Raw genomic sequence first — 57,671 nt, forward strand, 5'->3', positions numbered from 1 at the left:
ATTATCGAAAATTCTAATGATAATGTAAAGAGGAAAGACTCAATTTATGTCGAAAACCTCTACTCTTACCTATTGGACGTGTTTCAATCGTTATTACGTTCGTATGATAAAAGAGTACTCCCATAACTTTGAGAGCACTCTTTCTTCCTTTTAGTATTGCATTAATGTTAGAACATCATAACCGTCTAGTTTCTCACGGCCATCTAAATAGGTTAATTCTACAAGGAAAGCACAACCTACTACAATTCCGCCTAGTTGTTCAACCAAGTTGATGGTAGCCTCAATCGTACCGCCTGTTGCAAGAAGGTCATCTGTGATTAAAACGCGTTGACCAGGTTTAATGGCATCCTTATGAATCGTTAATACATCTTTGCCATATTCCAAGCCGTAGTCAACTTTAATCGTTTCACGAGGAAGCTTACCTTCTTTACGCACAGGAGCAAATCCTACTTCCATTGCGTATGAAACTGGGCAACCAATAATGAAGCCACGTGCTTCAGGTCCAACAATAATATCAATTTCTCTTGTATTGGCATATTCTACAATTTCATCAATTGCTGATTTAAATGCAGGTCCGTTATCCATCAAAGTTGTGATATCTTTAAATTTAATGCCCTCTGTTGGCCAGTCTTCCACAACCGTAATATATTGTTTTAAATCCATTAACTAATTTCCTCCTTAACGTCCGAAACTCGATCCATTTGCTCGGTAAACCAAGCTTTTAATTGAGGATAGGATGAGAAATATAACGTTTGTTCCACTTGTAATTGTTCGTGTTTTTGTTGATATAGAGCTGATTCGGTCAAATCTTTCTTAGAAGGATTCGGATTCAGCGTTAAAAGTCCATTATCTATTCTAACAAATTCTAGCTCAAAAAACACGTGTGATATAAATTCAACCGAATCTTTTGACCAACCTTTGTAATCTGCTAGTTTTGGTCCTTCTGTTTCTAAGTGGAATTTCTTCCGTTTCATCAACATACCATAGAACCATTTGAAATGATCACGAGTCGGTAAGGTTTTTAAGAATGCTGCATCATCTGTCCGGTAACACGCATAAATATTGTGAGGTGTCACTTTTTGAGTGACGGCACTAATTTGTTCCATAGATAGTGGCAGATCCATTAGAACCAAGTGTTCAACCTCATCTAGTGGCAGATCATCAATGAGTTCAGGGTCATGATTTAACTCAATCACCGGATAATAATCAAAAACCCAAGCCGTGTTTTCAGTTGCCTCTCCAAAGAATATGGCAACCGTATGATCAAATGGCAACTTCGGCATAGCTTTTTCAAGGTGACGATTTCCTCTTAGGTCAAAAAGCTGCCAGTTATCAACGCGAAGGTCTTTCATCATAACTTGAGGTTTACGCTTCCCGTTCCATTCATTGACAGAAAGTTCACCTACGATTGATACAGGCGATTGAGGAGCGAGTCGAGGATATAAATCTCCCATTCCAAAGCCTATAGTATCAATATCTGCTCCATTTGCTTTAAAACGCATCTTTAAATGGTTTAATTTACTCCCGATTTGCCTTAGTTCAGCAGGGACTGCTTCTTCTATACGGAACAGTGGCTTGGAATTCCCCATCCCAAACGGTGCTAGCTTCGAAATCTCTTCAATTGTTGAGATCGTTATATCCTCAAGCTTTACTGTTCGATCAATCGTTAAGAGTTGCTTAAAATCTTCAGGTGCTAGCTTTTGTTCTGCCAAATGATTTAACGATTCTCGAAGAGTTGCTATATTCTCAAGCGGTAACGTCATTCCAGCTGCTTGAGCGTGACCACCAAAATGAGTAAACTGATCACGAACTTCCATACAATTTGTAAACATATCAAAAGCATCAATGCTCCTAGCAGACCCTTTCGCTGTTTGAGCACCTGAATCGATCGTTAAAACAATCGTAGGTCGATCATACTTATTCACAAGCCGAGAAGCTACGATTCCAAGAACGCCCTGATTCCAGCCTTCTTTAGCCACAACAATTACAGAAGGGAGTTCATCTGCTTGAGCATCAAGCATTGTCTCAGCTTCTTCGGCAATCTCAGCAACAATCTTCTGTCGTTCCTGATTAAGTGCGTGAATTTGATTAGCTAACGCCTCTGCTTCTGAATCACTCTCCGTTAATAATAAATCAACAGCAGGAAATGCATCTTGCAATCGACCTACAGCGTTAATACGAGGACCTATAGCAAAACCAATGTCTTCTTCTGTGATGTCACCTTCTATGCTACATACTTTCTTTAAAGCTTGTACACCAGGTCGAATAGACCTTGAAATAGCTTTAAGGCCATGTGCGGCTAATATACGGTTTTCATCATGGAGCGGGACTAAGTCCGCTATTGTACCAATAACGACCAAATCCAATAAGTGCTTTGGAAACTCTCCTAGTAAGGCATGTGCAAATTTAAATGCTACACCTACACCTGCTAGTTCTTGAAATGGGTACGTTCCAGATAACTTTGGATGTACGATTGCAAATGCATCTGGCAGTTCTGTTTGAGCCTCATGGTGATCCGTAATGATTAAGTCAATACCTAACTCTTTCGCTACAGCCGCTTCATGATTGGCCGCTATTCCTGTATCAACAGTGATAATTAACGTTATACCTTCTGCTTGTGCATTTCGGAATGCTTCTTCATTAGGACCGTATCCTTCTGTAAAACGGTTCGGAATGTAATAGTCTACATAAGCCCCCATTTCACGAAGGACTTCAACCATTAATGCCGTTGAGCTGACCCCATCTGCATCGTAATCACCAAATACCCATATATATTCTTCCTGTTCAATCGCTCTCTTTACTCGATCAACAGCTTTGTTCATATCATTCATTAACATAGGATCATGTAATTGTTCCAGTTGAGGAGATAAAAATAGCTTTGCCGCTTCTTTCGTATTAATCCCTCTTTTCTTTAACAATTCTTGTGTTAAAGAAGTCAAAGATAATGATGGATCAATAGGAAGAGTTGGCTCCTCTTCTTGGGTTAAATTCCATTTTGCTTTACTCCGTAACATAGATTCACCCCTAACAGACCCATTATACAAGAGCGAGGTAAGGGGAGCAAATGAATTTCAGGTGGATAAGGAAGATAAGAAAAGTGCAGGCGTGGTGCTTAGGAATAAAAGGAAAGGATGAAATCATATGATTTCATCCTTCAGTATAATAACTTAGCTATTTAGCACGCTCTTCTTCAATTGGCTGATCCTTATCCTCTTCTGCCTTACGTGCAGTTACACGTTCAGGATCCTCTCCTAATTGTCTCAGTTTTTCTTTTAAAGCACGATTATCCCGTTGTAGCTGATAATTACGAACGGTTCCAAAAATCCCTGCAATCAAACCGCCCATTAATACTGACCCCAATATAATAAGGATTAACGGAGCTTGGCCTGTCCCAAATAAGTAATTCACCTCTACCGCGTCAACATTAAACACAGCGAAAATAGCAACAATAAGAGCAAATACTAACGCTAAAATAAAATTCTTCTGACCCTTCAAAAAGCCCATCTCCTTTCTCTAAACCTTCAATTATTTTACTCTTCCTTTCTTCTTCTATTCCCAAGTGGAGCTGACTTGAAAACTTATCGTAGATATAAGCTGTTTCCGTTACCTTTGGCTAGGAGTAAGGAGGGCCTGGAAACCACTCGCTTTCCTGTGGGGAGCTGGTGAGCCTCCTCAGCCGGCACGCCGGCTTCCGGGGTCTCACCTAGGCTCTTATGCCCACGGGAGTCTCGCAGTTTCCAGGCCCTCCTTTCCTATAATAAGATGAATGGAAACGCGTCATGGTAGCGAGGTCGCTCAGCTCACAACCTCGGATACTTTTCTCGTGAGGGGTTAAAAAAAAGCGCTCTAAGAGAGAATCCTCAATCACTACTTCAAGGAACGGACCTTTTTTAGCATAGAGCCTCAATGTAGAATATACCAAAACACATAAATCCCCATAAAAGTAAAAAAAGAGCTCTCCGAATGGGAGAGCTCTTACACTTATACTTGTGGTCCGTTGTTTTGTTTCTTCTCTTTGTACTCAATTGGTTTACGCTTAAGCATACTTCCTCTCCATACTAACCACAGCTGAGCTGCGATGAATAGGGATGAGTACGTACCTGCGATAAGGCCGACTACTAGGCCAAAGGAGAAGTTGGTGATGGCTGTTGCTCCGAATAGTAGAAGCATTAAGGCAGCAAATACAACGGTTAGAACGGTGTTAAGACTACGAGCTAATGTTTCCATTAAACTCTTATTCACGACTTCTGCTAGTTCAGAGAATGTTTTCACTTTCTTCTTCAGCTTCAGATTCTCACGGATCCGGTCAAACGTAACGATTGTATCGTTTACGGAGTAACCCACGATGGTAAGAATAGCTGCAATAATCGTAATATCAAATTCGAGTTGAGTAATGCTGAATAGAGCTATGATAAAGAATGCATCATGTAATAAGGCTACAATAGCTGTTAATGCGAAATAAATTTCAAAGCGAATTGTAACATAAATGATAATCCCAATGGATGCGATTGCTACAGCATATACCGCATTTTTAACAAGTTCTTTACCAACAATATCAGATACAGTGCTGACACTAGGGCTACTTCCATATAAATCATTGAAGTGGCTCTTAATGTCTGCAATCTCAGATTCTGATAATACGCTCGCAAATCTTGCTACGCCTATATCATCATCTTCGCCGGATATAACAACTTTCTTAGGTGTATAACCCAGTCCTTCGAATTCCTCTTTTACATCTTCTTCACTAATAGGTTCATCCGCTAGGACTTGAACACGAGAACCACTTGTAAAGTCGATTCCTAGATTTAACCCCATCGCTCCTAATGCAATAGCACCAGAGAGAATAAGAGCAATCGATATACCAAAGAACTTCTTACGGTGTTTAACAAAGTCAAAAGAACGACCGAAGACTTTCGCTTCGACTTCTTCCCCTTTTTCAATGTCTTTCACCTGACTTGGTTTAATACCAAAGAATCCTGGCTTTTTGTTTAATGCACGGCTCTTCACAAGTAGACCAAGCATTAAGCGAGATCCATATACAGCCGTTAAGAAACTAACCAGTATACTGATAATTAACATGGTCGCAAACCCTTTTACAGAGCTCGTACCAAAGATAAATAGGACAATGGCAGCCAAAATTGTTGTGATATTCGCGTCAAGAATGGTTGCTAAGGAGCGACTATTCCCCGCTTTAAAGGCAGATAAAGTCGACTTCCCTGCTTTCATCTCCTCTTTGATGCGTTCGTAGGTGATGATATTGGCATCTACAGCCATACCTACACCAAGCACAAGCGCGGCGATACCCGGTAATGTCAGGACCCCGTTCATTAATTCAAAGACAAGTAGAATTAAGAAGATGTAGGTTGAAAGAGTAATGACGGCCACTACACCAGGAAGACGGTAGTAGAACAACATATATACAAAGATCAAAGCAACACCTATCGCACCAGCTAAGATCGTTTTATTTAATGCTTGTTCACCAAACTGTGCTCCTACTGACGTAGAGTAAAGCTCTTTCATATCAACTGGCAATGATCCAGCATTTAAAATATTGGCAAGTTCTTGAGCGCTATCTACCGTAAAGTCACCTGTAATCATGACTTCTTTCGTAAGTAATGGTTCGCTTACGCGCGGAGCTGATATATACCCTTGCTCTTCTGGATTATTAAAATCAGCTATGAAAGAATCTTCTTCCCCAAAATCCATCCAGATGACCATAGAATTCTCAGTGTAAGGTGTTGATGGATCATCACCTAACTGAGAAACTTTTTTAGTGACACTTTGGAACTCTTTGGCATCTTTTACTTTTAAGGTAACAATTGGAGCTTTCGATTCAGGATGAAATTCTTGTTGGGCACTGCCTTCCACAAGATTTGATCCGTTGAAGATTTCTCCTGTTTCTGTGTCTGGCTCATTATTGTCTTGTTCATCCATTTCTAGTGAGAGAGATTCATCATTGATGCGAATTTCATCATCATCAACGGTTCTAAATGATAGACGAGCCGAGGTGCCAATAAGCTCCCTCGCTTTGCTCTGGTCCTCAATTCCTGCAAGCTGAACCCTAATGCGGTCCTCACCCTCAATATCGACACTTGTTTCACTAATACCTAGTGAATCTACACGTCTATAAATCGTTTCAACAGTTGCCTCTAGAGCATCCCTGTCAATCTCTTGTTCTTCATCAATTGGTGTAACCTGGTACAAAATTTCAAATCCACCCTGCAGATCAAGGCCAAGGCGAATATCCTTTGTAATTCCTTGTATCGTTGTCCCTATCGTACCCGCAAAGATAAGCAGGAGTAGAAAAAACGCAACGATACGACCGCGTTTTACCATGAGTATGAGTGCCTCCTTCTAACTTCTCCAACAACCGTTTTATAAAATAGTATTACATCCTTACGCATAAAAGAGTGGTCTCAATTACTACCACCCTACAACTACGTGAGCCTTTTGTATGTATAGAAGACATATTTAACGTGACTTTACTGCCACACGCCAATAGTGTAATTATAGAAATCTTTGGGAAGCACTGTCAATACGACGCTTCATTTTCTTCTTTATTTGGATCATGGTTTCTTAACGCTTCTACCTGAGCAAGTAAATCATCACTTTGGTAAGCTTGTACGGTTAAGTAACTCATATATGTACCAACACTCAAGTGAAACACATCCTGTACTACCGTATGTAAACGTAACGTAGGGTTTCCCTTCCAAACTTTCTTCTCGAGGCATTTCCAAATATCTTCCTCATGCGCTCTACTATAACCAAGCAAATGAAACTCCTCTTTCTTGCTTTGTAATACAGGGTATATCGTTTTTTTCCACTGTACTACGGGTTTTCCTTCTTCCATATATAATACCCCTCTCGTTCAACTCTATAAAACACACATCAAATGTTTGAATCAATTACGAATGCTTGTCATGCTTGCCCACCTTTTCTGCATATATTCATTGTATACGAATTTCAATTCTTTGAGAAGGTAGGTCGTAATGAATGACCAAACAAACCTTTTTACAAGGTACTCTGATTTTAATTGCAGCAGGCATGATTACTCGCTTTCTAGGGTTTGTCAATCGAATCGTCGTAGCACGGATAATGGGAGAGGAAGGTGTAGGCCTTTATATGATGGCCATCCCAACCCTCATCTTAGTGATCACCCTCACCCAATTCGGATTACCTGTAGCTATCTCGAAACGGGTAGCAGAGGCTGAAGCTATAGGAGACTTGAAGAAAGTTAAAAAAATTCTAGTAATCTCACTCACCATCACAGGTGTATTGAGCATCATCTTTACAACAGGTATGATCCTTTTAGCTCCTTTGTTATCTCAAACCTTGTTAACAGATGAACGTACCCTATACCCCCTTCTTGCAATTAGTCCGATCGTCCCTATAGTCGCCATCTCCTCTGTGATACGAGGATATTTCCAAGGTCGCCAAAACATGAAACCACAAGCTTACTCACAGGTGATTGAACAGATTGTGCGTATTAGTTTTGTGGCGTTATTCACGAGTGCTCTCGCCCCATACGGAGTCGAATATGCAGCAGCAGGTGCAATGATTTCAGTCGTATTAGGAGAGTTTTGTTCATTGTTGTACATGCTTCATATGTTTAAACTGAAAAAGCGTGTGAAAGTTAGAAGAAAGTTCATGACTTATATTAAAAACGGTAAAGGGACATTCAATGAACTGATGTCAATTGCTCTTCCCACTACCGGAAGTCGTATGGTAGGGTCTATTTCTTTTTTCTTAGAACCAATTTTAGTTGCTCAAAGCCTAGCTATTGCAGGTATCCAAACCGCTATGGCTACGAAGCAGTACGGGGAACTAACGGGATATGCGCTTCCTCTTCTCATGCTTCCAACATTTATTACACAATCCCTTTCCGTTGCTCTTGTTCCAAATATCAGTGAAGCTGGAGCTAAAGGAGATCAAACGTTAATTCACTACCGCATTCATCAAGCCATTCGTTTATCCTTTGCGTCAGGGGCGATTGCGACCGTCATATTAACGATCTTTGCTACACCAATCTTAACGTTTATGTATGGCCACGGAAATGCTTCTAGATTCTTGCTTATAATGGCACCATTCTTCTTAATGCTCTACTTCCAGGCGCCATTACAAGCCGCTTTACAAGCTCTCGACTTAGCGAAAGCAGCCATGTGGAACAGCCTGATAGGAGCTGTTGTGAAGTTTGCTGTATTACTGTCGTTAGCCACTCAGCCTGAATTCGGTATTATGGGTGTAGCTCTTGCCATCGTAGTAGGTGTGATTCTCGTTACATTTTTACATCTAGCAACACTAATGAAAGCCATCCAATTCCGTATTCCACTTGTGGACATTGGAAAAATGATTTTATTGATGGGGTGCACATGGTTTGTTGGCTATAAATTGAACCAACTATTTACCGAAGCTACCATGGCTCCTATTCCTTTTCTACTCCTAATATCAGCCTTTACAGTTGTCTATATCGTATTGCTGTTCGCTTTCCGATTTATCACTAAAGAAGAATTGCAACAGTTGCCTTTTTTCCAAAAAAAGAAATAAACTAAAACAAAAATCAAGGATAAAATCAGAATCTGATTTTGTCCTTGATTTTTTATGGAGAAAGCTAAGTTGCTCTGTCCATATCATTATTTGACACCCTTTAAGTCAGTCCCTTTACCAAACTTCGTCACAAAAAAATTAATCCAACTTGTAGCCCCTATTGCTTCTCTACTACAAAAACCCACAAAAAGGTTAGTGCTTGCTGCATCGGTTTAGGCAATTCCTTTATTTCTTCTTCTCTTACACCTTCTTTAAAAACGCCGTATCCATCTAAGCTTCTCCATCCATTCTCACTTGCAAGCTGTTCAAATTCCCAAGGCATCATCGTATTACAAATAACATCTTCTCCATATAATCTTCTGTAACTATTTTGACGAGGTCCTGCAGTTGGGCCAAGGATCGCTATACACATACGGCCTCCAGGCTTTAAGACTCTTCTCAGTTCTTCTAAGGCCCCTTTAGGATCTTCTGTCCATTCAAGTGAGTTGATGGCCATCAACCCGTCGTATGTATCTTGAGCAAAGGGAAGTTGGGCTAAATCTCCTTGTGTAAACGTCAATCGCTCACCACTCATTTGTTTGGCATGCTCTATCATTTTAGGTGAAATATCAACTCCGCTTACATTGTACCCGGCTTCACTCAATAAGTATGCGCCATAACCATCTCCGCAACCAATATCGGCTACTGTACTCCCTCCTGACAAATACTTCTTCATAAACGGTATGATTCCAGCACGGGATCCGTCCCTCCACATAGATTGACTCTTTTCACTCCAAAACGTAACATTTTGGTCCCACTTTTTCGTGGCTGCTTTATGCCAATTAAACGATTCACTCATGGTTTCCCCTCCTTAAGTATTAAAAAAGAAGATGCCTTCTGTACCAAGACACCTCCTCTTTATGTTACTTCTTTTCATCATATTCGTCGATGTACCACTTGTTTTTATGATCTACGGTTAATAAAGAAATTTGTTCAGGGTGCTCATAACCTTTTTTTCGTATTTCTGTTAAAAGCCATTTCTCATCTTTTCCATTGCGCTTTAAGTTTTCCTCTTGTACCTTGCCGTCTGTAATAAATGGCATAAGAAATCCATTCATACCAGGGGACGGATTATCTTGTTTCTCTAAAATGGAAAGCTTGCCAGAAGGCTCTAGTATAGCGAAAGCTACTTCATCAACAGATGAATTGCCATTCTCTCTTAGTTGTTGAAGTAAATCATTAAAATTATACCTCTGTTTCCTCATTTCATTTTCATCAATTTTTCCGTTCTGAATAATAACAGAAGCTTTACCATCAACCTTTTCCCTAAACCATTGACTCTTTAAAGAGAACCACGCACTCATCCTCTGGATTAGCAAAAGAACAAGCATAGGGATGACCGCGTGGATAAATTCATCCTTAGGCTCTTCAATCGAAAAGACTCCGATCTCAGCAAGCATAATAAAGACCACTAAGTCAAGTATAGACAGCTCGCCAATCTCCCTTTTGCCCATAACGCGAAAGATCACTAATATTACAAAATAAGTGGCAAACGTTCTCCAAATAATAATCCATGTTTCCTCTAGATTCACACCAGGCTCACTTCTTTCTATTATCCCTTATGTTCCTAGTGTGAACCGATCTCACCCTTCCTATGCTTACATGCCTGCTTGCATAAATGGAACGAGATAACGAAACCAAATATAGACCGTACATACAACAAGGGAAAAGAGCACAACAGGCATTCCATATAGCATGAACTTTAAAAACCCAATTGGATGTCTAGCACTTGAAGCCAATCCTGCCACGACGACATTAGCAGATGCACCTATTAATGTTCCATTTCCTCCTAGACAAGCTCCAAGAGCAAGAGACCACCATAAAGGATCTAAATTCGTCATCCCATAGGACTGAAATTCTTTAATAACTGGAATCATAGCTGCTACAAACGGTATGTTATCAACAATCCCTGAGAAGAGACCTGATATCCATAAAATCATAAGAGCGGTTGATGGCAAGTCACCTTCTGTTAACCAAATCATCCCTCTCGCCAACTCATCAATCACACCAACTTGTTCAAGTCCACCAACAAGCATAAATAGCCCCATGAAGAAAAACAACGTCACCCATTCTACCTCTTCAAATACTTTTTCTGTATTCGATTCTTTTTCTGTAAGCAAAAGCAGCAGGATGGCCCCGCAAACAGCGACGGTGGTTAAATCTACATGGACAAATGCGTGCAACAAAAACCCAAGGATGGTCATTGACAGCACTGTAACAGACTGGTAAAGCATCGGAGTTTTCTTTAAATATAAAGAAGGATCTAATTCCATTAAAGTGCGGACATGGTCCCCTTCTTCCTTCACAAGGGATTTCCTAAATAAGAACACTAGCCCCACTAAAGTCGTAATGAAAATGATTATAACAACTGGACCAAGATGAACGAGGAATGACATGAATGTAAAATGCTCTACAGCTTGACCAATCATAATGTTTGGAGGATCGCCTATTAGAGTAGCTGTTCCTCCAATATTCGCACACAAGATGACCGTTAATAAATAAGGGAATACCGGTAAGCTTAACTTTGAAGTCAGCGTTAATAATATTGGAACAAATAAAAGGACTGTTGTTACATTGTCTAGTAAGGCCGAACCAATAGCTGTTAACACACCCGTCACAATAAGAAGCGGGATTGGAGCGCCTTTTACCCGCTGAGCTAAAAGAATAGCTATGTATTCAAATAAGCCTGTCTTCTTGGTAATTGAAACGAGTACCATCATAGAGAATAAAAGCGTAATCGTAGACCAATCAATAAAGCTTGTAAACGCCTCTTCCCATCCATATATGCCGCTTAACAGCATAAGAACCCCGCCTGATAAAGCTACCAGTGCACGATTTATCTTCTCAGACATAATAAACACATAGCTAACGACAAACACAGCAACCGCCAGGGTCGTTTCCATCAGAACCCCCCTTTTTCTTGTCCATTTTTACTACTATATTCACGTACCTTACGAAAATATTTTATTCTATTTTATTTTTTTATGAATAAAGTGGTAAAAAGATGGACGAACAGGGAGGAGAAAATATGGTTAAAGAAAGAATGATGGCGCTTGCCTACGGCTGGGCGACCATACTTATTGTTATGGTGTTGGGTAGCTTTACATTAGCCTTATTCCTTAAATTCTCGGACATGTCACAACCAACTTTACAATGGGCAACTCTTGTAATTGGATTAATTACACTATTTATCGGAGGATTTATTGCGGGAGCGAAAGGAAAAGAACAGGGGTGGTTACTGGGATTATTAATAGGGGCTGGGTTTTTTGTCTTTGTTCTCTTGTTTCAATTCCTGGGGTACCAACAAGGCATGTCAACGTCGCAACTCCTTTATCTAGCCGGTTACGTGGTTATGGCGCTTTTAGGTGGAATGATGGGAGTCAATGTAGGCGGGAAATCTAAATAAAAAACGCGCTTATCTCTAGTTAGAGATGAGCGCGTTTTTTCACTATGCCTTCTGATTCACAACTTCACGGATTGCTGAACGATCATATGTAAGTTTCGTTCCATCCTCTACCTGCAAAATAAGCGTGTTTTCATCTAGCGCATGAATGGTTGCGTGCATGCCGCCAATTGTAATGATATGATCTCCTTTTTGAAGATCAGACTGCATTTGTTTGACTTGCTTCTGACGCTTTTGCTGAGGTCGGATAAGCAAGAAGTAAAACAATACAAACATTAAGGCTAGCATAATTAATGAACCTGCAGAACCTGCCATGGATTTTTCCCTCCTTTCGTAATAAAGCTTCTTATTTAGAAGTTTTTAGCATCTGGTTTATTGAAACCATATTGTTCAAAGAACTCTTCACGGAAGTCACCAAGACGGTCTTCGCGAATCGCTTCTCGGACTTGCTTCATTAATTTTAACAGAAAATAAAGGTTATGATAAGTTGTAAGTCGGAAGCCAAACGTTTCATTACATTTAATTAGGTGACGGATATAGGCTCTGGAGTAATTGCGGCACGTATGGCAATCACATTCAGGGTCTATCGGACCGAAGTCACGGGCAAATTTGGCGTTACGTACCACTAAACGACCTTGTGAAGTCATACATGTTCCGTTACGAGCAATACGTGTAGGTAATACACAATCAAACATATCAATTCCACGCATTGCACCATCGATAAGAGAATCAGGTGAACCTACTCCCATCAAGTAACGCGGCTTATCAGTCGGAAGATATGGTGTTGTGAACTCTAGCACACGGTTCATTACGTCTTTTGGTTCTCCTACGGATAGACCGCCAACCGCGTAACCAGGAAAGTCCATAGAAACTAGATCGTTAATACTTTGACGACGAAGATCTTCGTACTCTCCACCTTGAACAATACCAAATAGGCCTTGGTCGTGTGGACGTTTGTGAGCCTCTAAACAACGCTCCGCCCATCTGCTTGTTCGCTCAACGGACTTCTTCATATATTCGTGGCTCGCTGGGTATGGAGGACATTCGTCAAATGCCATCATAATATCAGCACCAAGAGCGTTCTCAATATGCATGGCCTTCTCAGGTGATAAGAATAGCTTCTCACCGCTAATATGATTACGGAAATGAACCCCTTCTTCTTTGATGTCACGCAGCTTACTTAGACTAAAGACCTGAAAGCCTCCAGAGTCCGTTAAAATGGAGCCGTCCCAGTTCATGAATTTATGAAGACCTCCTGCTTCTTCTACGATATCTTCCCCTGGTCTGAGCCATAAGTGATACGTATTTGAAAGTATGATCTCCGCTCCCATTTGCTTCAGCTCTTCTGGTGCCATCGTTTTAACCGTAGCAAGCGTTCCTACCGGCATAAACATAGGTGTCTCAAAAGAACCATGGGGTGTATGAACTCGACCTAAACGAGCTCCTGTTTGTTTACATGTTTTTATGTGTTCGTACCTAATTGGCATCATTCATACCCTTTCTATCTCTCATTATAAAATTAGCATCGCATCGCCGAAACTAAAGAAACGATACTCTTCATCCACAGCTTCCTTGTATGCTCGCATAACAAATTCCTTACCAGCAAGCGCACTCACAAGCATAATTAACGTAGACTTTGGCAAATGGAAGTTTGTAATCAACCCATCAATCGCTTTAAAGTTGTATGGTGGGTATATGAAAATATCTGTCCAACCAGATGCTTCTTTAAAGGATCCATGATCTCTTGCAATCGTTTCTAGAGTTCTAGTAGAGGTCGTTCCAACTGGAATAACGCGACCACCACTCTCTTTAACGCGATTTAATTGATCTGCTGTTTCCTTGGACATCTGATAAAATTCAGCATGCATATCATGCTCCTCAACAGAATCCACACTTACAGGACGGAAGGTGCCAAGGCCAACGTGAAGTGTAATATAAGCAATTTCTACACCCTTATCCTGAATCTCTTGTAGAAGTTCTTTCGTGAAGTGAAGACCTGCAGTGGGTGCTGCTGCAGAACCTTCCTCTTTAGAGTACACGGTTTGATAACGCTCCCGATCAGATACTTGTTCCTTAATATAAGGAGGAAGCGGCATCTCACCTAGAGATTCTAGTACTTCAAGAAAGATTCCTTCATACGAAAATGTCAGGATACGGCCACCATGGTCTTGCAACTCTGTACATTCAGCCACAAGTTTCCCGTCTCCAAACGAAAGTTTCGTACCTAACTTAATCTTTTTAGCTGGTTTCACAAGAACTTCCCACTCGTCGCCTTGACGTTGATGAAGAAGCAATACTTCTACTTTTGCACCTGTGTCTTCTTTCACGCCATATAAGCGTGCCGGAAGCACTCTGGTATTGTTCAAGACTAAACAATCACCAGGGTTTAAGTATGAGGTAATGTTATAAAAGTGTTTATGATCTATAGTTTCCTTCTCACGGTCCATCACCAGTAACCGGGAAGACGTTCGATCCTCCAGTGGAGTTTGTGCAATCAACTCTTCTGGCAAATCAAAGTCGAAATCGTTTATGTTCATATGTCTCTCCCTATCTAGTTCTTATCGAAATTTCCCAATAATATATAGTACAACGCTTGCGACAACACTCACTATAATAGACGTCATGATCGGAAAATAAAAGGTTGTATTTCCTTTTTTAAAGAGAAAGTCTCCAGGAAGCTTCCCGAAAATACTCCAAATGAGGCCAATAACAATAAAGAGAACTCCTAATACGATAAACATCTTAGGAAATTCATTCACTCCCAGGCACCTCCCGGTTAAAGTGTTCATAGGCTAAATGTGTTACTAGTCTGCCCCTTGGCGTACGTTGAATAAACCCTTTTTGTAACAGAAATGGCTCGTATACATCCTCAATCGTTTGCGACTCTTCACCAATCGTAGCCGATATTGTATCAAGCCCAACTGGTCCGCCTCTGAAATGATCCATTATACCAAGTAGCAACTTATGGTCCACGTGATCAAGACCAGCCTGATCGACTTGAAGCATATTCAAAGCTTGGTCTGTGGTTTCACGAGATATTACGCCTTCTCCTTTTACTTGCGCAATATCACGTACCCGTTTCAGAAGACGGTTGGCGATACGCGGGGTTCCTCTTGAACGACGGGCGATTTCGACAGCCGCTTGATCATCAATTTCCACATCGAAAATTTCAGATGTTCTCTTCACAATTTCACAAAGATCTTCTGTAGTGTAATAATCCAAACGACTTAATACACCAAATCTGTCTCGAAGGGGAGCAGAAAGTAACCCCGCTCTTGTAGTAGCCCCTACGAGTGTGAATGGAGGCAGATCTAAGCGTATTGACCTCGCTTCTGAACCAGAACCGATGACAATATCGAGGCAAAAATCTTCCATAGCGGGATAGAGTACTTCCTCGACCGACCTTGGCAAGCGATGAATTTCGTCTATAAACAACACATCCCCTGCTTCAAGAGAAGACAGAATAGCAGCCAAATCACCGGCCCGTTCAATTGCAGGACCTGCCGTCGTCCTAAACTGACCACCCATCTCACTTGCTATAATCGAGGCTAATGTCGTCTTACCAAGACCCGGAGGGCCATAGAGAAGAACATGGTCTAAAGGTTCATCTCTCATTCTCGCAGCTTCTATAAAAATTCGTAGATTTTCTTTTGTCTTCCCTTGCCCAATGTATTGAGCAAGCGTTTGTGGTCGGAGACTTAATTCGACTGAGGCATCATCTGTCATGGCCTCCCCACTAACCATTCGATCATCCATGGTAACCCTCCTTGCTTACGCTTTCTGCATCATAAGGGCTAACCCTTTACGTACATATTCATCGACACTTGAACATTCTTCTTTTTGAAGCTTAGGTCGAATGGATTTAATTTCTTTATCCGAATAACCTAGCGCCTTCATGGCTTCGAGCGCTTCGTCTACGTAACTCGACTGCTCAGCGTGGGTTTGTACCCCTTCAAAGAATATACTAGTCTCATCCTGTTCCACAGGTAACCATTCGGTCAGTTTCCCTTTTAGATCGAGGATCATCTGTCTAGCAGTCTTCTTCCCAACACCAGGGAACCGTGTTAAAAATTTATCATCCTCACGCTCAATTGCCGAAACCACTTCACCAACAGACGTAGAACCAACAATAGCAAGAGCACCCTTAGGCCCAATACCAGATACATTTAATAACTTAGAGAAAATCCCCTTCTCCTCAGACGTCTTAAACCCGTACAACGTCTGCAGATCTTCCCTTACATAATGATACGTATAGATAAGCGTTTCCTTCCCCTTCATCGATTGAAAGGCAAAAGGATTCGCACATAAAATTTCATAACCAATGCCATTCGCTTCCAAAACAACATTCTCAGCCGACACAGCAGCCACGTTCCCTCTAACATAAGCTATCATCAAAATCGTTCTCCCTTACATCCGTAGTCACCTCTATATATTTTAACACATGAACACCAAAAGCGCAGGCCCCCGTTTTGCTCCGTCAGGCATAAGACGAATAACTACGGGAAGTGATCTTCCTTCCCGAAGTTATTTGACTTATGACCCCGAGGAGCAGGGGGCCGGAGCTAGACGAACCAAAAGCGCAGGCCCCCGTTTTGCTCCGTCAGGCATAAGACGAATGACTACGGGAAGTGGTTTCGCAGGAGCCTTACAGTTAGAGATGAACAGAGAATAACGACAAATAAAAAATTCAGAATTGCACATATTTTCATATTGACTGACTGGTCATGAAGATGTATGATCGACGTATATTATCAGGGAACGGGGTGTTAGCTATGAGTACGATCGATCGTATTGTGGAATATCTCAAAAACCTCGGAGTGAATGCTGAAAAAGTGTACCGACCACCAAAGAGTAAAACGCAATCGTAATACATATAAACGATAAAACCCCTCCCTCTAAGCTTAGAGGAAGGGGTTTTGTTATGGTGTTGGCGTAATAGAAAAGTACTCATACTTTTTCAGTAAACTTAAGTACTGATCTTTAGATTTGATTTTAATCCCTTTTTGTAACTCTTCACTCTGGAAACTTTCAAGCTTTCCAACATCAATCTGGAAAAAGGATTGAATGACCTCAGAACGTTCATCTGACCCATCAAATAAAATTAATTCATTGCCTTCATTTATGCCAAAGTACCCTGCTTTTTTCACAAATGGTGAAAGGTCATCAACTTTCTTTCTAAATGTAATGTGCCCTTCACGCTGATCTACAAGCTTCCAGCCCTCATAACGAGCCCAGAAGTCTTCCATCGACCATATCGTTTCTTTTTTCCGTTCTTCACCGACGTGTCCATCAATGTACTCGCGTTTCAACACAACTTCTAGTTCTAGAGGCTGCTCAACACCCACATTTGTTCCTTCTCCTTCTTTAGAAGAAGATTCTGAAGCCTTAATTGGCAAAGTATCCATAACACGTAACCCGCCTACTAACAAACAGATTACTACTATGATCATTACCAAACGAATTCCTCGCAAACCATCCACCTCCATCATTCTTTACCCCTTTAAAGCACAACACGGTGTCTGGCACCCTTTCACTTACTAAAGGATGTAGGTTGTGTTTTAGGAATAAAAAAACTTCTAATTTTAGGGTTCCCAAAATTAGAAGTTTTATCCTCAAGGTATGGTTATGCTTGTCGGAAATTATGGTAGACTTCTTGCACGTCTTCTAGGTCTTCAAGCATATCAATTAGCTTTTCCATTTGCTCAGCAGTTTCTCCCTCAAGCTCGGAGTATGTCTGTGGGAAGAATGTTACTTCTTCAGTATCAAGAGAAATGTCTTGCCCTTTCAGAGCAGTACGAACATCTTGGAACGTTTCAGGATCTGTATAGATCTCAAAAGCCCCTTCTGTTGTTTCCATTTCCTCTGCACCAGCCTCAATCGCTTCAAGCATTAACTCATCTTCATCAACGTCTACTTCAGAACGATCGATGACAATATATCCTTTACGATCGAACATGAAGGAAACACATCCATTTTCTCCGAGGTTTCCACCATTCTTATTAAAAGCGTGACGAACTTCAGAGGCTGTACGGTTACGGTTATCGGTAAGCACCTCTACCATAACAGCTGCTCCGCCTGGTCCGTACCCTTCATAGGTGAACTCTTCATAATTTGCACCATCTAAACCACCCGTTGCTTTATTAATCGCACGATCGATGTTTTCGTTTGGCACATTATTTGCTTTTGCTTTATCAATCATTAAACGAAGTTGAGGGTTTGTTTCAGGATCCCCTCCCCCTTCTTTCGCTGCTACATATATATCTTTTGCCATTTTCATGAATAGCTTTCCACGTTTTTTGTCTTGAGCACCTTTACGATGCTTAATATTGGCCCATTTCGAATGACCTGCCATGGGACATTCTCCTCTCTTCATCTTTCCATAAAAATATTAAATCCATGTTTACTATAACACAAAGAAAATATTTGAAAAAGCCTGCCAATTCAAGGCTAAGCGCTTCATTGACATATATGTAAATCGCGTTGCAGAAGACCTACACATCATGAAAATCCATAAAAAAAAGAGCGCTTCTAAAGCACTCTTTAGTTATTTATAATTTTTGTCTCTAAATTGATCAATTCCTTCTGGCATCTGTTCATCTTGATTGATTCGGCTCTTAAGATCTTTCATCCGATCCCAATAGCGTTCATCCGTATACACGACGATCTCTTTCCCTTTTGTTTCAGGCATTTCTTTTAAGCTTGCTCGTACCTTTTCAGCCACATCCACTCTTGTATAGGTCGCACGATCTGGCTCTTCTACTGCTACTAAAACAGCATCATTTGTCACAACAACTTGTGCCGTCTTAACATACCGAGACTGACTCAACCGCTTTCCAATTTCTCTAGATTGCTTGTCGTACTCTTTATTATTATAAGAGTTCGCATCCTTATCAGAAATTGGAGTTGTTGGATATTCCTTTTGAGCTTCACCATTCTTAGGGCGTGATCGCTCTAATTCATATTGATAATACTCTGTATCAATATTCGTCTGAAACTTCGGCTGATTTTTGCCGACATCTTGATTATTATCGTCTTTAGCATTCTTCTCTGCCTGACCTTCTAGTTCGGAGTTCAAGGACTCTGGTTCAAGTTCAGTTTGAATGGATTCTTCGTCAGCGCCACCGCATCCTGCAAGTAATCCAAGAGAGAGAATAGCGCACATCATGAGTTCTTTTTTCATGAATAAAACCTCCCTTACATCCTTAGGATGGCTTAGGGAGGTTTTCATTAACCGAGTTACATTTAGGTAATTTGTATTTTAAAATTTAGGCGGGGCAGCAGCTAACTCACGCTTATGAGCACTCTTTTTGTGCATATCTTCAATAATTTTTCGGTCTTCTTCAGGGATTTCTTCACCCTTAAGATGTTTGTCGATCATTTCATATGATGTGCCCATTTCGTTTTCATCTGTCTGGCCTTCCCACAAACCTGCACTTGGTTTCTTCTCAATGATTTCTTCTGGGACTCCTAGTTCACGAGCTAAATCACGCACTTCACCTTTCGTTAGATGAACAAGAGGGACTAAGTCAACGCCTCCATCACCATACTTAGTGAAGTAACCAGTATACCATTCTGCCGCATTATCTGTTCCAACTACAAGATATTTGTAATTTGTACCAACAGAGTATAGCGTACTCATACGTAGTCGCGCACGTAGGTTTGCATCGGCTAATCTTTCTTGACTCTCATTATAGTCACCTGCAGATTTAAGTTGGTCCTGAATGTTTGAGAACATCACTTCATGTGTTTGTGTTAAATCCACTGTTAATGACTTAATTCCACAGCTGTCAATAACCTTTTGCGCAGCCTCTTGGTCATTTGGGTTACTCTTACATGGCAAGATTACACCTAGCGAATTATCCGGGAAAGCACGCTTAATCAAATGCGCTACTACAGCGGAATCAATCCCCCCACTTACTCCTACAAGAAGTCCTTCTAATCCTGCATCATTCGCCTGATCCTGCAACCATTTCACAAGCTTATCAATTTTTTCTTGCATAAGTACGCTCTTCCTTTCAGTTTCCATAAGTTATGTTAGGTTAGTTCTCATATCATGTTAGCATAATTTTGTTTTGTTCTACAAATGTTAGTTGCTTGTGCCATCTACCATTAAGCACTTCAAGGTAGTAGAGGATCTCGCTAGATGATGGATGACTAGCAAGAAACGTATTCCATTCCCTCACTAAAGATGCAGGGATTGCTAATCCTAGCCGAAAGAAAGGCAATTCCTCTTTGGTTAATATACGTTCTATACAAGCGATCTCTTCCTGATCTACTAGAAATGGAAAAAAACGCTGAGCCATTTGAATCCAATCATAAACTCTAGGTGATTGTGATGCCAAATCAAAATCAATGAGATATACCTTATTATGTTCTCCCTTCAAAAAATTATGAGCCGCTACATCCCCATGACTCCAAGAGAGTTCAGTTACCCCACGGTTCTCAAGAACATGCCAATCTAACTTTATAAATTGATTGAATGCTTTTTCAGATGTTCGGCAAAGGGAATCAAAAAGGTCACCATACCCATACCTTCTAAATACGTCATAATAGTTCTCAAACAGGCGAAACCGTTTCCTCCAATGCATATATAATGGCTGTTTCACAATCACTGAGTTCACTTTAACTCCCTTAGCCTGTTGTTGGAACCTATTCAACACGTCAACAGCAGCTATCCTATCCCATTTACGCTTATAGGTTAAGGCTTCACCACCATGCATGTAAGGAGCTAATGTCCAGGTTGATCCATGTTCATCCCTTACATATAAATTCCCCGAGGGAAACGGATAAAATGGAATCACAGGACAGTTTTCAGGAAGACCTTTAAACAATTCCCATTGTTGCCTGACAGAATGAATAGAGTTATTTCGCTTTAAGATAAATGTACCTGATGCCACGGACACGAGCAGGACATGAGGCTTAATGATCTTGATATTACGAATAGATAACCCGGCCTTCTCTTCAAAAAAAGAGAAGGGAAAGTCGCTTCCGACTCCCCCTTTTAATTTCTTCATATTTAATAATCCTCGTCGTCATCATCAAATCTAGGCATATCTAATCCACTAAATTGAGAACTTCCGGGCCCCATTTGAGGGAAATCATACCCTTCCTGCTCTCCACCTTGCTGTGGCATTCCGTAGCCTTGCTGTGGCATTCCATAGCCTTGCTGTGGCATTCCGTAGCCTTGCTGTGGCATTCCATAGCCTTGCTGTGGCATTCCATAGCCTTGCTGCGGCATTCCATAGCCTTGCTGCGGCATTCCGTAGCCTTGTTGTGGCATTCCGTAGCCTTGTTGTGGCATTCCATAGCCTTGCTGGTATCCATCATCGCATCCGCAATCATCACTCATGCCTGCTACTTGACCAGGCATTTGACCCGGCATTGGCGGCATATCCATACTAGATGATTCAGAAGATTCATCATACGCTCCTTGAACCATACCTTGCTGCATTGGCATCATTTGCCCATCATCATAGCAATTTACATCACTACTCCCCATGTATTGAGGATGCGGATAGCAAGGCATACACGGATGAGGAGGGCATGGTACACAAGGATGATGCATCATCGGATAATAGTACATGGGTTGTTGCATTTGAGGCATTTGTTGCTGCATCTGAGGCATCTCTTGAGTCATTTGCGGCATTTGTTGCATTTGCGGCATCAGTTGCGGCTTTTGCTCCCCTTGCTCAACCCCTTTTACCTCTTGAGGCTTCTCTTCAGATTTGCCTTTAGGCTTGGCTTCAGCTTTCGCTTTAGGTTTTGGTTCGGTTTTCGCTTTAGGTTTAACTTCAGGTTTAGGTTCCTTGTATGGAGGCATTTTAGGAATATTTACCGTCGTATAGTAATTCTGCATTTGCTGCTCCATAGTAGGAAATTGCATCTGGATAGGAGGCATTTGAGGTTGCTGCTGAACAGGCATCATCGGCTTTTCTTGCGTCGCCGGTTTTACAGCTTCCTTCTTTGGCATTTCTTTTTTCGGCATTTCCTTTGGCTGTTCTTTTTTCTCTTCCTTTATCATAGGCAACGGCTTTGGTGAGGTATCCTTATACGGATGTTCAGCCGGGTATTTTTTCATCTCTTTTTTTACCGGCTTTGAATCCGTTGGCACTTTAATCTTCATGCCAGGCATAATCATATCTGGATTGCTGAGCTGCGTATTCATCGCTTTCAGCTCTTCAAAGTTCACCCCATATTTTTGGGCAATCTTCCACAATGTGTCCCCTTTTTGAACAACATGTATTTTCACCGCAGTTACTCCCTTCTTTCTGTTATAGGCATTTCCATAAGAAAATAAATAACAGATGAACTCCATACAACATATGCATGAACACCCAAAAGATTGATGGATTTGCCTAACTTTTTTCTCGATCCCTGCTCCCTCTTATCATCTTGGACACCCGAAAAGTTACTCCGAATGTGTGAATTAGCCTTAGAGGACATTAATTTTGTGACCTGTATAGGACAGGACTTCTAAAGCTTGAATATATTTTTTAATGGCTGTTAAAGTTTAACGTTGTTATTCCTTATAACAAGATTGTTCAAGAATAGGGCAGGTTTGTTGAAGACTCGAAGCTGAGACACTGCGTCGTGTATGTGGCCGTTACGCTTATAAGTGCTAGGGCAGGCTCGGGGACAACTCGCTTTCCTGCGGGAGAATGAGCTAGACGAGATCCCACAGAGAGCGAAGCGAACGAGGAAGCTCGACAGCTCACCCGCGGAAAGCGAGTGATTTCCAGGCCCGCCTTACGCTCCATAAAAGTTGACGGGAGCGTTTCTCTATTCATAGCAAGACGGGGTCAACTTAAATTCAAGTCTTCCGCATAAGGGGCTTATATGGAACAAAATCAACACTAAACATTAACAGAGCCTTCTAAATAAAAAAGCCTCTTCCCAGGTTAGGAAAGAGGCCTTCTCGTTACATTTTATGAACGGCATTAGACTGGATTTCAAAGCAAGGGTAAGTGCCTAGAATTTTGGTTTCGCACCCTAATGCTTGTAGTTCTTGCTGCAAAGCGGGAAACAATACGGAATCATAGGACCTGTTCACATCAATAATGAAGAAATAGTTCCCTAACCCCGTTTTCATAGGACGTGATTCAATCCTTGAAAGGTTCATTTTTCGCCAAGCAAAAGCGGATAGAACTTGATGAAGCGCACCTGCTCGGTCACTTGGCAACGTGACCATTAGTGTTGTTTTTTGTTGTTTCACTTCATGATCCTTCATCTCAACGGGAGCTTGCTCTTTTTGAACAACCACAAAGCGAGTATGGTTATTATCATAATCATGAACATTTTCTCTTAACACGTTTAAACCGTACTCTTGTGCTGCAAGAGCATTCCCTATAGCAGCGTGCTGACCTTTAAGGTCTTTCACCTTAGCGGCCGCTTCTCCTGTTGAAGCACTATAGTGCACTTCAACCTCAGGCATTTCTTTATGAATAAATTGGTGACACTGGGCAATCGCATGGCTATGTGAATACACGTGCTCTACACGCTCCACATCCCCCTCAAACTCAGGATGAACAAGGATATGTTGCGTAATGGGCACAACCACCTCTGCAATAATAGGCAGTTCCACTTGATGAATTAAATAATCAATCGTCATGGACACTGTCCCCTCAATTGCATTTTCAACCGGAACCACTGCTAGCTCAACTTCTTGCGTATCTACCGCATCTAAACACTCTGGAATTGTCCGGAAGCTAACCGTCTGATCCGCTTCAAAAAGTGCCTCAACCGCTATATTCGTAAATGTTCCCTTCGGACCTAGATATCCTACTTTCACCACTATGAATCCCCCCTCAGCTATGCTCCGCTACTTACAACCTCTACTCGGTCTATAAAGTCTAAGCGTTTGAAATCTTGTAATAATTGCTCAATTGATTGACTCATACCAGATGTATTCAATGAAAGCGTTACGTTCGCTTTCCCTTGTAACGGAATTGTTTGGTGAATCGTTAAAATATTACAACCCGATTCGGCAACTGCCGCAAGTAATTGAGAAAGCGTACCAGAACGATCTTCCAAATGAAAGAAAAGCGTAATCATTTTCTCTTTCACCATTGCTTGGAACGGGAATACGGCATCCCTATATTTATAAAAGGCACTTCGGCTTAAGTCTACTTTTTGCACGGCATCATGCACCGAATCAACTTTCCCTCTTTCAAGCAATGCTTTCGCATCTAATGTTTTTTGCATGGACTCTGGTAATACGTCACTACGGACTAAAAAAAATTGTTCATTGTTTATACCCATGATCTAAGTTCCCCTTTTGAATAGTCTATTCGACAAATTCAAATTCAAAATCAAGTAAGCGAATCGTATCGCCATCTTTCGCACCACGTTTACGCAGGGCATCGTCTACGCCCATTGTACGCAGCTGACGAGAGAAACGACTGACGGATTCGTCCCTGTCGAAGTTAGTCATCTTGAATAATTTCTCAATCTTCGGCCCTTTCAATACAAAGGCACCATCAGATTCACGCGTAATTTCAAATGGAGTCTCTTCTTTTTCGAAGCGGTATACGACGCGTTCTTCAACTTCCTCAACAGGTGTATCATCTTTTGGAATCGTTTCAAGAATATCAGCAATCGCAAACAACGCTTCCTTTAAACCTCCACGTGTGATCGAAGAAACTGGGTAAATCGGAATATCTTGTTCAAGTTGTGATTTAAATTCTTCAAGCTTTTCCTCTGATTCTGGCATATCCATTTTACTCGCCAAGATGATTTGAGGACGCTCTAATATGGTCTCGTCATATTGCTTTAATTCTTCATTAATCGTAACAAAATCCTCATATGGATCGCGCCCTTCCATACTCGCCATGTCCACAACGTGTACAATGACACGCGTTCGATCAACGTGACGCAAGAACTGGTGACCAAGACCCACACCCTCATGAGCTCCTTCAATTAACCCAGGAAGGTCAGCCATAACGAAACTACGCTGATCTTCAGTCTCAACTACTCCTAAATTCGGAGTAATGGTTGTAAAGTGATACTCAGCGATTTTAGGCTTAGCCGCACTAACAACAGATAGTAATGTCGATTTCCCTACACTCGGAAATCCTACAAGTCCTACGTCAGCCATTAGTTTTAATTCTAATGAAACATTACGTTCTACACCCGGTTCACCGTTCTCAGAAATCTCAGGTGCTGGGTTGCGAGGCGTTGCAAACTTGATGTTTCCACGACCACCTCGACCACCCTTGGCGACAATGGCTTGTTGTTTGTGTTCAATTAAATCAGCAAGCACATCTCCAGTATCAGCGTCTCTTACTGTTGTTCCTGGTGGGACCGGCACAATTAGAGGATCGGAATTCTTCCCGTGCGCCCCTCTACTTTTACCATGTTCACCACGTTTTGCTTTAAAATGACGATTGTAACGGAAGTCCATAAGTGTATTTAAGCCTTCATCGACCTCAAAGATTACGTCGCCTCCGTTACCACCGTCACCGCCAGCAGGACCACCCATTGGAACATACTTTTCTCGGCGGAAGGATACACTTCCGTCTCCTCCGTCACCGGCTTTTATATAAACACTAACCGAATCGACAAACATTTCTTTCACCTCTTATTTTAATAACAAAGAGATTAACATCTGCCTGTCTGTTATCTCTATGTCTTTTACAAATTGTATTTGTTGGACCTCTGACTCAAGGCGTTCCACCGCATTTAAATCACCGCTCACATCCAGCGTAATTTTAGGCGATTCACCTTTTATGACAGACATCTCAATATCGTATAGATTCATTTCATTCACATGTTGCTTCAGATGCGACATGAATTGGTTTAATGAGTGAACTAAGGACTGATCAAAAGCAGACAAGTCTAGCGAAGAATCTACATGATAGGTCATATGAAATTGATTATAATGCTCATGGAACTGCACGACCCAAAGGGAAAACCTTGGCGCCTTTAGACTCATTAGTTTTGATTCTTCTCTTGAAGCCTCAATAATATGCTGAAGTTTCTCTTTTACTAATTCCATCTTGTCCATCGTGGCATAACCATACACAAGCTGTAACTGGTTCATCCAATCATGCCGATAGTGCCTCAAGAGATTCTCAACCTCATCAACTTTCATCATATCCCGCCCCTTTTATCATAATAGTAAAAGTATAGCAGACTTAGGGTCATTGGGAAAAGATTGTTGAAAAGAAGCGAATTCAGTTCAGAGGGTTCTTACGAGAGGTAGTTTCTTTTACGATTTCATATGACAAAAGATGCTCCGTATTTCGTGCACCAACTCACTTCACCTAACCACGTCTATCCTATTAAAAAAACTCTAACCCGAAGGCTAGAGTTTTTCTAAAAAGCTTACGCTTCTTGAGCTACAGGGTATACGCTAACTTTTTTGCGGTTACGACCGTAGCGTTCAAATTTAACAACACCATCTACTTTAGAGAATAGTGTGTCGTCACCACCGATGCCTACGTTAGCACCTGGGTAAACTTTTGTTCCACGTTGACGGTAAAGAATAGAACCAGCTGTCGCAAACTGACCGTCGGCACGCTTCGCTCCAAGACGCTTAGACTCAGAGTCACGACCGTTCTTTGTACTACCTACACCCTTCTTTTGGGCGAAGAATTGTAAATTCAGACGTAGCATTGGGCTGCACCTCCTTATGGTTCGACTATTGTAATATATTGACCATAATCACGTTCAATGGTTTCGAGTGATATCATCATGCCTTCTAACAAGACTTGCGCTTTCTCAAACACATTAAGAGAAAGGGAATCTGGGAGTTCAACTCTCAAATAACCACCTTCACCTTCTTGCTCGATGACAGGTTCAAACTCACAAAGTTCAATCACAGCATTTACTGCACCGAAAGATACAGCTGAAACAGCAGCACAAACGAGATCATGCCCATAAGGACCACTCTCAGCATGTCCACTTAATTCAAAATCTATGATGTGGCTTTGCTCATTTCGTGTTACAAGCACCTGAATCATAAGGCACCCTTACGCGTTGATTTTCTCAACAGTAAGTTTCGTGTAAGGTTGACGATGACCTTGTTTACGCTTGTAGTTCTTTTTAGGCTTGTATTTGAATACAGTTACTTTACGGCCACGATCTTGTTTGTCGACTTTAGCCGTAACAGAAGCACCGTCTACGTAAGGAGCTCCGACTTTCGTGTCTTCGCCACCTACTACAAGTACCTTGTCGAACGTTACGTTTTCACCATTAGCAGCTTCAACTTTTTCAACGTAGATTGTTTGACCTTCTTCTACTTTGACTTGTTTGCCACCAGTTTCAATAATTGCGTACATACTTGCACCTCCTCTTGCACTCAGACTCGCCATGCAGGTGCTCGAAATTTCGAGCTTAAAAACCTGTTTTGAGCGGTTGTAGCACTTGGTGCTACGAGACATAACATATAGATGTTACCACCTCTAAAACAACCTGTCAAGAGACCCGTCGATATAAAAAGGTCGCTCTTGCAGGTTTTTCTCATCTCCTACATAACGGATGCGATAGGAACTATCGCTTTTACTATTATTAAGGACATAGACTTCTTTGTAAAGGAAAGATTTTATTTTTTCAATGTTGATTTTCTCCTTAAATAAGGATAGAAGTTCTGGATCGACTTCAAGTACGATAATAACTTTATCACTTCTCCGATAAGAAAGGAGTTCCCTCTCTAACTGATAAGCTCTTGTCTCAAGGGTTAAGTCATAATCCGCCCTTTTTTCAGCTATCCTGTAAGGTAGAGAAGACGATGTACGCTTTCTCGTCATTTCAACTAGTCCAAGCTTCGTAAATCCTATAACTTCAGAGCGTACTGGATCTTGTTTTAGTTCTTTTTTCAATGCCCCAATAACTTTTTGCTGGTCTTTCGGATTTTTCATCGTTATAAAATCGATTAAAATCATACCAGATAAATTCCTAAGCCTGATTTGTTTAGCTACTTCTTTGGCAGCTGCGACATTGGTTTGCAGTACAGATTGGGACTTTGAGGCTTTCCCCACTTTTTTGGCTGAATTTACATCAATCACCACCATGGCTTCAGTCTGATCCAGCACGATCTCCGCCCCGCCTTCAAGCGGCACCTTCCGCTCAATAATCCTCTCGATCACTTGGTCCATTGTAAAAGGTGTTTGGTAAGTGGAATCTTTCCACTCACACTTAGAGGCAAGATGAGGGTAACGATGATCAATGTGGCGTTTCACCCATTGTTCGTCCACTATAATCGATTGAACTTCTTTATCTCCGTATCGCCTTACGATTTGATCAGGTATAACAGGGTCCTCAAAGGCTAAGATAGGTGGTTTTCGATTTTTATAAGCTGCTTCAATCTCTTCCCATTCTTGCTTTAAACGACTGCAGGATTCCACCAAGCTCGAATTGGACACATTCTTAGCAGAAGTCCGAAATAACACCCCTTCTTTTCCCTCGCTCCACCTTGTAGCTAACTCCATTAACTCATTACGCCTATCCTCTTCAATCTTCTTCGACACAGCGTGGTAATGACCAAATGGGAGGTAAACGATGTCCTGTCCTGGCAGCGTAACGTTCGCCGTTAACTGAGCCCCTTTATCTTCAATAGCATCCTTTGTAACCTGCACCCATAACGCCTGACCTTCGTGAATAAGCTGTTCGATTCGTTTTTGAGGATTCTGCCTCGATTCAGGAATTTCTGAGCATTTTAAAAAGCCAAGCTTACTGGGGCCAAAATGCACAAAGGCCGCTTGTAAACTTGGCTCTATATTAACGACTCTTCCCATATATATATTTCCAACGAGATCTTCATCCTCTTGTCTTGAAACGGATACCAGGTCGATCTCCCCGTCATCCATCACAATGGCCCACTTTTCTGTTGGCAGCGTTTGAATATAAATGTCTTTCATCTTTTCACCTTCTCTATGACGCAAACCATTCTGCGAGTTCTGCTGCTTTGGCCCCTGATTGTTTCATTGTGAAATAATAATACAAACATTCCCCTTCATCAATTTGCGCTCGACTTTGATTCGGACGCGTGACAAAAATTTGATGATGGTTGCCTCGTTTAAATTGTCTAAAGATATGCATCACAGGAATATCTTCATTCACATGTATAGCACGGAGCTTATGAACCTTTTCGCCATTTTGTTCATGGCGTTTCATTAGATATCGCAGAAAGGAATACTCTCTTTGCTTCCATTCTAGCCGATTTTCCCATAACAAGAAAGCTGCCAAAAAGATTGTACTTAGAGAAAATGGTAAGAAAATTAAAGCAAAGACTAGCGAAACAGCTAGAAATAATAACGATAAATACAATAAGATTTGTTGAGCGCGCACAAACGGCAACGCATAGGACAGAGAAAGGAACAAAAGCTTTCCACCATCAAGCGGCCAAATGGGTAATAAATTAAACAAAAATAGAATCCCATTGTATACATGCATCATCTCAATGGTAGCCGGAGAGAACCACTCCGCATATCCCAACAAGGAAATGGCTCCCCACAACCACACATGTTGTAATGGGCCAGCTACAACGACAAGAATCTCTTCATGGAATGGTCTTGTATGATGCTCTTCTGTTTCCATCACTCCACCAAAAGGCCAAAGCATAACCGAGCGAATTCTCCACTTAAAAAAGCAGGCCATTGCATAATGACCCAGCTCATGTATCCATACAAGCGAGAACATAATAACAAGTTGCCACAAGGAACCGGTTAATATTCCGATTCCTAACAGCATCCATAGCAGCGGATGAACGCGAAAATGATTATTGATCAGCCTCGTCATGAACCTGGATCACCTCAATTGGATCAACAAATTGACCACCTTTTTGTATGGCAAAATAGACCTTCTCAGCTGTACCATCCTCAGCAGGAGCCGTCTTTCCGATTACATTGCCCGCTGACACCTGTTGGTATTGATTCACATTAATTTCAGATAAGTACCCGTAGTGAGACTTACTGCCATCTGCGTGCTGAATAATGACGGTATGCCCCGTATCTTCTTTCTTCCCTGCGAACTCCACCATTCCAGCACCAGAAGCTAGAATATCTTCTTGTGAAGAGGTTTCAATGACAACACCCTGACCGTTTGTTTGAAAGGACTCCCTAATACTTCCACTCACAGGGAGAGCCAGATCGTTCGCTGCTGTAGGCACAACCTCACCTTCCCCCGGGGATTGAGGGAGAAAAGCTAGTGGTTCGCCAAACTTATCCATATACCACTGATTTACAGCAGCAAATTGAAACTCTTCTGTCACCGCCTGATCTACCCATTGTTTCGGGGTGTCGAGGAATGCGACCTCGAGTCTGTAAAGGATCGCAACAGAGAAAAATAATACACCTGCAATAACACTTTTAAATAAGAAAGCCGTCAGAAACTGAGCGTTCGCATTTGAACCACGATCGTTTTCGGAAAAAGGGAAGTAGCCGTGTTTCTCTTCTTCTTGCACATATGAAACAGCCTGAGTTGTTGATGTAGACTTTCGTTCTCCTCCCACCCCTCGTTTCTTTTTTCGTTCCGCAATTGATCTTCGAATGTCTTTAACGTCTCTTTTCATAGCCTCTCCTCATTCCTTCATCCATTCTTTGTACAAGTTTATGATGGAGGTAGACGAGTTATGAATTGGGATAAAGAATAAGGCGAGGATTTCTTAATATTGTGTGCATGGGGACGTTACGTGATTGAGCGCTTGGGGTGTCTGGCTATAGTTTTATGAACGTCCACCCATTTAAAAGGTGGTGAGAGTTGCGATAATCCCACATATGGCATATTTCCGCTACACCATATATGACAGAGGTTGTTCGGGAAATTGCGAGACTTCTGCTGGAGAAGGAGCCTCATTAGTGAAGGAGGAAGTTCGACTAAGACCGGCACGTCAATAGCCAACGTCGAACGCCCCCCCCACGTCGTATGGGGCCGCGGAAAGCGAGTGTTTTCCCGAACCCCCTTACGTTCTAATAACGCAAACGGAAACATCCTCTCAACTTCTAATCTTCAACCCTCCTTCTTGGTTCTTATACAACCTTTACAAAAAAAGCTCAGTCCAGCGCTTTAATAAGCACTGGACTGAGCTTTTCACTATTCGTCTTGATATAACGTTTAGGAACGGATTCCAAAAAATCGTTTTACCTTAGAGACAAAGCTTTTATTTTCTTCTAGTGATAATAACGGTACCGATTCTCCAAGAATTCTTCTTGAGATGTTTCGGTAGGCTAATGCTGCTTTTGTATTCGGTTGAAAGGCTACAGGTTCTCCGTGATTGGAGGCTTTAATAACCTCGTCATCATCAGCCACAATTCCTAATAGATCAATAGATAAGATGGTTACAATTTCGTCTACATCTAACATATCACCATTTTGGACCATGTGATTTCGAATGCGGTTTACAATAAGACGAGGAGGTTCTACATCCTCTTGTTCTAATAAACCAATAATTCGATCGGCATCACGTACTGAAGATTTCTCTGGTGTTGTTACAACGATAGCTTTATCAGCACCAGCAACAGCATTTTTATACCCTTGTTCAATACCTGCAGGACAGTCAATTAATATGTAATCATAGTCCTGTTTTAATTCTTGTACGATCGTGACCATACCCTCTGGAGTTAAATCTGATTTATCACTGGTCTGGGCAGCAGGTAATAAAGATAGGTCCTCAAAACGCTTGTCCTTTATTAAAGCTTGCTTAAGGCGGCAACGCTCTTGAATGACATCGACAATGTCATAGATAATACGATTCTCAAGCCCCATCACCACGTCTAGGTTCCGAAGTCCAATATCTGTGTCAACTAAACACACCTTCTTCCCCATAAGAGCTAAGGCTGTTCCGAGGTTGGCTGTAGTCGTAGTTTTTCCGACGCCACCTTTTCCTGATGTAATTACGATCGACTCACCCATTTAGCATGCTCCTTTCTACCCCTGCTAACTCAGGGCGCTTTTGTGTGAGAAGTTGCAAACGATCAATTATGATCTTTTCTTCTTTGTCATCTACATACCCGCATTCCATATACGCTCCCTCTGCCTCATCATAATCAGGAGATCGGCTTAGAAAATCCGCAATGCGAAGCTGGTTTGGCTTCATGTATGAAGCAGCGATAACAGCTTTTGTATTTCCGTTTACGCCAGCGTGGGCGATTCCTCTTAAATTCCCCATTACATAGATGTTTCCAGTCGCGACAATTTTACCTCCTGGATTAACATCACCTACAAGTAATAAATCACCGCGGACCTCTAACACTTGTCCACTTCGAATGACTTTGAAGATTGGATTAACAGCGCGGTCAATCTCCCATTCTTGTGCTTCATCCTTCGTTATGACGTTGGAGTGAATTTCATCGATAACTAGTTTATTATGACGACGAATGACTTCACGGAGCTCTTCTTTTTGCTCTTCATTTAAGTACCGATTTCCTAGCTGAATATTCACAGTAATCATCGGTTGGTCTTCATCAACATAATTCCCCGAAATTTTTCGGTCTAGTTCAAATAAAACATCGTGAAATGAGCATGTATCATCAATGTGTAATGTTAGGCCATCTTTTGTGCCTTTTATAGTAACGACTTGCTTCTTGGTACTCACGGAAGCTTCACCTCAAACAATATATTCGACTCTTTGTCTCGCAATTCCTTTTGCCTACACGGCTTTCTGGCTTGCCAATTGCTCTTCTGACCACTTGTAAAGAAGCGGTGGTAAGAATGGATATAAAACGAGCGTGAAGACTAGGTTAGCCAGTAATGTGGGAATCAAACTCATAAGCGCATAGGTTTTCCACGTCATTACAAACCCTTGTACGGAAGAATACAAGAAGAATATGAGAGCATCAGCTAATGCTACACCAACTATACTCATTAGAATTGCGACAAACATATTTGCATGTAAGAGCTTCTTCACTCCATGAATGATATAAGCCGCAATTCCGTAGGTAAACATATATACTCCTAAAATATCTGTATAAAGGAGGTCAAAAAGAAAACCAAATATAATGCCGTACAACACACAATAATACGTGCTGTCAAAATCGTAAAATATAGCTATGTACACGAGGATGACAAACACCCAATGCGGAATCATATAGTAATCAGAGAGCAACCATTCTTTCGGCAAGAAGTCTGTAGCCGTCCCTTCTAAGATGAGAAATACTAAAAGAACAGCAGGAAGGAGTAAACGCTTCATTGTCCCTCCTCCTCTTCATTTGGATCCTCAGGTTGTTCATCAAGCTCTGGTGAGAACATATCACGATCTACAACAGACACGTGGTTAATTTCATAAAAGTCAGCTGCTGGTTCAACATAAGCAAGTTGGGTTAGGCCATATTCATCAATAACAACCTCACGTACCTTCCCTATCTCTAATCCACTAGGAAATACGCCTCCCATTCCTGAGCTAACGACAAGCTGGCCTTTTTCAATCTTGGCATCATAAGGGATTTCCTTCAAGAGAAGAGCTTTCTTCTCTTCATCATACCCACCCTCGATTAGACCATATTGATTGTCGTCTCCGACTACTTTTGCGTGGATTAAGTTGCTTCCTCCAAATCCACTCAGAAGCTGTATGGTTGATGTTACCTGAGAGGTGCTCTGGATCTTCCCAATCATTCCTTTACCAGTAATGACTGCCATCCCTTTTTGAACACCGTGTTGCTCACCTCGGTTAATCGTAAGCTGCTTATACCAACGTTCTTCAGGACCTCTTGCAATAACTGTAGCCTGAATCGGGGTATAACCACCTAAGCTTTCATTCTTATCTAACATACTGCGAAGTTCTTTATTCTCTTTTCTTAAAAGCTGTATATCTTCAAGTAAATTACGGTCCTCAAGCAACTTTTGCTTCAACACTTTATTCTGTTCATACGTGTTTTTAATATCTGACACGTTGTCGAATGTCCCTGTAACAAACTGCACTGGGGCATGAAAAGCTGTCTGGACCCAACCGATTGTATCTTGCAAGAATTGCTCTGGCAGGGTTAAATTCTCTCGATCTCGAATCGTGAATCCAATGAGCGCCACCAGAAATATAATACTTACAAGTATGAGAATCAGTCGCTTATTTCGAAAAAATGATGGCATACCTTACACCTACTTAATCCATGCTTCTAGAAGCCACGTTCGGCTGTGATCTAAAGTGATGAATATATTCTAAAGATTTACCTGTACCAATTGCGACGCAATCAAGTGGGTCTTCAGCTACAAACACAGGCATCTTCGTTTCATCGCTAATGACTGTATCAATATTCTTTAAAAGGGCTCCGCCTCCAGTCAAGACAATACCACGATCCATAATATCTGCTGAGAGCTCTGGAGGAGTTTTCTCAAGCGTATTCTTCACGGCATCTACAATCTGGTCGACTGTGTCTTTAAGCGATCCTGCTATCTCTTCAGCTGTAATGGTAATCGTCTTCGGCAGACCTGTCACAAGGTCACGCCCTCTAATATCCAATTCTTCACCTTCTTCAGGATTTCCTGCTGTGCCGATTTCCATTTTTAGTGTCTCAGCTGATCGTTCACCAATCATTAGGTTATATTGCTTTCTAATGTATTGAATAATGGAGTCATCCATCTCGTCACCTGCCACACGTATGGATTGACTCGTAACAATCCCACCAAGTGAGATAATCGCTACTTCTGTCGTACCTCCACCAATGTCTACAACCATACTACCAGTCGGTTCCCACACTGGCAAACCAGCACCAATCGCAGCAGCAAAAGGCTCAGCTATTGGGAAGGCATCCTTAGCTCCAGCTTGCTTCGTAGCATCAATGACTGCACGTTCTTCCACCATAGTGATACCAGAAGGAACACAAACCATTACGTTTGGTTTTCGAGCGAATGAAGACCGATTTTTCTGAGCTTTCTTGATGTAATATTTCATCATAGCGGCTGTTGTATCGTAGTCTGCAATAACACCGTCTTTCATCGGTCGAATAACAGATATATTAGCAGGAGTACGCCCAACCATATTCTTAGCCGAGCTACCTACCGCCTGAATTTCCCCTGAGTTCATATTTTTAGCAACTACAGAAGGTTCTCTGACTACTACCCCTTTACCTTTTAAGAAAACTAGCGTGTTAGCCGTACCTAAATCAATACCTAAATCTTGCGAAAATCCAAATCCAACCACCTTACATCTTCCTTTCTATGACCAGTTCACGAACGTATTTATCCGTTCTCATAATTATTATGTAACCTAAACATCATTTGAGATTATTTCCCTGTTTCCCATCATTAGGAACATCTTTTTTTATCAAGTGAACAAGCGCCAAACGTAAGTAAGGATACTTAACGCCTGGCGCTTGATAGCATTGGGTTTCTTTTCAATTATACGAAAAAACAGAAGAAATAGATAGTAGTAATCGGGTCATTTTTTCTAGAATGGGCAGATAGAAGGAATGGGGGAGTAGAGTTATACAATAAAAACAGAAGTAGTGTTACAAATATCCCTTCTCTTTAAGGGATACATATTGGTGATCCCCAATGACAAGGTGATCAAGAACCTCAATCCCTAACATCTTTCCACACTCAATAAGACGACGTGTGACGTGGATATCTTCTTGAGATGGGGAAGGATCACCCGAGGGATGATTATGGGCACATATAATTGAAGCTGCAGAGCGTTTCACAGCCTCTTTGAACACCTCTCTCGGGTGTACGATTGAGGCATTTAAGCTACCAATAAAAATCGTTTGCCTATGAACGACTTGATTTTTAGTATTTAAAAAAAGGACCACAAAGTGCTCCTGCTTTAAATCGCGCATTTCTTCCATGACATAATCAGCCCCATCTTCAGGACTTCGAATGGTATAGCGCTCTGTTGGTTTATGAAAATGAATCCGCTTGCCAATTTCAAGAGCCGCCAGAACATTAACAGCTTTCGCTTCTCCTATGCCTTTAATAGCTGTTAGCTCTTCAATCGTTGCATCTTTCAACAACAGCAACCCCTCAAAATGAACGAGCAATCGTTGAGATAACGAGGTCACCGATTCTTTCTTAGTACCTGTTCCTAACAAAATAGCCAGCAGTTCTTGATTAGACAATTGACGTGCCCCCAGCCGAATCAGCCTTTCTCTTGGACGATCTTCCTGGGGGACCTGTTTGATAAATACAGGCACTTCTGGCACATCAACGCCTCCCTTCACTTAATTCCCTGTACGTTCATTCTCTACTTCAGGTAAAGAAGGATAGACGCCATAAGCTTGCAAGGAGCGAACGACTCGAGAAAGCGGCAGACCAACGACATTGTTGTAGTCCCCTTTAATCCCTTTTACTAATGTAGCGCCGTACGTCTGAATACCATAGCCTCCAGCTTTATCAAAAGGATCACCTGTCTCGACATAGTATTCAATTTCATCCTTCGTTAATGGCCAGAATTCAACTGTCGTTTTCTCCACAATAAACGATTCTTGTTCTGACGAGCGAAGCATAACCCCTGTGTAGACTTCGTGTTGAGCCCCACTTAACATAGTAAGCATCTCATAAGCTTCCTCAGCTGATTGGGGCTTACCAAGCACTTTCCCTTCATAACTTACGATCGTATCGGCACTTAGAATAACTTCATTGTGCTCCTGAAGGTCGACCGTACGGTTTTTGAGTTCAGCTAGAGCTTGAACGTAAGCACGAGGATTATAAAATGGTAAACTGGACTCGTCCGCATCCTGCTTTCTTGTTTGAAATGGGATATGAACTTGTTCTAATAGTTCTTTTCTTCTTGGGGAAGAAGAAGCCAAAATAAGTTGTGACATATACATCATCCTTTTCTCGTTGTTCTGATCGTTACAGGGTAGTTTCATCATACCTGCTCAAAGCCACCCTAGCAAAAGGGTGAAAACAACTATTACATTCTTTACAGTATTTTAATATCGTTTTTTCACCTTAACAAAAATGCAAAATGGCTCTTTAATAATAAGCGAAAATAGAAAAAGCAGACCCAACAACCTCTTTTTCCCTTTATTTCAGGACGTTAAACTCGGATCTTAACAGCGTTTCACTTTGACGCATACTAAAGTCTAGCTGCCAAGCCCCAACCCCACCTAACTGATAATCTCGAACGAGTTCAAACTTCGCTAATAAACTTCTTGGGTCTTCAAACCATACTTCATGTGTGCGACCTTGTTCATCCTTATATTGAAACCATGGTGCTTCTGAGCGCTCATCATAATGGACCTGACTTTCATGACCAATATATCTGGCAATTGCATTTTGAACAGAATAAGCTTGCCCTTCCACATTCCCCTTACCGGAAACCACCCAATCGTAGGCATACATCGGAATACCTAGCATTAGTTTTTCCCGTGGCACAACGGTTGTTGCAAACTCCAACGTCTTCTTTACTTTATGAATTGGTGCAATGGGACCAGATGACCCTCCAAGCCAGTGCCAATTATAAGTCATAAGAAAAAGAGTATCTGCATGCTCCCCAAGTGCTTTGTAATCAAAGGCAGCACTATAAGAAGGGGAACTACTCCCCTGCATAGGAGGAACGGCAACATGCACCTCCATATTATTTGGGTGCAGACGATCGCTAAGTTCTTTAATAAAACGAGAAAACAGAGTACGATCTTTAGGATAGAGCCCTTCAAAATCAATTACTACACCTTTGTAATCATGAAGGTCTAACAAAGAATAGAGATGATTGATAAATGTCTTACGCTTTGCTTCTGTACGAATTAGCTCATGGGCAAGGTCTGGATCAAATCCGGTTGCACTTAAATTTGTCACAGTAGCAAATGGCATAATCCCCTTTTCCCAAGCTTTACTCACACTACCGTTGAGTGATATAGAGGTTAACGTCCCATCTCTATTCGGTGTGTAGCTGAATAAATAGATCGTTGTTAAATACTGACCAAGATTATCAATGATTTGGTCATTGTATACTTTGCCTTGAGGAATAAAATACGCGCCCACTTTGACAGAAGTCTTTTGTTTTTTAGGAATCGTAAGCGTCTGCCCTTTAAGAATCTTTGTAGATTTCAAACCATTTGTCTCCATCATTTTATTGACACTTACCTTGTGGCGCTTAGCGATTTTATATAACGTATCTGACGGTTGAACGATATACGCCTGACCTGGTATTAAAATTGACTGACCTTGTACAAGCTTTCGTTCCGTAGGCATTCCGTTTAACTTTGCTAGTTGATCAATCGAGATCTCATAGCGTTCCCCTATATTGAAGAGCGTATCGTCTTTTTGAGTAATATGAATGACTTCAGCTTTAATCTGGCTCTCTGATGTGAATAGCATTAAAAACAGGGCTAGCCCAGTACATACATAACGAAACATAATAAAGTCCTCCTTCAATACCGTTAGGATACCTACAAAGAGGTCTCTATTATGCACACTCACTTAAGTATTTGATCCACCCCTATTAAAATGATTATATGAACAAACCCTTCATATAAAAAAGGCACCCCTTCAAAAGAGTACCTTTTAGAATTACTTCATATATTGTTCATAAGCATGCCAGACAGAAAGCATGCTCGTTTGCATGCCCCAAAGGCTCTTTGTACTTTTATTCTGTTCAAATGCTTGGGCTGCTTGGCTAAATTGATTAAAGCTCTCTTGTATAGGTGCTGTTCTTTCTGAGGCTTCATTAGGGATCGCTTTTTTCCAAGCATCAGCCTTAGCCGCTAAGTCAGAAGCCGCCCCTGAACCTGTTTCAATCAAGGATGTTGTTGCTGGCAATACATTCTTCCACGCTTCCATACCAGATTGAAGCCATTCCCCTTCAGGTTGTGCTACCTTTTTTTCAGCGCTCCCTACATGCCATTCTTTCACGAAGGTTTCAAATCCTTGATCCTTTAAATACGTAGCAATCTTCTCTCCATTTTCCTTAGACGAAGCAACGCCTGCAAATAAGTAAAATTGTCCATCCCTAGGCCAAACATAACCCTCTAACCCCTTTTCGGATAAATTGTTGGCCCACGTTTTAGCCTTCTCTTCCGTTGAGAAGATCCCAGCTTGCACAACATAGGCAGAGACTCCAGAAAATGAAAAAGCTTGCACATCCCCGCTCCCCGCTGCGCCTCCCTGCTCTTGAGCAGTTCCCTGCTGAAGCGCTGGCATAGCAGGTTGGGCACCGCCATTTGCAGAACCCTCAATACCCCCAAAGATTCGAATCATAACAAAGCCAATGAGGGTTCCCACAAGAACGGCTGAAACCGCCGCAATTACTAGTTGTTTCATTTCAGACGGAAGAGAAAACGATCGCTTCTTAGGAGAATAGTTCCGCTCGAAAACGGGTAGCTTTTCCTTTTGGTCCTCCTCTTCTGTCTGCTTTTTCTTTTCTTGCTCTTCCATCCACTCCTCTATCGCAGACGCCTGCTCTTCTTTGGCGACGACTAACTCATCTGTAACATTCTTTTCCTTTACTTCCTTGTCTCGGTCAAGATACGTATCTTCTCCATTAATGCGAACGGAGATCTTATTGTGCTTGTCCACATGCTCCCCTCATTTCTCTACTAGTTTGTTTCAATCTATCACACGACTAGAGAAAAGAAAGGCGACTTGTGTCATCTGGGGTTCTCGTCTTTTCGCCATGATTTGGCAAAAAAGAATAAAAACACCCTTTCTGTTTGAAAGGGTGTGCGTAGCTTATTGTTCATCTTCGGTTAAATCTTCATCATCTACTTCAAATGGCGTCTCTTTTTGAGATGGATCTGGGTAGTGATATTGTGGAAGTTCATCTTTCAAACCGCTTAAATCAGGTTCATAAAAAGCAGAAAAGGTTACTAGAAAAGAAACTTGTTCGCCTTCATCAGTAGTAGATGCATTTGGTTGAAACTCGATCTCATCAAAACTAACCAGGCGAGGAATCCGTTCTAGTTCTTCAAGGAATAGAGTTAAATCTTCGAAACTCTTTGACAGAACGCTGACTTGGTACGTAAGTGCATTCACCGATGGCATAACAGGAGGGGACTCAACAGCGTCTTTTTCTGCTGCTTCCTCTTCTACTTCTTCTTCTGTTTCACTGGCCGGTTCTGCAGCACCTACATTCTCATCTTCTTCCGCTTCTATCGTTTCGTCTCCATTTAGAACCACTGATTCAATAAATGTGCCAGACACATTTTCAGCCCGCTCTATAGCCAGTATCACTTGGTCCTGAACAGGTAGGACTGGGAGCTTTAATTGAAGTTCGCGTGAGGTTTTCAACGTAAGATCCTGTTGCTGTGTTTCTTGTTCTGCAAGTGAATTAAGTATTCTTTCCTCATTTTTAAGTGAAGATTTCACCTGGTCTACTTCTTGAACTGCTCGATCTACATAAAGAGAATGAACAACCCAATAAAAAGCCAAGAAAACGATGAGTAGTAAAACCACAACAATTGTATGTATTCGTCTCCATTCAATTCTCATCGTCCTCTTCCCCCTCTTCCCATAAGTCTTTATTAAGCGTCACTTCATATTCAGTCACATATCTCGGTCTGTACTGAGTGGGGTCTAAGTCTTCCTCGAGCACGTTCGACGTAATTTGTTGAACCGACACATTTTCAACATAATCTTCATCGATTAGCGTATTTGTATAAGCTGCGACATCCTGAAAGTCATCAAATCGAACGTAAAGCAGCAGGGATTGAGGACGAACATAGACGTATCGCTCAAAGAAGCCGCGTTCTGGTAACAATGAGACCATTCGCTCAAGAAGGGAAACGGCAGGGAAAAGGTTGCTTTCTAATGCCTCAACAGAACGCTGCAATTCAAGACGATTCGCTTGGACTTCATCTTTAAGCGCTTCCTGATACTCCTGTTGCGCTACCCTCACTTGCTGAATTTGACCATTGACTTCATCCACTTCATCTAAAGCTGCTTGCTTGTCCATGTATAGGAGGAGCCAAATGAAGAGGACGGCAAGGACAGCTGCAAGCGCCAATAAATAAGGCACCATATTTTGTTTCTCTTTCTGTTCAAGTAAATTTATTTCTACCTTCATCGACTATTGGTCCCCCTAACGTTATGCTCCTATGGTTTCAGGGCTAAGCCTACTGACTCTGCAAACCGAAATGGAATGGTCTCGTCCTCGGCTTCTGAAAATTCATGTGAATCGATCATTTTTACGTTCAGCTGAAAAGTGTTCTGGCACTTTTCATACACTTTATGTAAAAACGGAAAATCACCTGAGATTAATAGATTCGTAACAGCAGATTCGCCATTTGTTACAGAATACCGATAGAAATTCATAATACGTTCGACTTCTCTCATCTGTTCCTCTATATAGGCATCAATTTCTTGTTCATCACCTGTAAAGCGTACGGCCGCATCCCCTTTAACCGGAACTTCCCATAGGGCAAGGTCTAACCCACTCTTCATGTAACGTGTGAATTGAGGATGGCAATTATGGAAGACCGTTAACACGATACCATCCAAATTCCATTGAAGAGAAAGTAAATGATCATCTGAACGAGCATGATCCAAATCATAATATAAACGGTATAAAGACAAGAAAGTCAGATCCGCTACAGCTGGTTTCGTATTCGCATCTAAGAGAGCCGACTCAAAAGCCCGAACCCGGGATTCCGGATAAGCAAACAAAAGCACTTCGTTCATATTCATCTTCTCTTCTAACACGACATAATCAAATACAGGCTCTTCAAAAGGAAGATGCAATCCCTCACCGATCTGCATATACAAGTAGCCCTTCACCTCATCTGCCGTCTTTAAATCATTCGGAATATGAAACGACTTAATAATAACAGAGGCATCCGGCACGCTAAAATATACCTTCTTCTTACGCCACTCTTTCTCTTCAACCAACTCCTCAATAATAGAAGAGAGTTTCCTTGCATCCACGACCTTACCTTCTTCTATAATCCCGCTTTCCAAATAACGTTCTCCGTAATCCACTACATCCGTTAGCTCCGGAGTGTCACATTCTATGTATCGGAGTACATGGTCTTTGAATATAATGTTAATGCGCTCTTTTGACTTTCGAAAATTAAACATACTCACGTCACCTGCCTTTCTGATTAGAATAACTGAAGATACCAATCAATAATAGGAGCTTTAAAGAAATAACTCGTGAGTGCCCCCAACACAATGTATGGACCAAACGGCACCGGCTTTTTCCGATCAATCTTTTTAAACAAAAGCAATACGCCACTTATAACCGATCCGTATAAAGTCGAGAGGAAAAAGGCTAACAACACACCAGGAAGTCCAAGCACAATGCCAATAACACCAAACAGTTTCATATCTCCACCACCCATACCACCTCGGCTGGCGATAATTATGATGGCTGTTAGAATAAGCCCTGTTGCTGCTCCAGCTACCGAACCCCACCATGGGTCGAGAGGGGAAATAACTCTCCCTATTATGAGTAAGGGTAAGAAAAAGAGTAGGATTACATTAGGGATAAGCATGTAGGTTAGGTCGGTTACGGTAATAATCACCAGCAACGAGGTGAAAAGAAGGGCCACGATGAGTTCAGTTGAGAAGCCGAAAAGTATAAAGCTGTAAGCATACAAAAATCCCGTAGCCGCTTCGACTATCGGGTATAGGGGTGAGATGCTTGTTTTGCAGTTGCGGCATTTGCCTTTTAGCGTGATGTAGGAAAAGACAGGGACTAGATCAAGACAATTTAGGATGTAGTTGCAGTTAGGGCAATGTGACCGCGCTTGAGTAAACATTTGCTTCTGTGGTACACGTAAACCAACTACGTTAAAAAAAGATCCTAGAACAATACCGAATATTGTAAAATAAAAAAGAATATATAAGTTCATCATTTTAACCTCGATATAAAAGAGTGGAAGCCCCCCATAAATGGGGGACTTCATATGTGTTTTACAAATTATCCACCCACTTTAGTGACGTCGCTCCGAGTTAATGAATCTACATCTGTACTAGAGATAGTGTAACCATTTGTAGTAATTTCAACTTTATATCCAGTTACATCTCCTCCACTATCTGTTTGTGGAGTTACTGTTCCTGATGTTATTTTACCATTACTCTCTAAGTACCCCGCATCTACCATATCCGCAACTGACTTAGCGGTAGTTCCTACACCTTCTTCTAACGCACTCATAGATCTATAAGCTTCTACCAATTGCTCAGCAGAACGAATAACCGCATCTTTTTTACTGTTTTCAACCACATTTGCAATACTAGGCACAGCAATTGCAGCTATAATCCCTAAGATTACAATTACCGCGAGTAGTTCAATCAGCGTAAAACCTTTCTCATCTTTGTTCATCAGTTGACGAAACTTGTTTAACATGAGTCTGTTCTCCCCTTTTTTTTATAATAAATAATTATGAAACACTCGTTACAAAAACGACCACACCATAAACCTATCTCCTATTATGTACGGTCGGTTGCACTACTCGCTCCAGGGTGGCTAAGTGCCCATATACAGCCAACCTATCGTTGCTTCCGATGGTATGTTGGTACGTGTAATCATCTACACCTATTATAGTAAATCTATCTCATTATTACCACTATTATCTTATGAAATTAGCACATTTACCCAATTTGTTCAAAAATAGAGAACATTGGAATGGCAATGGCTGCTACAATGCCGCCGACGATCAGCGCAAGGAAGGCAATCATAACTGGTTCTATTAAACTTTTAATGCGATCTGTTGCGTAATCAAGCTCAGATTCATAGAAATCAGCTACTTTCCCTAGCATATGATCTAAAGAACCAGAGCTCTCCCCAACAGAGACCATTTGTGTTACAAGCGGAGGGAAAATCCAATGCTTTTGCATCGGAGCGGCCATCGATTCTCCCTTCTCAAGGGATTTTCTTGTCGTTTTCAAGACCGATTCGACAACTTTATTGCCGACGATGCGTTCTGTAATATACACCGCCTGTAAAATCGGCACAGAGCTATTAAATAATGAGCTCATTGTCCGAGTCATACGAGCGAGTACCGCCTTTTGAATAAGAGGGCCGAATATAGGAATCCTTAATTTCATAAGGTCTAGACCATAGGAGAATCGCGGGTACTGTTTCATATACTGAATGCCGCCATAAAGGAGGAGTGGAATGACAATAAACAGCCACCACATACTCTGAGATAGTTCCCCTAAGCTCATTACAAATTGCGTAATCGGAGGGATATCGCCTCCAAAGGATAAGAACATATCCGCAAACCTGGGCACGACGAAGCTTAATAAGAAGATCACGATCCCAATGGCAATAACCAATACAACAACCGGGTACGCGAGGGCTGAAATGACCTTTTGGCGTGTGTCGTACTGCTTTTCATAATAAGCAGCAAGCCGGTCTAAAATTTCATCAAGGTTACCCCCGGCCTCACCGGCGCGAACCATATTTACAAACAAATCGGGGAAAATCTTTTGATGCTTTTCTGCTGCATCTGAGAAGGAAAGACCTCCTTCAAGATCTTCTGCTATTTGAGTGAGAGCACGCTGTAGTGCCTTACTCGATGTTTGTTCTTTTAATATATAAGTAGATTGAATGAGAGAAATTCCTGATTCAAGCAGCGTTGCAAATTGGCGAAGGTAAATGACAAACTCTTTATTTTTCACCTGACTGCCTAGTTGAATATCTTTATACAATATGCTGTTTAGTTCATTAATGGTGGCAACGGTCATCCCGTCTTCTTTTAATTTCCCAACAGCTTCTCGTTTAGAGTCAGCTTTTATACGTCCTTCCTTCATCTTTCCCTTAGATGTACGGGCTTTGTACTTGAAGTAAGCCATATGCCTATTGCCCCCTCTCTTCTAAAAACGGAGCGGCCGCTTCTGTTGTGATGACCCCTTCCTCTACTAAAGCACGGACAGAAAAATCAAGAGTGTGCATGCCTTGAGCTTTGGACGTCTGAATAATGTTTGGAATCTGGTGAATCTTCTCATTCCGGATAAGGTTCTTAACAGCGGACGTATTCATAAGAATCTCAGTCGCAGCACGTCTCCCTTTCTTGTCCTTACGCTGAAACAAGCGCTGAGACACAATGGATTGAAGGACACTAGCTAGTTGTATCCGCACTTGGGTTTGCTGATTCGGAGGAAAGACGTCAATAATTCGATCAATAGTGCTTGCTGCCCCGGTAGTATGAAGCGTTCCTAGTACCAGATGTCCTGTTTCAGCAGCTGTGATGGCTGTAGAAATGGTCTCTAAGTCTCTCATTTCTCCGACTAAAATGACGTCAGGATCCTGGCGCAAACAAGCACGCAAGCCGTTGGCAAAGTTGTTCGTATCAAATCCGACTTCACGCTGATCGATAATGGAATAGCGGTGAGAGTGTAAATACTCAATAGGATCTTCAAGTGTAATGATATGGCGGCGCATCGAATTATTCATGTAATCAATCATGGATGCTAGCGTCGTTGATTTCCCGCTTCCTGTAGGTCCTGTAACAAGCACAAGCCCTTGAGGTTTCTCAGCAATTTCTCTTAACACATTCGGCATATGTAAGGCATCAAGTGTAGGGATCTCTGTCGGCACAATTCTTACAGCTAGTGATACACAGTTTCGTTGGTGGTAAGCATTAATACGAAAACGCGACACACCAGGTATACCGTAAGAAAAGTCAACCTCTCCTTTTTCTTTAAACTTGTCCCATAGCGTTTGTGAGAGAATTGCTTTTGCCATCCCAAATGTATCATCTGGTCGCATTGTTTCTTTGCCGTACTGCTTTAAATCCCCATGCAGCCGAAAGATTGGAGGCACCCCAACAGTTATATGAATATCCGATGCTTTCAGCTCAAATGCAGCTATTAATAATTTCTCAAATCGCTCTTTCATGAACACACCTCCTTACTCACTTTTCGCTACACGCAGCACTTCTTCTGTCGTCGTATGTCCTTGCTTAACTTTAAGCAAGCCATCATCAACTAAGAAGATCATCCCCTTCTTCCAGGCGTACTCTTTAATCTGAGACATAGATCGATTGTTCATCATCATCTTCCGAATGGCTTCATCGATGGTCAGTACTTCTTGGATGGCCATACGACCTCTGTAGCCTGTATGCTGGCAACTATTGCACCCTTCGCCTTTATAAACCGTGTCGACCTTAAGCCCTCGCTTATGAAATAACTCTTTTTCTAGTTCAGTTGGTGTGTAGGCCGTTTTACAATCACGACAAATCTTCCGAACGAGTCGCTGAGCAACAATACCAGATACAGATGACATCACTAAGTAAGGCTCCACATCCATATCAATTAAACGCGGGATCGTAGCGATGGCACTATTTGTGTGAAGCGTACTAAATACAAGGTGGCCGGTTAAGGATGCCCGAATCGCAATCTCTGCTGTTTCAGAATCTCTAATCTCTCCGACCATAATGATGTTTGGATCTTGTCGCAAAATCGACCGCAGTCCGGCTGAAAAGGTGAGCCCGATATTCGCATTCACCTGAACTTGATTGATCTTATCCAATTGATATTCAACCGGGTCTTCTACCGTAATAATATTGACGTCGTCTGTATTTAAATGGTTTAAAGAAGCGTATAACGTAGACGACTTCCCTGAACCAGTTGGACCGGTAATTAAAACAAGACCTGAAGGCTGATTTACTAATTCGAGGTAACGTTTATAGTTAATTTTGTTAAAGTCTAAATCACTCAAATCCCCCATAGCGCTCCCAAGGTTCAAGATTCGTATAACAATTTTCTCACCATATACGGTAGGCAAGGTGGAAATCCGCAAATCAACAGGAGTATGATCTATAAACGTCTTAATTCGACCATCCTGAGGTAAGCGAACTTCTGTAATGTTTAAGTTAGCCATAATTTTCACACGAGCCGTTAAAGAATTTTGCATAGACTTTGAAAGTCCTTGCTCCGTTCGTAACACCCCGTCCACCCGGTACCTGATTAGCACTTTCGTTTCTTGTGGGTCAATGTGAATGTCACTTGCTTTCATCTGAACTCCCGCTTGTAGCATTTGGTTTAACAACCGTATGGCAGGGGCATCATCAGGGTCATCTGAAGGCTCTAAATCCTCACCGCTGTTTAGATTATAGTACTTGTTAATCGCTTGATAGATCTCGTCTTTTGTTGCGATTACAGGTGAGATTTGAAAACCTGTTGAGATTTGTAAGTCATCTATCGCATAATAGTCCATCGGATCATTCATAGCGACGACAATTTCATTCTCTTCTTTACTAATCGGAATTAAAATGTTTCGCCTGGCGAAATCTTTCGATATTAGCGAAAGCAGATTCGTATCGATTGGATATTGGTATAAGGAGATGTGAGGAATGCCTAGCTGAAATTCTAGGACTTCAATTAATTGCTGCTCGGTTATGTATCCTTTGTCTAATAAAACATCTCCTAGTTTTTGACCATTTTCCTTTGTCTCTAGAGCTTCTTTAATTTGCCCTTCCTTAATCATGCCTGCTTCTTTTAACAAGTCTCCCAGACGCTTACGTTCTGCCATTTTCCGTTTTCCTCACTCTCTTCGTAAGGAAAATGCGAACCCTTATATCGAGTCCGCATTCCTTAACGTTATTCCCCTTTGGATGGACCTTCATCAGGACTCCATATTCCATCTGTTCCGTCAGACTTTTGCCCTTCGTTCTCATCGTCAGAATCTCCAGAGGATCCTTTCTCTGACCCATCTTTGTCTGTAGAATTATCCGACTGATTCACATCATCTTCTGAACCGTTTGAATTTGATCCAGAGTCTTCATTCTCTTGATGATCTCCGTTACTCGCCTCACCATTGTCGCCCGGCGAGTCTGAGCTATCCTGATCCTCGCTCCCGTTGCCAGTGGTAACAGGTTCCACAGGCTCCGGACGCTCCTCTAGTGTATGGACAGGGGGATAATAATCTTGAGTAATAAATTCAGTATCAACGGCTTCATTGTTCTGGTTATAAATCTCTCTAAACACATCATAAGCCAGTCCCTTTTCGCCTTCTCTTTTCATTTCCGGTCCGACTGCAAAGGGGCTATATTGAATAATAGTACGCGGCTCAATCTCACGCTCGTTTTGTATCAGTACTTCATATTCCCTCGAAATGGGGTACCCTACAATTTGAACAGTAAGTGCTTCTTCACTCACCTCGAATTGGATTTTATAGGAGGACTCATTCGGGTTGAAAAAGACAAAATCGTGTGCCTCTGAAAGGTTTACACTCGCTTCCCTACCCTTTTCAGCATAAGCAGGTAGGTGCCGGCTTATATGCCTTTGTATGATATCAAAATTCGTTTGCAATACAGCTCCGTAGAGACCAGATGCCATCACATTTAGTGCGGTTTGATTTTGAAGAGGTACGTCATTGACTTGTTCTAATAAAGATACATTTGACTTTGGCTCTATAACCAAACCATCTAATTCATGTGTATACGTAAATACATCAGACCCATCAGGGATCTTCTGATTATACTCTGCTATAACACTATATAGCGATTCAGTCCCGCTACTGACATAATCGTAAACAGAATAAGTCAACGATTTATCTGACAACACTTCGACCTGTGACCTAATATCAGCAGTAAGCTTATCAAGGAGCAAATGATCGTACACTTCCTCACCAAATGCCTCTTTTTGCCCTTCTAGAGCCGATCGGTTAAATCGAACAGATAACGGGTTTACGGTTCCTTCTTTTAAGCTATCTAAAGTGTCAGCTACATCCACTGTTACGAATTCTTCTGACAAGATAATGGATTGTTCTTCTGTCAGCACTTCAACCGGATGTAAATCAAGCCATTTTTGCACTCTGGTTTTAAGAGCATCCTCAGCTTCTGTACGGGTTAGACCGTCAACCGATACTCCCCCTACCATTGTTTCTTCTTCATATGTCTTAGGCCCTGCCATAACAACATCATAAGCAAATGCCCCACCAACAGAGAATCCATAAATAAACAGGGCCATTGCTAGGAGGTACATGAAAAATTTCAAATCCCACCGTTTATCCACAACGCACTCTCCCTATCATGTATGGTTTAGCCTTCAACACTCATCGTCAGATCAACAACGACGCTTGGCCCTTGATCTTGGGCAAGCTTCACGTCATCTTCTGTAAGCTGATCGCCCTCACTAAATAAAATGTTTCCACGAGAGTCAACGATATCTTTTTGAACTACTTTCCCTTTCAGAAGTTCAAGCTGCTTATTATGAATACCTTCTAGTTTAGAAGCCGGCTTTTCTTTCTCCTCTTCTTCTATCACTTCTTCAACTTCTTCAGATATAAGAGATCCAGAAGCCATCTCTTCTTCAGGTGTTACTTCTTCTACAAGCTCAAGCTGTGGGGAAGGGTCTTTAACGTCTTGACTCCATTCTCCTATTGCCCCTTCACTAATAAGCGTACTCTCTACTTCATAGTCCTTAAAGAAAGAAGGTTTCTCTTCTGGAACCGTTACAGGCTCCTTTTGAGGAACTGTCTGTTTTATTTCTTCTTTCGCTTCTACAGGAACGGTTTCTTGAGCTCTATCTTCTTCGGAAGATTTAGTTGACTCTTCCTGAGTATTTGCTCCTTCTGGTTGACCTGTCAGCTCTTCAAGGGTAGTGACATACTGCGTTAACGCCTCTTCGCTTACAATCGTCATATGCTCGCTATATGTAACGACAGAAGTGCTGTCTAGGACCACTTCTTCATTTCCCATTTGAACGGAGGCAGCAATGACTTTGCCCGTATCATCATTTACATAATACTCAGTAACTTCACCGATTAATTGACCTTTTCTCGTCATAACTTTAGAGCCGATAATCTTAACTTTTTTATTAATTAATTCATTTGCAATAGGGATCTCATCCAGGTCAAGAATTGCTGTAGTGCTCTCAATTGTAACCGCATACTCTCCAACGCCGATTACCTTTTTAAAAGGAATTGCTTTTACACTTACTTGCCATTCTTTATGCTCAATCGTCAGAAAGTCTACATGCCCCTCATCTGGATTGATGACAAGTGACTTAACTCTGCCGACTTCCTTACCATCAACAATGCTTATGATCGGTAATTCTGTAATTTCATGACTTCTTTTCATTGCTCACCACACCTATTTCTTTAGTAGTCTATGAATCTAGTAAATCTTTTCTTTCGTGAAGTCTTGGATATATTGCAGTTCCTCTTTAATAATCGGATAACCAGAAAACTTTTCGATCAGATCAGGAAGCCAATCATTTAACTTCTCGTAATGTTGATGCTGAATATGGTGCTGTACCAACAAAGAGGCAAATGTATAATAGTCTTGAGGTGGTAATGAAGGCTGTAAGAACTGCTTTACATAGTGTTCATAATCGTAGGAGGACAAGATTTCCTCCTGGACCATAACTTCCTCAACGAGAGCATGAAGCATTTGCGTTTGGAACACACTCTTTAATGGTGTGCCTGATTCCTTAGAAGACTCCTCTTCTATCGGAATTTCTTCAAACGGTGCATCTAACTCACCCTCACTATGTTCTACCATTTCAAATCGAGTTTTATATAGTTCGTCACCCTCTAATTCTTCTGTATCAAGTGGATCAATTATTACGGATAATTCATCAACTAACGGATCGAAATCTTCTATAGCTTCTTCTTCCGACAGGGAATTTTCCACATCGATTTCCTCAAGTGGCTCATTAACGTCTTCTACGGCAATCCATTCAGCGACAGATTCCTCTATACTACTATCATCATATTGCCCTACTGTGTCATCTTCATCGATGGCTTCTAAGACAGAGGTACGATCTGCGAAGGAATCCTCTTGTACTTGTTCTATCTCATCCTCTTCTTCAATCCAATCAGATCGCGCAGCAAGTAACTCTTCCTCAAGAGAAGCAGCAGGCTCTTCAGTAACCAAAGGTTCATCGATCACCACATCTAAATCGACCTCTTCTATTTCACCTTTTGCATTTGAAGAAACATCCGATATTTCAGATTGAAGGAAAATCCCATTTCCTTTACTATCGACAGAATGGGAATCTTCTTCAACAGGGGAATGAATAATGGAATCATTTTTGTCTTTCTCCATCACTTCACCTTTACTTAAAGAGGCAGGTTCACTATCCTCCCCGCTATTATGTACCGCTTCATTTGCTACAGTGGTCGCCGTATCACGGACCAGAACAAATTGTTGTAAGCGTCGATTAAGCAATAGTGCTGTTAAGAAAGCTAATAAAATTAAGATCAAACTACTTTGCCACCAGGCGAATGTAATTTTAGAAGCATAGGTAGCCAAAGCTATTAATGAGGAAGCCCCTATTAAATAGATTTTCCCCTTACGATCCAATTGTATAGGTATGTAGGAAACCCCTATTAACAATATTCCGATTGCAATGAGAGCACCGATATATCCAGCCAAAATACCACCTCTTTCTCTATCTATAAAACTCGTACTAAAGCCAGAATACTACTAGACATAAGGACATTTTCTCGTAAATTTCTACATAATTTAGCTGTATTACATAAATATCTGCATAAAATGTAATGTTATAGAATCATTGTATAATAAAGTAAAGGTATTTAAAAGGTCCTATTTTAGTCGTTGTGCAAGACCTAATTTTATTCCATTTTAAGGATTAACCCTGTCTTGCGAACTTACTCTTTCCTTTTTTAAGATACTATCGACTATTTTGAACATTTATTGCTTCAATAAAAATGCGGCTGAGTTCTTCACTCAGCCGCTTCTAAGACCCTTTCATAGCTCGCCACTTTGTTACGACCTTGTTGTTTTGCACCTACATACATGGCCCGGTCAGCATGGCGAACTAATTCAACAGGGCTTTCGCAATCTTCAGGGAATGTCGCTACCCCAATACTCGCTGTCAGCCAAGCCTCTATGGCACCCTGCTGAGTTGTAATATGTTCTTTAAGACGAAATGGAACCGAAGATATACGGTGACGAAGCTCCTCAGCAATGGCAAGACTTTTTTCTCTATCCACTCCTGGCAAGAAGACCACAAACTCTTCCCCTCCATAACGAGCAACGGTGCCATCATCTCCTATAATAGTCGATAAACGAACAGCTAACTCACAAAGAGCCTCATTACCGCTCTCATGTCCATACTCATCGTTTATTCTCTTAAAATGATCCAAGTCTAACAATATAACAGAAGCATACCCCTTATTCCCTAATTGCTCATATGTGTCTGCATAATCACTTACGAGGTTTTCAAAGTAACGATAATTGTACAGTTTCGTTAACGGGCAAAGTTCGCTTCTTCGCTTCGTTTCTTCATAGTGTCTTGCATTCTGAATGGCTACAGCCATATAGTTAGCCAAAATCCCCACTAGCATAAGCTGAAACTTCTCGTACGACCTTTTCTTATGAGAGGCAATCGTAATAATCCCCTCTATTTTATTATTTCGTTCGACAGGAACAGACATAATACTCTCTACTTTTTTAGGGATAAGATCTGACTGAATATGCCTCCATTTTTTTCTAGAAGGATAGAGAACAGGTTGGGCACTATCATATACGGACTGACTGACACCTTCAAAGGATGAGAATTGAGGATTTTGAAACCCGATATTTTTGTCACCATCGAAATATCGGATCAATTCAAGATCATCTTTATTCTTCCGATCAAAAATATAAACATAATCAACAGGAAAAAGCACAGTTAAACTTTCCACAAATCGATCTAGAACTTCACCTACTTTTAGACGCCCAGTAAGTTCTTGTCCAATTTTATTTGCTTTTTGCAAATACTCGTTCACATTTTGACTAGCGTAATAGAGAGTTAAAATAAGAGATAAACCAACAAACGGAAGACCCACATAGTAGATAGCTGCTTCACCAATTTCCATATACAAAACATATAAAACAAATCCGATCGGCATCACAATGGCTGTGTTTCCTAAGTCCCAGAAGAATTCTTTATCAAAAATCGTTCCCTTATTACCCAGAAAATAATTCCGAACAATATAGATGAAAGAATGGTTAAGAATAAACTGAGATAATACATATCCAATAATAGGAATCGCATCACTCGGCGTCGCAAAAGCTGATGGTCCATGAGACCCTCCTAATGCATAATAAATAAGGGCAGATCCTAGTGATACAAAGAGGAACATCGTTAAATTAAGAGGGAGTTTATACCAGTAAGGCCTTGAAAGTTTCACCTTTGAGATGGATACAATATAGGCAATCTGCGTCATAATCATTTCAAAAAATAAGCCAAAATATAAAAACACAGCTAGACTTATCCCGTGTATGAAAATAATCGGACTATTATGAATGACAACTGGGAAAAGTGCTACAATCACCATCATAAATGCAAAAGAAAGAAGGTCAAACTCCCTTCCTTGCAATTGAGGATTCGTTACTACAAACACTGTAGTAATAACCCCTGGCCAGAGTATTGCCCATACACTCCATAACGCCACCGTTTTTTGTTTTGATAACATCCCCTGCATCCCCTATCTCCATCGATCAGATCTCATATGCGAATTAAGTCTTATTAAAGGTAATATTTAGAAAATACTAATACTTTTATAGTAGCACATAACACCTATTCATTCAAAAAATTCTGAATAATTACTCTTACTTATTTCTCTTTCTATTTATATATTCCTTCACAAATGGAAGCCAGTATAAAGAACCAGCAATAACCAGAACATTTTCGTTAAGATCTTCTTCCCAAACTTCATCTATGCACTTCTCCCAACTCGAAACGATTTTAGGGTAATCATATGAAGAGAAGGAAGCAAGGTACTCAGGAGTAGAGCATCTAGGGTGAGGAAAAGTGGTAAATACTATTTCATCAAATGCCTCTTCTAATAACGGAATCATTTGAGCTAATGGCTTATCTTTGAGTGCGCTGTATAACAACGTTTTCTTCTTATGAGGATAGCTCTGATTGACTGTATGGATTAACGACTCTGTACCTGACAAGTTATGAGCGCCATCTATAATTACGGAAGGCTTGGAGGAAATCGTTTCAAATCTACCACTATATTGCACCTTTTGAAATGAAACGGCTGCCTTTTCACTGTTTACTCCTTCAAGGAGCGAGAGCCCCATTAGCGCCAGGCTACTATTCTTTTGTTGATGCTTACCTGGAAGCGAAACACGAATTCCTTCGATTACTTGATCATGATAAGTAAAGGAATACTCCTGTTCCGACATATTTATGTAAAACGCTTCTCCCCACTGATAAAGAGGAGCATTATTCTTTGCAGCGGAACCTTTTACTACCTGTTTTGCTTCTCTTTGTGTAACCCCTGAGACAATAGGGGTGTAAGCTTTAATAATCCCCGCCTTTTGAGCGGCAACCTCTTCAATCGTCTCCCCTAAAAAAGCTGTATGATCAAGATCAATCATTGTAATGATACTAAGAACAGGTTCAAGCACATTAGTAGAATCACCACTGCCGCCCATACCAGTTTCAAATAAACTAATCGTTGATTTATCACGCGAAAACAAAATCGCAACCATGACGAGAATCTCAAACTCAGAAGGGCCATCCTCATTTTCATCCAATTCCTTCACCACAGGAATTAACGTATTGATATAATGGATAAAGCGCTCTTCAGAAATAGGTTCATTTTGAAGAAAGATGTGTTCCCGCACAGAACCAAAAGCTGGGGAAACGAAGCTAGTCACCCAAAACCCCTGATCAATTAAGGCTTGCTTCATAAAAGCAAGCGTAGAACCCTTCCCATTCGTACCAGCGATGTGAACGGCTTTTATTTCTTTATGAGGATTGTCTAATGCCTCAAGCATGTTTATCATACGACCAAAACCAGGTTTAATCCCTAACCCTTTTCGGTCATTAAAAAATTGATTGATTTGTTCCATTGTCGTAAACATATGCGAACCTCCATTTCATCCTTATTTTATCCTAAAATAGGATTGGTTCCAAAGACAGTTCATATAGAATCTAAGTTGAGACAATATCTATAGAGATACGTTTCCGTTAGCTTTATTAATGCTTAAGGTGGTCCTGGAAATCACTCGCTTTCCGCGGGCGAGCTGTCGAGCTTCCTCGTTCGCTTCGCTCTCTGCGGGATCTCGTCTAGCTCTCTTTCCCGCAGGAGTCTCGCAATTTCCAGGCCCACCTTTGCCAAATGGGGAGAAACGGAAACGCGCCATACTCGGAAGGTAGGGGCTTAAGAGCAACTATAACAAGCTGGTCCGTTCACCTCATTAAGCCAGGGCAGGCTTGGGGACTGCGAGACTCCCGCGGGAAGAGGAGCCTAGGGGAGACCCCGGAAGACGGCTTGCCGGCTGAGGAGGCTTCCCAGCTCCCCGCAGGAAAGCGAGTTGTCCCCAAGCCTGCCCTAGCAGCATTTGATAACGGACCTATCCCTACTAATAGTCGACAACCAAAATAACTCATCTAATAAAGGAGTGGATCCTATGCATGGATGGATCGTTTATAACGGGCATCTGAAAAGCCCTAAGTTTCTTGATTACGCTAAACTTATCCAAGAGGCTGCCCATCAAAAAGGAATCTCGATGACCATTTATCCCAATTATGAACTCTTAAGCACCTTGTCTGGTGAAAGTGTGAGTGTGGCTGGAGCTGACACAACAGAGCACCCTGATTTTGTCGTTTTTGGCGACAAGGATATCTTGCTTGCACGCCAGTTAGAGTTAATGGGGATTCCGGTGTACAATTCAGCTGATTCAATTGAAGCATGTGATCACAAAGGTGTTATGTATCAACGCTTAGCTCAAAACCATCTTCCTATACCAAAAACAATTCTAGGACCTAAAATTTTTATAAAAACAGATGAGTTACACCTCACTCATCTTATTAATGAAGGAGAAAAACTAGGCTTCCCCCTTATTATAAAAGAAGCATACGGATCTTTTGGTGAGCAAGTCTATCTTGTACATACGAAAGAAGAAATGATGAAAACACTAAAATCCATCCACAATCGTCCTTTCCTGCTTCAGAAGTTTGTCTCAGCTAGTTATGGCCGGGACGTGCGTCTCAATGTAGTTGGTGATCAGGTCGTTGCTTCCATGCTCCGGTATTCTGAAGATGACTTTAGAGCGAACGTAACAACGGGAGGTAAAATGGAACCCTATTCCCCTTCTGATGCAGAGAAAGAACTCGCTATTCGAGCAAGTAAAGCAATCGGGACAGACTTTTGTGGTGTAGACCTTCTTTATGATGAAGACGGAGAGCCGGTTATTTGCGAAGTAAATGGCAATGCACAAATTCGCAATATTTATGAATGCACAGGGATTAATGTGGCTGAAAAGATGATCGAGCATGTGATTGAACAGCAAGGTAAGGAAGGAGAGAAAGATACATGAACGGATGGCTCATTTATTCAGATCAGGATGCGGACCGAAATCAGGCCTTTATCAAATGGATGATTAAAGAAGCCGCTCGTATTGGGCTACAACTTACCTTTGTACCAAAAGAAAAGATCGCCATAGGCATTCGAAATAGCCGTCCTGTTTTACTCTTACAAGGCGAGGAAGCTTCTTTACCTTCGTTCGCTATTATACGGACGATTGATTCTATGCTTACGCTTCATTTCGAAGAGCTAGGAGTGAAGACGTTCAATTCTTCCCATGTAAGTGAAATATGTAATAACAAATGGAAAACACATCAATACCTGGCCCACCACAACATACCGATGGTGGATACATTTTTTCTAAAGGGCGTTGATTTCAATCCCACAGAAGCTCCACTCTCCTACCCTTATATCATAAAAAAGGTTGATTCAAGAGGAGGACAAGATGTTCACTGGATTGATTCTGTAGAGAAGGCTTCAGAACTTGCTCCGACCTTGAAAGACCAAGATCTCATCCTCCAACAACCAGCCCCTATACTTGGTAAGGATTTACGGGTGTTTGTAGTGGGACAAGAAATTGTAGCTGCCATACTAAGAGAGAGCTCCTCCAATTTTAAAGCAAACTATACTCTTGGCGGTACTGCCAGCCTATATCCCTTATCGCCAAAGGAAAAGACTCACATTGAGGGTGTCATAAGCCTATTCTCCTTTGGAATGGTCGGTATTGACTTCTTATTCGATAAGGAGGGAAACCTACTCTTAAATGAAATAGAAGATGTGGTGGGTAGCCGGACGCTTAGCGCAAAAAGCTCCATCAATATCGTAGAGAAATATATGACTCATATCTACACCCAATTAAAAAACTCCGTCTAGTTCGATACTAGACGGAGTTTTCTTATTAGGACTTGAGCTCTTTGATACGAGCGTCAACTTTATCACGTTTGTCGATATAGTCTTGCTCTTTATCGCGCTCAGCCTGAACAATATGTTCTGGGGCTTTGTTAACAAATTTATCGTTAGAGAGTTTCTTCTGTACAAGCTGTACCTCAGAATCCCATTTCTCGCGTTCTTTTTGGAGGCGAGCAATTTCTTCCTCGATATCAATCAAGCCTTCTAACGGCAGGTAAAGTACAGCACCAGTAATCACAGCAGACATTGCTTTGTCAGGAGCTGCTAGATTTGCATCAATTATAAGCTCACTTGGGTTACAGAAGCGATCTAAATAATGACGATTTGCTTCTAGCTGTTCCGCTATTTCATCTGTGTTTGCTTTAATCATCAACTGAATTTGTTTCGACATCGGTGTGTCTACTTCCGCACGGATGTTACGAACAGAACGAATGATCGCTACGAGCTGCTTCATTTGTTCGGACGCTTCTTCATGGTGAAGGTCTTTACGTACTTCTGGCCAGCTCGCTACCGTAATGGATTCACCTTTCGTCGGAAGTGCCTGCCAGATTTCCTCTGTGATGAACGGCATGAATGGATGAAGCATGCGCATTGTATTATCCAATACATACGCAAGAATCGAACGAGTTGTTTTCTTCTTAGCTTCGTCCTCCCCATATAGAGGAAGTTTCGCCATTTCAATGTACCAGTCACAGAAGTCATCCCAAATAAAGTTGTATAGGTGACGTCCAGCTTCACCGAATTCATACT

The 57,671-nt window shown here is 41.4% G+C and carries 58 protein-coding genes, 1 riboswitch and 1 other annotated feature (1 of these 60 running past the window's edge); of the genes, 5 read left to right on the forward strand and 53 right to left on the reverse strand.

The annotated features are described in order from the left end of the window. Positions 1 to 150 precede the first annotated feature (150 nt). The 5 genes from ACYX4O_RS14590 to ACYX4O_RS14610 all read right to left on the reverse strand — a co-directional run bounded on the left by ACYX4O_RS14590 (position 151) and on the right by ACYX4O_RS14610 (position 6,850). Positions 151 to 663: an adenine phosphoribosyltransferase gene (locus ACYX4O_RS14590; RefSeq protein ID WP_036785567.1), complete on the reverse strand. Its 513-nt coding sequence runs from the start codon at positions 661 to 663 to the stop codon at positions 151 to 153. After that, positions 663 to 3,014 (reverse strand): single-stranded-DNA-specific exonuclease RecJ, encoded by a 2,352-nt coding sequence (gene recJ / locus ACYX4O_RS14595; protein ID WP_476351754.1) that lies wholly within the window; start codon positions 3,012 to 3,014, stop codon positions 663 to 665. Before recJ ends, ACYX4O_RS14590 begins: the two co-directional genes overlap by 1 nt. Positions 3,015 to 3,171: 157 nt before the next feature. Next, positions 3,172 to 3,495 (reverse strand): LapA family protein, encoded by a 324-nt coding sequence (locus ACYX4O_RS14600; protein ID WP_476351755.1) that lies wholly within the window; start codon positions 3,493 to 3,495, stop codon positions 3,172 to 3,174. Positions 3,496 to 3,981: 486 nt separating this feature from the next. Beyond that, complete coding sequence (gene secD, locus ACYX4O_RS14605; protein ID WP_476351756.1) at positions 3,982 to 6,336, reverse strand: protein translocase subunit SecD; 2,355 nt, start codon at positions 6,334 to 6,336, stop codon at positions 3,982 to 3,984. A gap of 196 nt (positions 6,337 to 6,532) precedes the next feature. Next, positions 6,533 to 6,850 carry a post-transcriptional regulator gene (locus tag ACYX4O_RS14610; protein ID WP_476351757.1) on the reverse strand — a complete coding sequence of 106 codons (318 nt, stop codon included), beginning with the start codon at positions 6,848 to 6,850 and terminating at the stop codon, positions 6,533 to 6,535. 143 nt (positions 6,851 to 6,993) lie between these two features. Between ACYX4O_RS14610 and spoVB the strand changes: the two genes are divergently transcribed. Beyond that, positions 6,994 to 8,544 carry a stage V sporulation protein B gene (gene spoVB, locus ACYX4O_RS14615; RefSeq protein ID WP_476351758.1) on the forward strand — a complete coding sequence of 517 codons (1,551 nt, stop codon included), beginning with the start codon at positions 6,994 to 6,996 and terminating at the stop codon, positions 8,542 to 8,544. 157 nt (positions 8,545 to 8,701) lie between these two features. Here spoVB and ACYX4O_RS14620 read toward each other — a convergent pair whose 3' ends face one another. The 3 genes from ACYX4O_RS14620 to ACYX4O_RS14630 all read right to left on the reverse strand — a co-directional run bounded on the left by ACYX4O_RS14620 (position 8,702) and on the right by ACYX4O_RS14630 (position 11,486). After that, a complete protein-coding gene (locus ACYX4O_RS14620; RefSeq protein WP_476351759.1) occupies positions 8,702 to 9,382 on the reverse strand; it encodes a class I SAM-dependent methyltransferase in 681 nt (226 codons plus the stop codon). A 64-nt stretch (positions 9,383 to 9,446) separates the two neighbouring features. After that, complete coding sequence (locus ACYX4O_RS14625) at positions 9,447 to 10,115, reverse strand: DUF421 domain-containing protein (RefSeq protein WP_476351760.1); 669 nt, start codon at positions 10,113 to 10,115, stop codon at positions 9,447 to 9,449. 66 nt (positions 10,116 to 10,181) lie between these two features. Beyond that, positions 10,182 to 11,486 carry an ArsB/NhaD family transporter gene (locus ACYX4O_RS14630; RefSeq protein ID WP_476351761.1) on the reverse strand — a complete coding sequence of 435 codons (1,305 nt, stop codon included), beginning with the start codon at positions 11,484 to 11,486 and terminating at the stop codon, positions 10,182 to 10,184. Between the two features lie 125 nt (positions 11,487 to 11,611). Between ACYX4O_RS14630 and ACYX4O_RS14635 the strand changes: the two genes are divergently transcribed. Continuing rightward, a complete protein-coding gene (locus ACYX4O_RS14635) occupies positions 11,612 to 11,989 on the forward strand; it encodes a TIGR04086 family membrane protein (protein WP_476351762.1) in 378 nt (125 codons plus the stop codon). A gap of 42 nt (positions 11,990 to 12,031) precedes the next feature. On the opposite strand, the gene yajC is transcribed toward ACYX4O_RS14635, so the two are convergent. From yajC to ruvA, 6 genes are read right to left on the reverse strand one after another with little or no spacing between them, the layout of a single operon-like run. Beyond that, positions 12,032 to 12,301, reverse strand: a complete 270-nt coding sequence (yajC, locus tag ACYX4O_RS14640) for a preprotein translocase subunit YajC (RefSeq protein WP_036785536.1) — start codon at positions 12,299 to 12,301, stop codon at positions 12,032 to 12,034. A gap of 35 nt (positions 12,302 to 12,336) precedes the next feature. Continuing rightward, positions 12,337 to 13,476: a tRNA guanosine(34) transglycosylase Tgt gene (tgt, locus tag ACYX4O_RS14645; protein ID WP_345239875.1), complete on the reverse strand. Its 1,140-nt coding sequence runs from the start codon at positions 13,474 to 13,476 to the stop codon at positions 12,337 to 12,339. Positions 13,477 to 13,497: 21 nt separating this feature from the next. Continuing rightward, positions 13,498 to 14,523, reverse strand: a complete 1,026-nt coding sequence (queA, locus tag ACYX4O_RS14650) for a tRNA preQ1(34) S-adenosylmethionine ribosyltransferase-isomerase QueA (RefSeq protein ID WP_476351763.1) — start codon at positions 14,521 to 14,523, stop codon at positions 13,498 to 13,500. Between the two features lie 21 nt (positions 14,524 to 14,544). Continuing rightward, a complete protein-coding gene (locus ACYX4O_RS14655) occupies positions 14,545 to 14,745 on the reverse strand; it encodes a DUF2905 domain-containing protein (protein ID WP_036785528.1) in 201 nt (66 codons plus the stop codon). After that, positions 14,738 to 15,742, reverse strand: coding sequence for a Holliday junction branch migration DNA helicase RuvB (gene ruvB / locus ACYX4O_RS14660; RefSeq protein ID WP_476351764.1), 1,005 nt, complete (start codon positions 15,740 to 15,742; stop codon positions 14,738 to 14,740). Before ruvB ends, ACYX4O_RS14655 begins: the two co-directional genes overlap by 8 nt. 15 nt (positions 15,743 to 15,757) lie before the next feature. Continuing rightward, entirely contained in the window at positions 15,758 to 16,378 is a 621-nt protein-coding gene (gene ruvA, locus ACYX4O_RS14665; RefSeq protein ID WP_476357150.1) for a Holliday junction branch migration protein RuvA, read from the reverse strand. A gap of 332 nt (positions 16,379 to 16,710) precedes the next feature. Here ruvA and ACYX4O_RS14670 point away from each other — a divergent pair, with 332 nt between their 5' ends. Continuing rightward, the gene (locus ACYX4O_RS14670; RefSeq protein ID WP_476351765.1) at positions 16,711 to 16,854 is read left to right on the forward strand and encodes a hypothetical protein; all 144 of its coding nucleotides are present in this window, start codon (positions 16,711 to 16,713) and stop codon (positions 16,852 to 16,854) included. Positions 16,855 to 16,905: 51 nt separating this feature from the next. On the opposite strand, the gene ACYX4O_RS14675 is transcribed toward ACYX4O_RS14670, so the two are convergent. From ACYX4O_RS14675 to ACYX4O_RS14860, 38 genes are all read right to left on the reverse strand, one after another. Continuing rightward, entirely contained in the window at positions 16,906 to 17,436 is a 531-nt protein-coding gene (locus ACYX4O_RS14675) for a BofC C-terminal domain-containing protein (RefSeq protein WP_476351766.1), read from the reverse strand. A 173-nt stretch (positions 17,437 to 17,609) separates the two neighbouring features. Then, the gene (locus tag ACYX4O_RS14680) at positions 17,610 to 18,338 is read right to left on the reverse strand and encodes a YebC/PmpR family DNA-binding transcriptional regulator (protein ID WP_476351767.1); all 729 of its coding nucleotides are present in this window, start codon (positions 18,336 to 18,338) and stop codon (positions 17,610 to 17,612) included. A gap of 192 nt (positions 18,339 to 18,530) precedes the next feature. Further along, the gene (locus ACYX4O_RS14685; protein WP_476351768.1) at positions 18,531 to 19,166 is read right to left on the reverse strand and encodes a YhcN/YlaJ family sporulation lipoprotein; all 636 of its coding nucleotides are present in this window, start codon (positions 19,164 to 19,166) and stop codon (positions 18,531 to 18,533) included. A 78-nt stretch (positions 19,167 to 19,244) separates the two neighbouring features. After that, positions 19,245 to 19,985 carry an NAD(+) synthase gene (gene nadE / locus ACYX4O_RS14690; RefSeq protein ID WP_476351769.1) on the reverse strand — a complete coding sequence of 247 codons (741 nt, stop codon included), beginning with the start codon at positions 19,983 to 19,985 and terminating at the stop codon, positions 19,245 to 19,247. A gap of 52 nt (positions 19,986 to 20,037) precedes the next feature. Further along, positions 20,038 to 21,000 (reverse strand): phosphotransferase, encoded by a 963-nt coding sequence (locus ACYX4O_RS14695; RefSeq protein WP_476351770.1) that lies wholly within the window; start codon positions 20,998 to 21,000, stop codon positions 20,038 to 20,040. Between the two features lie 2 nt (positions 21,001 to 21,002). Further along, positions 21,003 to 22,235 (reverse strand): SafA/ExsA family spore coat assembly protein, encoded by a 1,233-nt coding sequence (gene safA / locus ACYX4O_RS14700; protein WP_476351771.1) that lies wholly within the window; start codon positions 22,233 to 22,235, stop codon positions 21,003 to 21,005. A gap of 669 nt (positions 22,236 to 22,904) precedes the next feature. Continuing rightward, entirely contained in the window at positions 22,905 to 23,777 is an 873-nt protein-coding gene (gene pheA / locus ACYX4O_RS14705) for a prephenate dehydratase (RefSeq protein ID WP_476351772.1), read from the reverse strand. A 17-nt stretch (positions 23,778 to 23,794) separates the two neighbouring features. After that, positions 23,795 to 24,244 (reverse strand): ACT domain-containing protein, encoded by a 450-nt coding sequence (locus ACYX4O_RS14710; protein ID WP_308422040.1) that lies wholly within the window; start codon positions 24,242 to 24,244, stop codon positions 23,795 to 23,797. Between the two features lie 25 nt (positions 24,245 to 24,269). Continuing rightward, positions 24,270 to 25,550 (reverse strand): GTPase ObgE, encoded by a 1,281-nt coding sequence (gene obgE / locus ACYX4O_RS14715; protein WP_476351773.1) that lies wholly within the window; start codon positions 25,548 to 25,550, stop codon positions 24,270 to 24,272. 12 nt (positions 25,551 to 25,562) lie between these two features. After that, positions 25,563 to 26,078: a Spo0B domain-containing protein gene (locus tag ACYX4O_RS14720; RefSeq protein ID WP_476351774.1), complete on the reverse strand. Its 516-nt coding sequence runs from the start codon at positions 26,076 to 26,078 to the stop codon at positions 25,563 to 25,565. Between the two features lie 230 nt (positions 26,079 to 26,308). After that, a complete protein-coding gene (gene rpmA, locus ACYX4O_RS14725; protein ID WP_036784714.1) occupies positions 26,309 to 26,599 on the reverse strand; it encodes a 50S ribosomal protein L27 in 291 nt (96 codons plus the stop codon). Between the two features lie 14 nt (positions 26,600 to 26,613). Next, positions 26,614 to 26,946, reverse strand: coding sequence for a ribosomal-processing cysteine protease Prp (locus ACYX4O_RS14730; RefSeq protein WP_476351775.1), 333 nt, complete (start codon positions 26,944 to 26,946; stop codon positions 26,614 to 26,616). Positions 26,947 to 26,955: 9 nt separating this feature from the next. Beyond that, positions 26,956 to 27,264: a 50S ribosomal protein L21 gene (gene rplU, locus ACYX4O_RS14735; protein WP_036784710.1), complete on the reverse strand. Its 309-nt coding sequence runs from the start codon at positions 27,262 to 27,264 to the stop codon at positions 26,956 to 26,958. 12 nt (positions 27,265 to 27,276) lie between these two features. Further along, positions 27,277 to 27,352, reverse strand: a sequence feature (ribosomal protein L21 leader region). 35 nt (positions 27,353 to 27,387) lie between these two features. Further along, entirely contained in the window at positions 27,388 to 28,842 is a 1,455-nt protein-coding gene (locus ACYX4O_RS14740; RefSeq protein WP_476351776.1) for an Rne/Rng family ribonuclease, read from the reverse strand. A gap of 13 nt (positions 28,843 to 28,855) precedes the next feature. After that, positions 28,856 to 29,722, reverse strand: coding sequence for a site-2 protease family protein (locus ACYX4O_RS14745; protein ID WP_476351777.1), 867 nt, complete (start codon positions 29,720 to 29,722; stop codon positions 28,856 to 28,858). Next, positions 29,703 to 30,494 carry a peptidoglycan DD-metalloendopeptidase family protein gene (locus ACYX4O_RS14750; RefSeq protein ID WP_476351778.1) on the reverse strand — a complete coding sequence of 264 codons (792 nt, stop codon included), beginning with the start codon at positions 30,492 to 30,494 and terminating at the stop codon, positions 29,703 to 29,705. The genes ACYX4O_RS14745 and ACYX4O_RS14750 overlap by 20 nt, the downstream gene beginning before the upstream one ends. A gap of 542 nt (positions 30,495 to 31,036) precedes the next feature. Then, entirely contained in the window at positions 31,037 to 31,834 is a 798-nt protein-coding gene (gene minD / locus ACYX4O_RS14755) for a septum site-determining protein MinD (RefSeq protein ID WP_036784698.1), read from the reverse strand. Next, complete coding sequence (gene minC / locus ACYX4O_RS14760; RefSeq protein WP_188651301.1) at positions 31,827 to 32,516, reverse strand: septum site-determining protein MinC; 690 nt, start codon at positions 32,514 to 32,516, stop codon at positions 31,827 to 31,829. Before minC ends, minD begins: the two co-directional genes overlap by 8 nt. A 54-nt stretch (positions 32,517 to 32,570) precedes the next feature. After that, positions 32,571 to 33,110 carry a rod shape-determining protein MreD gene (mreD, locus tag ACYX4O_RS14765; protein ID WP_476351779.1) on the reverse strand — a complete coding sequence of 180 codons (540 nt, stop codon included), beginning with the start codon at positions 33,108 to 33,110 and terminating at the stop codon, positions 32,571 to 32,573. After that, the gene (gene mreC, locus ACYX4O_RS14770; RefSeq protein WP_476351780.1) at positions 33,107 to 34,003 is read right to left on the reverse strand and encodes a rod shape-determining protein MreC; all 897 of its coding nucleotides are present in this window, start codon (positions 34,001 to 34,003) and stop codon (positions 33,107 to 33,109) included. The genes mreD and mreC overlap by 4 nt, the downstream gene beginning before the upstream one ends. A 13-nt stretch (positions 34,004 to 34,016) precedes the next feature. Further along, the gene (locus ACYX4O_RS14775) at positions 34,017 to 35,054 is read right to left on the reverse strand and encodes a rod shape-determining protein (RefSeq protein ID WP_476351781.1); all 1,038 of its coding nucleotides are present in this window, start codon (positions 35,052 to 35,054) and stop codon (positions 34,017 to 34,019) included. 307 nt (positions 35,055 to 35,361) lie between these two features. Then, positions 35,362 to 36,051 carry a RadC family protein gene (gene radC, locus ACYX4O_RS14780; protein ID WP_476351782.1) on the reverse strand — a complete coding sequence of 230 codons (690 nt, stop codon included), beginning with the start codon at positions 36,049 to 36,051 and terminating at the stop codon, positions 35,362 to 35,364. Positions 36,052 to 36,069: 18 nt separating this feature from the next. Further along, positions 36,070 to 36,672 carry a Maf family protein gene (locus ACYX4O_RS14785; protein WP_476351783.1) on the reverse strand — a complete coding sequence of 201 codons (603 nt, stop codon included), beginning with the start codon at positions 36,670 to 36,672 and terminating at the stop codon, positions 36,070 to 36,072. Between the two features lie 205 nt (positions 36,673 to 36,877). Beyond that, positions 36,878 to 38,209: a glycoside hydrolase family 18 protein gene (locus ACYX4O_RS14790; protein ID WP_476351784.1), complete on the reverse strand. Its 1,332-nt coding sequence runs from the start codon at positions 38,207 to 38,209 to the stop codon at positions 36,878 to 36,880. A gap of 153 nt (positions 38,210 to 38,362) precedes the next feature. Beyond that, positions 38,363 to 39,367 (reverse strand): SPOR domain-containing protein, encoded by a 1,005-nt coding sequence (locus ACYX4O_RS14795; RefSeq protein ID WP_476351785.1) that lies wholly within the window; start codon positions 39,365 to 39,367, stop codon positions 38,363 to 38,365. Between the two features lie 153 nt (positions 39,368 to 39,520). Continuing rightward, positions 39,521 to 40,279 (reverse strand): hypothetical protein, encoded by a 759-nt coding sequence (locus ACYX4O_RS14800; protein ID WP_476351786.1) that lies wholly within the window; start codon positions 40,277 to 40,279, stop codon positions 39,521 to 39,523. Further along, complete coding sequence (locus tag ACYX4O_RS14805) at positions 40,269 to 40,853, reverse strand: hypothetical protein (protein WP_476351787.1); 585 nt, start codon at positions 40,851 to 40,853, stop codon at positions 40,269 to 40,271. Before ACYX4O_RS14805 ends, ACYX4O_RS14800 begins: the two co-directional genes overlap by 11 nt. 29 nt (positions 40,854 to 40,882) lie before the next feature. After that, entirely contained in the window at positions 40,883 to 41,863 is a 981-nt protein-coding gene (pilM, locus tag ACYX4O_RS14810) for a type IV pilus biogenesis protein PilM (protein WP_476351788.1), read from the reverse strand. Positions 41,864 to 41,886: 23 nt separating this feature from the next. After that, on the reverse strand, positions 41,887 to 42,693 hold the full coding sequence (locus ACYX4O_RS14815; protein ID WP_476351789.1) for a prepilin peptidase: 807 nt from the start codon (positions 42,691 to 42,693) through the stop codon (positions 41,887 to 41,889). Between the two features lie 14 nt (positions 42,694 to 42,707). Next, a complete protein-coding gene (locus tag ACYX4O_RS14820) occupies positions 42,708 to 43,133 on the reverse strand; it encodes a competence type IV pilus major pilin ComGC (RefSeq protein WP_476351790.1) in 426 nt (141 codons plus the stop codon). Between the two features lie 82 nt (positions 43,134 to 43,215). After that, positions 43,216 to 43,298, reverse strand: a riboswitch (cyclic di-GMP riboswitch). Between the two features lie 80 nt (positions 43,299 to 43,378). Further along, a complete protein-coding gene (locus tag ACYX4O_RS14825) occupies positions 43,379 to 44,584 on the reverse strand; it encodes a type II secretion system F family protein (protein ID WP_476351791.1) in 1,206 nt (401 codons plus the stop codon). Positions 44,585 to 44,588: 4 nt separating this feature from the next. Further along, positions 44,589 to 45,629 carry a type IV pilus twitching motility protein PilT gene (locus tag ACYX4O_RS14830; protein WP_476351792.1) on the reverse strand — a complete coding sequence of 347 codons (1,041 nt, stop codon included), beginning with the start codon at positions 45,627 to 45,629 and terminating at the stop codon, positions 44,589 to 44,591. Positions 45,630 to 45,641: 12 nt separating this feature from the next. Then, on the reverse strand, positions 45,642 to 47,264 hold the full coding sequence (locus ACYX4O_RS14835; protein ID WP_476351793.1) for a GspE/PulE family protein: 1,623 nt from the start codon (positions 47,262 to 47,264) through the stop codon (positions 45,642 to 45,644). 68 nt (positions 47,265 to 47,332) lie between these two features. Then, positions 47,333 to 48,748, reverse strand: coding sequence for a VanW family protein (locus tag ACYX4O_RS14840; RefSeq protein ID WP_476351794.1), 1,416 nt, complete (start codon positions 48,746 to 48,748; stop codon positions 47,333 to 47,335). A gap of 26 nt (positions 48,749 to 48,774) precedes the next feature. Next, positions 48,775 to 49,815 carry a PRC-barrel domain-containing protein gene (locus tag ACYX4O_RS14845; protein WP_476351795.1) on the reverse strand — a complete coding sequence of 347 codons (1,041 nt, stop codon included), beginning with the start codon at positions 49,813 to 49,815 and terminating at the stop codon, positions 48,775 to 48,777. 36 nt (positions 49,816 to 49,851) lie between these two features. Continuing rightward, the gene (locus ACYX4O_RS14850; RefSeq protein ID WP_476351796.1) at positions 49,852 to 51,114 is read right to left on the reverse strand and encodes a hypothetical protein; all 1,263 of its coding nucleotides are present in this window, start codon (positions 51,112 to 51,114) and stop codon (positions 49,852 to 49,854) included. Between the two features lie 311 nt (positions 51,115 to 51,425). Next, entirely contained in the window at positions 51,426 to 53,162 is a 1,737-nt protein-coding gene (locus ACYX4O_RS14855; RefSeq protein ID WP_476351797.1) for a sensor domain-containing diguanylate cyclase, read from the reverse strand. 136 nt (positions 53,163 to 53,298) lie between these two features. After that, a complete protein-coding gene (locus ACYX4O_RS14860; RefSeq protein ID WP_476351798.1) occupies positions 53,299 to 54,567 on the reverse strand; it encodes a bifunctional folylpolyglutamate synthase/dihydrofolate synthase in 1,269 nt (422 codons plus the stop codon). Between the two features lie 549 nt (positions 54,568 to 55,116). Here ACYX4O_RS14860 and ACYX4O_RS14865 point away from each other — a divergent pair. Beyond that, entirely contained in the window at positions 55,117 to 56,025 is a 909-nt protein-coding gene (locus ACYX4O_RS14865; RefSeq protein WP_476351799.1) for an ATP-grasp domain-containing protein, read from the forward strand. Then, a complete protein-coding gene (locus ACYX4O_RS14870; RefSeq protein WP_476351800.1) occupies positions 56,022 to 56,885 on the forward strand; it encodes an ATP-grasp domain-containing protein in 864 nt (287 codons plus the stop codon). The genes ACYX4O_RS14865 and ACYX4O_RS14870 overlap by 4 nt, the downstream gene beginning before the upstream one ends. Before the next feature lie 25 nt (positions 56,886 to 56,910). Here the strand turns inward: ACYX4O_RS14870 and ACYX4O_RS14875 are convergent, their stop codons facing one another. Continuing rightward, positions 56,911 to 57,671: the end of a valine--tRNA ligase gene (locus tag ACYX4O_RS14875; protein ID WP_476351801.1), read on the reverse strand. Its footprint extends 1,882 nt past the window's final position; only the last 761 of its 2,643 coding nucleotides appear in the window; its start codon lies beyond the right edge, outside the window; it ends in the stop codon at positions 56,911 to 56,913.

It is taken from the genome of Pontibacillus sp. ABV4_188, assembly GCF_056311905.1.

Excerpts from the sequence above, each read along its gene's own strand:
- ACYX4O_RS14815 (WP_476351789.1), bottom strand. The coding sequence starts at position 42,693 with ATGAAGTCCCCCATTTATGGGGGGCTTCCACTCTTTTATATCGAGGTT.
- ACYX4O_RS14610 (WP_476351757.1), bottom strand. The coding sequence starts at position 6,850 with ATGGAAGAAGGAAAACCCGTAGTACAGTGGAAAAAAACGATATACCCT.
- ACYX4O_RS14745 (WP_476351777.1), bottom strand. The coding sequence starts at position 29,722 with ATGACGAGGCTGATCAATAATCATTTTCGCGTTCATCCGCTGCTATGG.
- minD (WP_036784698.1), bottom strand. The coding sequence starts at position 31,834 with ATGGGTGAGTCGATCGTAATTACATCAGGAAAAGGTGGCGTCGGAAAA.
- ACYX4O_RS14860 (WP_476351798.1), bottom strand. The coding sequence starts at position 54,567 with ATGTTTACGACAATGGAACAAATCAATCAATTTTTTAATGACCGAAAA.
- ACYX4O_RS14670 (WP_476351765.1), top strand. The coding sequence starts at position 16,711 with ATGAAGATGTATGATCGACGTATATTATCAGGGAACGGGGTGTTAGCT.
- ACYX4O_RS14710 (WP_308422040.1), bottom strand. The coding sequence starts at position 24,244 with ATGGGTATAAACAATGAACAATTTTTTTTAGTCCGTAGTGACGTATTA.
- nadE (WP_476351769.1), bottom strand. The coding sequence starts at position 19,985 with ATGCAAGAAAAAATTGATAAGCTTGTGAAATGGTTGCAGGATCAGGCG.
- ACYX4O_RS14695 (WP_476351770.1), bottom strand. The coding sequence starts at position 21,000 with ATGAAGAAATTAAAAGGGGGAGTCGGAAGCGACTTTCCCTTCTCTTTT.
- rpmA (WP_036784714.1), bottom strand. The coding sequence starts at position 26,599 with ATGCTACGTCTGAATTTACAATTCTTCGCCCAAAAGAAGGGTGTAGGT.
- obgE (WP_476351773.1), bottom strand. The coding sequence starts at position 25,550 with ATGTTTGTCGATTCGGTTAGTGTTTATATAAAAGCCGGTGACGGAGGA.
- rplU (WP_036784710.1), bottom strand. The coding sequence starts at position 27,264 with ATGTACGCAATTATTGAAACTGGTGGCAAACAAGTCAAAGTAGAAGAA.
- ACYX4O_RS14590 (WP_036785567.1), bottom strand. The coding sequence starts at position 663 with ATGGATTTAAAACAATATATTACGGTTGTGGAAGACTGGCCAACAGAG.
- ACYX4O_RS14830 (WP_476351792.1), bottom strand. The coding sequence starts at position 45,629 with ATGAAAGAGCGATTTGAGAAATTATTAATAGCTGCATTTGAGCTGAAA.
- secD (WP_476351756.1), bottom strand. The coding sequence starts at position 6,336 with ATGGTAAAACGCGGTCGTATCGTTGCGTTTTTTCTACTCCTGCTTATC.
- spoVB (WP_476351758.1), top strand. The coding sequence starts at position 6,994 with ATGACCAAACAAACCTTTTTACAAGGTACTCTGATTTTAATTGCAGCA.
- mreC (WP_476351780.1), bottom strand. The coding sequence starts at position 34,003 with ATGCCATCATTTTTTCGAAATAAGCGACTGATTCTCATACTTGTAAGT.
- ACYX4O_RS14730 (WP_476351775.1), bottom strand. The coding sequence starts at position 26,946 with ATGATTCAGGTGCTTGTAACACGAAATGAGCAAAGCCACATCATAGAT.
- ACYX4O_RS14855 (WP_476351797.1), bottom strand. The coding sequence starts at position 53,162 with ATGTTATCAAAACAAAAAACGGTGGCGTTATGGAGTGTATGGGCAATA.
- ACYX4O_RS14785 (WP_476351783.1), bottom strand. The coding sequence starts at position 36,672 with ATGTCACAACTTATTTTGGCTTCTTCTTCCCCAAGAAGAAAAGAACTA.
- ACYX4O_RS14680 (WP_476351767.1), bottom strand. The coding sequence starts at position 18,338 with ATGGCAGGTCATTCGAAATGGGCCAATATTAAGCATCGTAAAGGTGCT.
- queA (WP_476351763.1), bottom strand. The coding sequence starts at position 14,523 with ATGAACATAAACGATTTCGACTTTGATTTGCCAGAAGAGTTGATTGCA.
- ACYX4O_RS14620 (WP_476351759.1), bottom strand. The coding sequence starts at position 9,382 with ATGAGTGAATCGTTTAATTGGCATAAAGCAGCCACGAAAAAGTGGGAC.
- ruvB (WP_476351764.1), bottom strand. The coding sequence starts at position 15,742 with ATGGATGATCGAATGGTTAGTGGGGAGGCCATGACAGATGATGCCTCA.
- ACYX4O_RS14820 (WP_476351790.1), bottom strand. The coding sequence starts at position 43,133 with ATGTTAAACAAGTTTCGTCAACTGATGAACAAAGATGAGAAAGGTTTT.
- ruvA (WP_476357150.1), bottom strand. The coding sequence starts at position 16,378 with ATGATAGCTTATGTTAGAGGGAACGTGGCTGCTGTGTCGGCTGAGAAT.
- pilM (WP_476351788.1), bottom strand. The coding sequence starts at position 41,863 with ATGTTTAATTTTCGAAAGTCAAAAGAGCGCATTAACATTATATTCAAA.
- mreD (WP_476351779.1), bottom strand. The coding sequence starts at position 33,110 with ATGAAGCGTTTACTCCTTCCTGCTGTTCTTTTAGTATTTCTCATCTTA.
- tgt (WP_345239875.1), bottom strand. The coding sequence starts at position 13,476 with ATGATGCCAATTAGGTACGAACACATAAAAACATGTAAACAAACAGGA.
- ACYX4O_RS14865 (WP_476351799.1), top strand. The coding sequence starts at position 55,117 with ATGCATGGATGGATCGTTTATAACGGGCATCTGAAAAGCCCTAAGTTT.
- ACYX4O_RS14825 (WP_476351791.1), bottom strand. The coding sequence starts at position 44,584 with ATGGCTTACTTCAAGTACAAAGCCCGTACATCTAAGGGAAAGATGAAG.
- ACYX4O_RS14790 (WP_476351784.1), bottom strand. The coding sequence starts at position 38,209 with ATGTTTCGTTATGTATGTACTGGGCTAGCCCTGTTTTTAATGCTATTC.
- ACYX4O_RS14845 (WP_476351795.1), bottom strand. The coding sequence starts at position 49,815 with ATGAAAAGAAGTCATGAAATTACAGAATTACCGATCATAAGCATTGTT.
- ACYX4O_RS14835 (WP_476351793.1), bottom strand. The coding sequence starts at position 47,264 with ATGGCAGAACGTAAGCGTCTGGGAGACTTGTTAAAAGAAGCAGGCATG.
- recJ (WP_476351754.1), bottom strand. The coding sequence starts at position 3,014 with ATGTTACGGAGTAAAGCAAAATGGAATTTAACCCAAGAAGAGGAGCCA.
- ACYX4O_RS14635 (WP_476351762.1), top strand. The coding sequence starts at position 11,612 with ATGGTTAAAGAAAGAATGATGGCGCTTGCCTACGGCTGGGCGACCATA.
- ACYX4O_RS14750 (WP_476351778.1), bottom strand. The coding sequence starts at position 30,494 with ATGAAAAGAGACGTTAAAGACATTCGAAGATCAATTGCGGAACGAAAA.
- ACYX4O_RS14630 (WP_476351761.1), bottom strand. The coding sequence starts at position 11,486 with ATGGAAACGACCCTGGCGGTTGCTGTGTTTGTCGTTAGCTATGTGTTT.
- ACYX4O_RS14685 (WP_476351768.1), bottom strand. The coding sequence starts at position 19,166 with ATGAAAAAAGAACTCATGATGTGCGCTATTCTCTCTCTTGGATTACTT.
- ACYX4O_RS14720 (WP_476351774.1), bottom strand. The coding sequence starts at position 26,078 with ATGATGAAAGTTGATGAGGTTGAGAATCTCTTGAGGCACTATCGGCAT.
- ACYX4O_RS14805 (WP_476351787.1), bottom strand. The coding sequence starts at position 40,853 with ATGAAGGTAGAAATAAATTTACTTGAACAGAAAGAGAAACAAAATATG.
- yajC (WP_036785536.1), bottom strand. The coding sequence starts at position 12,301 with ATGGCAGGTTCTGCAGGTTCATTAATTATGCTAGCCTTAATGTTTGTA.
- ACYX4O_RS14870 (WP_476351800.1), top strand. The coding sequence starts at position 56,022 with ATGAACGGATGGCTCATTTATTCAGATCAGGATGCGGACCGAAATCAG.
- ACYX4O_RS14800 (WP_476351786.1), bottom strand. The coding sequence starts at position 40,279 with ATGAGAATTGAATGGAGACGAATACATACAATTGTTGTGGTTTTACTA.
- ACYX4O_RS14740 (WP_476351776.1), bottom strand. The coding sequence starts at position 28,842 with ATGAAAGACATTTATATTCAAACGCTGCCAACAGAAAAGTGGGCCATT.
- ACYX4O_RS14675 (WP_476351766.1), bottom strand. The coding sequence starts at position 17,436 with ATGATCATAGTAGTAATCTGTTTGTTAGTAGGCGGGTTACGTGTTATG.